The organism is Massilibacteroides sp. (assembly GCF_028705895.1).
In the GTDB taxonomy this organism is placed as follows: domain Bacteria; phylum Bacteroidota; class Bacteroidia; order Bacteroidales; family Tannerellaceae; genus Massilibacteroides.
Map to the genome: position 1 here is coordinate 1 of NZ_JAQWCQ010000022.1, position 50,515 is coordinate 50,515.

Here is a 50,515-nt window from a genome sequence, read left to right on the forward strand (position 1 = left end):
AGATCAAGGCATTCAGATCACAATTTAGAGGCGTGGGAGATATTAAGTTTTTTATGTACACGCAAAGTTATGTTATATTCTTAACCTATGAAAGGAAGGATATCCACCGAGAAAATCCGCTGATCCGTTTAACAAAAAATTTAGGACCAGTCCGAAACCCCGGTTGTTATTACACTTATATTATGTCGTATTTAATGAAGTTACCTCTATACGTTAGAACAGATTGTGTACAGAGAATATAAGAAGGTGAAAGAAAAAAAAACAAAATAATAGCGAACTTTATCATTTTCCAACAAACTGTCATCAACCCCAACAGAGCTGTTTTGCCGCATTTTATTAATGAAAAGGATAAAAAATATACCTGAAAAATAAACGCTAAAAAACCACACTAAAAACGCGTGATACAGCATGTCCATTTTTTAGGATTATCAAAATTGAACAAAAAAAGGCAATGGATAAAATACCCCTACTCTTTTTGGAAAAAGACTCTATTCTTTTTTTGAAAACAAAGGATATATTTCAGAAAATAACCTTTTAATTTCTGGTAAAAAGCAGACATTTTTGGTCTATATCTAATATTTATTAGTCTAAAACAATATTAAATAACAAAAAGACAAGGATGGGTATTTTTTACGCGTAAGTAAAAGAACAAAAAAAGTAGCTATTTGTCAAAACAAAACAGGGGAAATCAGGAACTGTTCGATATAAGACATCATTTCAATTATATGCTATATTCTTATCAGGCAAACAACACTTAAAGTAAAACAACATATTTAGGGACGTAAGAACCATTACACCAACGTGTTGATAACTTTTTATTAATATTTACTATTTATATTGGATGAAAGTGTTTATTTTTACTGTCAAATAGAGAATTGAATAGTAGTTATGGAAAAAGAAGGGGTGAGTTATCATGTGCCGGTCATGTTAAACGAAAGTCTTGAAGGTTTAAATATTAGCCCTGACAGCATTTGTGTTGACGTGACCTTCGGAGGAGGTGGCCACTCTCGTGGAATTTTGAGCCTTTTGGGTGAATCCGGAAGGCTTTTTGGTTTTGATCAGGATGCTGATGCAGAACAAAATATTCCCGGAGATAACCGTTTCACGTTTGTACGGAGCAATTTCCGCTATCTCTATAATTTCATGCGTTATCACGATGTTGCCGGCAAGGTGGATTGTTTACTTGCCGATCTTGGGGTTTCGTCGCATCATTTTGACGATAAAGAAAGGGGATTTTCTTTCCGTTTCGATGGTGATCTGGACATGCGGATGAACACACGCTCCGGCAAAACTGCCTCAGATATTATAAACACCTATCCGGAAGATAAGTTGGCCGACGTCTTTTACCTGTATGGTGAATTAAAGATTGCCCGCCGTTTAGCTTCTTTATTAGTAAAAGAACGGGGCAATAAGCAGCTTCGTACTATTGAAGATTTTCTGGAAATTATTAAACCATTTACAGCAAAAGATAAAGAAAAAAAATTTCTTGCTCAGGTGTTTCAAGCGTTAAGAATAGAGGTAAATGATGAAATGCGCGCATTGAAAGAAATGTTGCAACAAACGCTTCAGGTCTTAAAACCCGGAGGGCGATTGGTGGTGATTACCTATCACTCATTAGAAGACCGACTGGTAAAGAATTTTCTTAAAGCAGGTAATTTTGAAGGAAAAAGCGAACAGGATTTCTTTGGGAACAGACTGACTCCTTTCCGAATGATCAACAATAAGGTGATTGTTCCTTCAAAGGAAGAAGTAGAGAGCAACCCAAGGTCAAGAAGCGCAAAATTACGCATTGCCGAAAAGATATAAACAAGATGGAAGAGGGAAAGAAACAACAGAAAAAGGCAAACAAGAAGGAGAAAAGGCTTTCTCTTCTTTACATCCTTGGTGGAGGAATCCTGAAAGAGGATTTTATTGTCAAGCATACAAAAATGATTGTATTGGTGGTTGTGCTGATCTTTTTCTTTATTGGGAACAGATATACCTGTATGCAGAAACTGAGAGAGATAGACCGCTTACAACAACAGCTCCGTGATGTTCGCTTTGAAGCACTGTCTATTTCTTCTGAATTAACAGGGAATAGTCGTCAATCGCAAATTGAACTTTTAATAGAAGAGCAAGGTATTGAACTGGAAGTGGCAAAGACACCTCCTTATGAGTTATATAGATAGAAATCATGTCGGAAGAAAAAGATACAAAAGAGCAAATACAGAAAACGAACAGAGTGCTGACCAATTATTTTATTGTGGTACTATTGTTGGGGTTCGTTGTAGGAGGTATTGTCTTTTGCGCCTTCAATACGGCTTTTGTAGAGAAAGACAGATGGCTGAAAGTAGCAGCCAGCCAACAACGTCCAAACCGGTTGATTCTTCCGGGACGTGGAAATATTTATTCCGTTGACAACAAACTAATGGCAACAAGCGCTCCGCGATATTATACCTATATTGATTTTAAAGCAGATGGTTTCAGTGTGGACACATTCCTGCACTCAAAAGCAAACGGAATAGACTCTTTATCCATTTACCTGTCCCGGAAATTAAAAAACCGGACTCCTGCAGGTTACAAAGCTCATTTATTAAGAGGATTAAAGAGTAAAAGCCGACAATATCCTGTATATGAAGGAAAGATCTCTTTTTCTGATCTGAAAGAGGTAAAAAGATATCCGTTTCTCAGACTAAGTCGTTACAAAAGTGGCTTTTACACCAAGGAGATGGTGGAGAGACAAAAGCCATTCGGTTCGTTAGCCTCACGGACTATCGGTGATATTTACGGAGAAATCGAGGCAAGTGGAGTGTCAAAAGGGAAAAACGGATTGGAGCTGCAATACGACTCTTTATTGCGAGGCAAGGCTGGTTTAAGTTCAGTTCGCCGGTTAGGTGGAGGATGGACTAACGTTGTAGAAGTAGAACCGACAGACGGGATGGATATACGCACCACAATTGACATCGGCATACAAGACATCACAGAAAAGTCGCTTGTGGACATGTTAAAAAGCATTGATGCTGAGTCCGGTACAGCTGTTGTGATGGAAGTAAAGACGGGTGAGATCAAAGCGATAACCAACATGGGACGTGTGCGTGATGGGGTTTATCATGAAACTAAAAACCATGCCGTTGCCGATGAAATAGAACCGGGTTCAACATTTAAAGTTGCCTCCATCATGGTCGCACTCGAAGATGGGCTATGCAGTCCGTACGACACAGTGGATGTAGGTAATGGTATCTATATGTATAAAGGAGCACGTATGACCGACCACAATATGAATCGAGGCGGTTACGGTCGTATATCTGTAGAACAGTCTATCTGGAATTCTTCTAATATAGGAGTCGCAAAGACCATCCTTAAAGGATACGAAAAGAATCCGACAAAATTCGTAGAAGGGCTTTACAAACTGGGACTTACCATTCCGTTGAATCTGGAAATACCCGGAGCAGGAAGGGCTAAAATACGTATGCCGAATGACACAGCACTGTATTGGTCAAAAACAACACTCCCCTGGATGTCATTTGGTTATGAGACGCAAATTCCTCCTATTTATACCTTGACTTTCTTCAATGCGATCGCGAACGATGGGAAGATGGTTCGCCCGATGTTTACAAAAGAGATACTGAACAACGGAAAGGTGGAAAAAAGTTTCTCTACAGTAGTCTTAAAATCATCTATTTGTTCAGATAAAACACTTGAAATCATACAAGATATGTTATTAGGTGTAGTAGAAAAAGGAACAGGAAAAGCTGTACATTCTGATGTTATTCCAATTGCCGGAAAAACCGGCACAGCACAGATTGCGTCAGGTGGGGTTTACCGAACAAGCGGACACCAAGTTACGTTTTGCGGTTATTTCCCGGCAGATGAACCGAAGTATTCGTGTATTGTAGTTATCAGACGTCCGAGAATCGGATATGCTTCGGGAGGAGCAATGTCTGGTGCCGTTGTAAAACATATTGCAGAGAAAATATATGCGAACTACATGGAGTTCAACGTAGAGTCATTAAACGTGGATTCTCTGGCAGTTCTTACCCCCAGATTAAAATCGGGAGGAAAAGAAGAAATAAAACGTGCAATAAATGCATTCGATATAGAAGTAAAGGAAGAGGGAACAGACTCCGACTGGCTTACAGCAGACAGAACTGAAACAGGTGACGCTGTTGTTTTAAAAGACCTTACTCTGATTGATGGTTTGGTACCACGTGTAACAGGCATGGGGGCTAAAGATGCCGTATTCCTGATGGAAAGTGTTGGTTTGCGAGTAAACTTACAAGGAAGTGGACGCGTGGTTTCACAAAGCATTTCACCAGGTCAACGCATAACAAGAGGACAGACGGTCTTATTAACATTAAAATAAAGAATCAGGATAAAGAAGATGAAATTAAAGGAATTGATCAGCTTATTACCCTCTCCGTCTCTTACGGGAGATACCGGAAAGGAAATAACCGGTATTCAGGCGGATTCGCGTTTGGTAGAAGCCGGAAATTTGTTTATTGCAGTAAGAGGTGTGTCTGTGGATGGGCATACGTTTATCCCTAATGTCATAGAAAAAGGGGCTGCTGCGATTGTATGCGAAGAGATTCCGGAGGGTATGAAGGATAGATGTTCCTTTATACAGGTGAAAGACTCTGCAGATGCGTTAGGAAAATTAGCCTCTGCCTGGTATGGTTCTCCTTCAGAAAAACTAACACTTGTCGGGGTTACAGGAACGAATGGTAAAACAACAACTGCCACTCTACTATATGATCTGTTCCGTAAATTAGGGCATAAAGCGGGGCTGCTATCTACGGTTTGTAATTATATAGACGGGATAGCTGTGCCAACCGAGCATACAACGCCTGATCCGTTAACCATGCATGCCCTATTGGCACGTATGGTTGAGGCTGGTTGTGAATATGCGTTTATGGAAGTCAGTTCGCATGCGGTTGATCAACGCCGTATCAGCGGATTATCTTTTGAGGGAGGTGTGTTCACAAATCTAACCCGTGACCACTTGGATTATCATAAAACGGTGGACAATTATCTGAAAGCAAAAAAGGCATTTTTCGACAATCTTCCGGCAACCGCCTTTGCTCTGACCAATATAGACGACAAGGCCGGGCCTGTTATGCTGCAGAATACTTTAGCGAAGAAACTAACTTATTCATTAAGGACTTTAGCCGACTTCAAAGCAAAAATATTAGAATCGCATTTTGAAGGAACAGACCTGATTATTAACAATCGGGAAGTAATGGTACATTTTGTCGGACGTTTTAACGCCTACAACCTGTTGGCTGTTTACGGAACGGCAGTTGCTTTAGGAAAAGATCCCGAAAATGTACTGATCGGATTAAGTACCCTACATCCTGTTTCGGGGCGTTTTGAAACAATCCGTTCCGTATTGGGATATACGGCTATTGTTGACTATGCGCATACTCCGGACGCATTAACAAATGTACTGAATGGTATTCATGAAGTTCTGGAAGGGAATGGCCGCATAATCACGGTTGTTGGAGCAGGAGGCAACCGCGATAAGGGAAAACGTCCTCTGATGGCAAAAGAAGCCGTTGATAAAAGTGATCAGGTCATCTTGACCTCAGACAATCCCCGTTTCGAAGACCCCGATGCAATTATTCAGGATATGGTTGCAGGGCTTTCTCCTGCAGATATGGAACGGACTCTTTGTATTACGGATCGTACGCAGGCGATTAAGACAGCCATTATGTTAGCAAAGAAAGGCGACGTAATACTGATTGCAGGGAAAGGACATGAAGATTATCAGGATGTAAAAGGAGTAAAACATCATTTTGATGATAGAGAGAAAGTACGCGAAATTTTTAAAACACAAGAACAATAAATCATGCTGTATTATCTATTTAATTATTTAGATCAAATAGACCTACCGGGAGCGGGGATGTTTAAATATGTATCATTTCGTTCCGGCTTGGCACTGATCCTTTCGTTATTTATTTCGACAACGATCGGACGCAGGATCATTGACAAATTACAGCAGCTTCAAATTGGTGAAACCGTACGTAATCTGGGCTTAGAAGGACAGATGAGTAAAAAAGGCACGCCAACAATGGGAGGTATCATTATAATTATCGCCATTCTTATTCCGGTTTTACTTTGTACCCGTCTGGAGAACATCTATATTATTCTGATGTTGATCACGACGCTATGGTTGGGTGCTATTGGCTTTGCTGACGACTATATTAAAGTTTTTAAGAAAGACAAAGAGGGATTACATGGTCGATTCAAAATTGTTGGCCAGGTTGGACTTGGGCTGATTGTAGGTTTGGTTTTGTTCATGAGTCCGGATGTAGTGATTCGTGAAAATGTTGAAGTCAGAAATGAGAATATTATTGAAGAAGTAAACTTTAAACAGAACGAAACGAAATCGACTAAGACCACGATTCCTTTTCTAAAGAATAATAATTTCGACTATGCCAGTATAGTCAGTTGGGCTGGAGATTATAAAGAACCTGCAGCATGGATCGTTTTTGTTCTTGTGGTTATCTTTATTGTAACAGCGGTATCCAACGGAGCCAATCTTACGGATGGATTAGATGGATTAGCTGCTGGAAGTTCGGCTATTATAGGAGTTGCATTAGGTATTCTTGCTTACATGTCTTCCCACGTCCGATTTGCCTCTTTCCTGAACATTATGTTTATCCCGGGAGCAGAAGAATTAGTAATTTTTGCTGCTGCCTTTATCGGTGCTACAATTGGATTTCTGTGGTATAATGCCTTCCCTGCCCAAGTATTTATGGGAGACACGGGTAGTCTTACCTTAGGTGGGATTATTGCTGTTTTTGCCATCATCATTCGCAAGGAATTACTTATACCGATTCTTTGTGGTATTTTTTTAGCTGAAAGCATCTCCGTAATGCTGCAGGTAGCCTATTTCAAATACACAAAAAAGAAATACGGTGAAGGAAGGCGTATTTTTAAAATGACTCCGCTTCACCATCATTTTCAGAAGCAAGGAAATGCCGGCATTCAGGCATTATTACAAAAGCCGTTCAATGTTGTTCCTGAATCCAAAATCGTGGTTCGTTTTTGGCTGATAGGAATTATTTTGGCTGTAATCACTATTGTTACGTTAAAGATGAGATAAGAGATGAGCAGGAGAGTTGTAATATTAGGAGGTGGAGAGAGCGGAGCTGGAGCAGCCGCACTGGCAAAGGCTAAAGGATTCGACACGTTTGTGTCTGACTTTTCTGCTATTCCGCCCAAATATAAACAGATGCTTGATGATCGCCGGATCGTATGGGAGGAAGGAAAACATACGGAAGAGTTGATTCTGAATGCTGATGAAGTAATAAAAAGTCCGGGCATCCCGGACAAAGCTCCTATTATTGTTAAACTAAAGGAAAGAAATATCCCTATAATCTCTGAGATCGAATTTGCAGGACGATATACTGCCTCAAAGATGATCTGTATCACCGGAAGCAACGGAAAGACAACTACGACGATGCTGATCTATCATATTCTGAAGAAAGCCGGAATGGACGTAGGCCTTGCAGGCAATATAGGGAATAGTCTGGCGCTTCAGGTAGCTGAATCACCACATGCTTTTTATGTCATCGAACTAAGTAGTTTTCAGCTTGACAACATGTATGATTTTAAAGCAGACATTGCCATATTACTGAATATTACGCCCGATCATTTAGATCGGTATAATTATGAAATGCAGAATTACGTAAATGCCAAGTTCCGTATTATTCAAAATCAAACAGAAGCGGATGCATTTATTTTCTGGAATGACGATCCTGTTATAAGCCGTGAGATCGCAAAACGATCACCGAAGGCAACCCTCCATCCTTTCTCTGCGGAAGACAAGTCCGGACTGAAAGGCTATACTAAAAACAAGAAAGTGATTATTGAAACATCAAATGGAACTTTTACGATGGAAGAAGATCTATTGGCACTTACGGGAACTCATAATCTGTATAATTCTTTAGCTGCAGGAATTACGGCTAAGATTCTGGACATTCAGGACGAAAAAATAAGAGAATCTTTGAGTGATTTTGCAGGCGTTGAACATCGCTTAGAGAAAGTTTTGCGAATACGTGGTGTTGATTATATTAATGATTCGAAAGCAACAAATGTAAATTCCTGCTGGTATGCTTTACAAAGCATGAACACAAAAATTATTCTTATACTGGGGGGAACAGACAAAGGAAATGATTATTCAGAAATAGATGAGTTGGTGAAAAAGAAAGTTCGCGCTCTTATATTCTTAGGAGTAGATAATAACAAACTTCATGATTTCTTTGATGGAAAGGTAAGTCAGATTGAAGATGCGCGTTCCATGGAAGAAGCTGTTTCAAAAGCATACAAACTGGCAGAGAAAGGAGATACGGTTTTACTTTCTCCTTGTTGTGCCAGCTTTGATTTATTTAAGAATTACGAAGACAGAGGCGAACAGTTCAAAGCCTGTGTACGCAATTTATAATCAGAAAGGATAGTTGAATGGATCTGGCAAATAAATTATTCAGAGGAGACCGGGTGATATGGATCATTTTCATGTTCTTATCGCTTATTTCGGTAATAGAGGTCTTTAGTGCAACCAGTACGATCGCTTATAAAAACGTTTATTTCTGGACTCCTATTGTCAGGCACGGTTCGTTTTTATTGGGTGGTTTTGTATTGATTCTATTATTGCATAATATTCCTTCCCGGTTTTTTCCGGCTTTAATTATCTTATTGCCGATTTCTATTCTCATGCTATTGATTACTCCGTTTATTGGAGTCAGCGCGAATGATGCACATCGTTGGCTGGAATTTATGGGAATACAGTTTCAGCCTTCAGAGTTTGCGAAACTGGCATCTATCGTTTTTATTGCATTCATGCTGAGCAAACGAGATAAGTTCACCGAAAAACAAATATACAATTCTATCCTGATTGGAGTAGGAACGGCTTGTATTCTTATTTTCCCTGAAAACTTCTCAACAGCAATTATGCTTTTCGGAGTTTGTTACCTGATGATGTTCATCGGACAGTTATCGGTTAAAAGGTTACTGAAATTAGGAGCGATATTAGGAGCTACAGGAGGACTACTACTTTGTTTGATGTTATTCACCCCAAAGAGTATTGAACAATACTTGCCCGACCGTTTAGCTACCTGGAAAGCTCGTATAGAACGTTTTGCCAGTCCGGAAGAACAAAAAGGGGAAGCAGAAGGCACATTCAAAGTAACGGATGATAATTATCAGGAAGTACACGCTAAAATTGCCATTGCACGAGGTGGGATAATAGGGCAAATGCCCGGACATGGACAACAACGGGATTTTCTTCCTCAGGCTTACTCTGACTTCATCTATGCAATCATCATTGAAGAACTGGGATTTATTGGAGGCATGTTTGTTTTGTTGCTCTATGTTATCTTACTTGTACGGGTAGGAATGATTGCCCGGAAATGCGAAAAGCTTTTCCCAAAATTCCTGGTCATAGGATGTGGATTACTACTTGTAGTCCAGGCATTAGCAAACATGGCGGTTGCTGTGGATCTGATTCCGGTAACAGGACAACCCATGCCTTTAGTCAGTCGTGGAGGAACATCAACCATGATTTCTTGTATTTATTTTGGAATAATATTAAGTGTAAGTCGTTTTGGTGCAGGAATAGGAAATGAAGAGATTCCGTTGGAAGAGCCTTTGGATGAAGATGAAGAAGGAATAGAAACGGAACAAATAAGCAGTGAAACAGAAACAGAGGTGAAGGCATGAAACAATTCAGAGTAATAATAAGCGGAGGAGGAACAGGAGGACATATCTTTCCTGCTGTTTCAATTGCAAACACGATTCGCAGTCGTTATCCGCAATCGGAAATTCTTTTTGTCGGAGCAGAAGACCGCATGGAAATGGAAAAGGTTCCGGCCGCAGGATATAAAATAGTTGGTCTTCCGGTCAGCGGTTTTGACAGAAGCAACTTATTCAAAAACATAAAAGTAATAAGCCGCCTCATAAAAAGTTTATCTTTAGCAAAAAAAACAATCCGGGAATTTAAGCCTGATATAGCTGTGGGAGTCGGAGGATACGCAAGTGGACCTACTTTATGGTCTGCAGCATCACTCGGTATTCCTTCGTTGATACAAGAACAAAATTCGTATGCCGGTGTTACCAATAAGCTATTAGCAGGAAAGGCAAGCAAAATCTGCGTTGCATATGAAGGAATGGAACGTTTTTTCCCTGCGGACAAACTTGTCATTACAGGGAATCCGATTCGTGAAGATCTGGCCGAAGCGAAAGACAAGAGGCAAGAGGCCTTAGAGTATTTCGGTTTAACAAAAGACAAAAAAACTATTCTCATCGTAGGAGGAAGTCTTGGTGCTCGCACAATCAACCAAAGCATACAATCCGGATTAAGCAAACTGTTGAATGCCGATATACAAGTTATCTGGCAGACGGGGAAATACTACTATACGAAAGCAGAGGCCTTTTTAAAAGAATTTCAAGACCAACCGGTTTGGTGTTCAGTCTTTATCAATCGAATGGATTATGCGTATGCTGCAGCAGATTTGGTTATCTCTCGTGCCGGAGCCAGCTCAATTTCAGAACTTTGTCTGCTGGAAAAACCAGCTGTTTTAGTACCTTCGCCTAATGTTGCCGAAGATCATCAAACAAAAAACGCAATGGCGTTAGTCAGTAAAGATGCTGCCGTAATGGTTCGGGATTCAGAAGCAAATGAAAAATTGATAGATACGGCTTTAGAACTGATACAGGATCAGGACAGGCTGAAATCTTTAAGTACAAATATTGCCCAGTTGGCCGAACGAAACAGTGCCGAGCGCATTGTTGATGAAATTGTAAAGATCATAGAAAAGAAGTAGAATGAACATAGAGACGTTGACATCCATTTATTTTGTAGGAGCAGGAGGTATTGGAATGAGTGCTTTGATCCGTTATTTCCTTTCAAAAGGGAAACGAGTAGCAGGGTACGACAGGACATTGTCCGCTTTAACCGAATCGTTAAATAAAGAGGGAGCTTCTATTCATTATGAAGATGATATAGCGCTTATCCCTGAAGCATATAAAGATACAGCTCATACGTTGGTTATTTATACTCCGGCAGTACCTGAAACGCATCAGGAACTAACCTATTTCCGGACGAATGGATTTCGGATCATGAAACGTGCACAGGTATTAGGTGAGATAACGAAATATTCACGTGGCTTGTGTGTTGCCGGAACGCATGGTAAAACCACTACTTCTTCCATGATCGCTCATCTATTGAAACAATCTCATGTGGATTGCAATGCCTTTCTTGGAGGAATATTAAAGAATTACAACAGCAATCTGTTGCTTTCCGACACAAGCGACCTGACTGTTATAGAAGCAGATGAATTCGATCGCTCATTTCATTGGCTTACTCCGTATATGGCGGTTATAACATCCGCAGATCCGGATCACTTGGATATTTATGGTACGGCAGAAGCTTACAAGGAGAGTTTCGACAAGTTTACCTCGTTGATTAGACCGGATGGTGTCCTATTGATAAAGAAAGGAATTAACGTAACGCCTCATCTGAAAGAAGGCGTTAAACAATATACGTATTCGGCAACGGAGGGTGGAGATTTTCACGCGGAGGATATCCGGATAGGTAACGGGGAGATTTTATTCGATTTCGTGGGGCCGGACATCTCAATCAGAGACATCAGACTTGGAGTACCTGTTAAGGTAAATATTGAGAATGGAGTTGCCGCAATAGCGATTGCCTGGTTAAATGGGGTTACTCCGGAGGAGATAAAAGAAGGGATGTATTCTTTTGCCGGTCCGAAAAGGCGGTTCGATTTTTATCTGAAGAAAGAAAACATCGTTTTAATCGATGATTATGCTCACCATCCGGCAGAATTGAGAGAAAGTATATTGTCGGTAAAAGAGTTATACAAAGGAAAGAAAGTAACAGGCATATTTCAACCGCACTTATATAGCAGAACGCAAGATTTTGCGGATGATTTTGCGACCAGTCTTTCATTGTTGGACGAACTGATCTTACTCGACATCTATCCTGCAAGGGAAGAACCTATTCCCGGCGTAACATCTCAGATCATTTTTGATAAAGTGACTTTGAAGAATAAAACGTTATGCAAAAAGGAACAACTATATTCCATCTTAGAAAGAGGGACATACGAGGTTGTCCTTATGGCCGGAGCAGGTGATATTGACCGAATGGTTGAACATGTAAAATTGATATTGGAGAAAAAGTGATTCGTATTATTACCATATTAATCGGGATGTTATTGTTTGCATATATCCTCTTTACTTCTTATTTCTTTAAGGATGTAAGGAGATCTGATACATGTAAGTCAATAGAAGTCGTTGTGAAAGACAGTTTAGAAAAGCATTTCGTGACAGAAGCAGACCTTACTTCTTTCCTGAAACGGGAGAAATTATATCCGGTAGATAAACCAATGACTGAGATTAATACGGACAAGATAGAAGAAGCTTTGCTTTCTAATGAAATGATTGCGAATGTTGAAGCATATAAAACACCTTCGGGCATAATAAAATTGGAAGTAAAACAAAAGATGCCGATATTGCGGGTAATTAGTGTTCACGGTAATTTCTATATTGACAATAAAGGAACTGTTATGCCGGTAAGCAACCGTTATGTTGCCCATGTTCCCGTAGCCAGTGGTTTTATCGAAAAAGAGCAGGCTATGACCGACTTATACAAATTTGCGTTATTTTTGCAAGAGGATAAATTCTGGAATGCCCAGATTGAGCAAATATACATTCATTCGGACGGTGAAGTTGATTTAATTCCAAGAGTGGGAGACCACCGGATTGTGTTGGGAGCACTGGATGGGTTTAAAGGGAAATTAGATAATTTGCGACTTTTCTATGACAAAGTAGTCCCCAAAATGGGATGGGAAAAGTATAGCATTATTAATTTAAAATATAAGAATCAAATCGTTTGTACTAAAAGATAGACAATATGCAATACACAAACTTTATAACAGCTATTGACTTAGGTACATCTCGTATGGTCGGCATTGTAGGGATAAAGAATCCTACAGGTAGCATATCGATCATAGCTCATGAGGTGGAAAACTCCGGAACTTGTATAAGGCGGGGATGTGTATATAACGTGGAAGAAACAGCCAATAAAGTCAAACATTTGATTCAGAAATTGGAAAACAAACTGCATGGTACCAAGATCGGGAAAGTCTATGTAGGTGTTGGCGGAATGTCTTTACACTCTATCGATCATACCGTGCCCCATATTTTGGGAGAAGACGGAATCGTTTCTGAGAATACTATTGATTCATTATATAAAGAATGCCAACAATTTCGTCCGGATATGCTGGATGTACTTGCGGCAGTATCTCCGACTTACTATATAGACAATCAGGTAGTTGATAATCCTGTGGGAGTTCCCGGAAATAAAATCGAAGCACGCTATAAGCTGATTGTTGCGCGCCCGTCATTACGTAGTTATATACTTAGCAGCATCCGCGACCGCGCAAAAATCGAAATTGCAGGCATTCTGGTATCTCCATTAGCTATGGCAGATGTAGTACTGACTGCTGACGAAAAGAATCTGGGCTGTGCGTTGATTGGCTTTGGTGCCGGAGTAACCACCTTAACGATATATAAGGGAGGAAAATTGGAAGCTCTATCCGTTATTCCTTTAGGGAGCCACCTTATCACAAAAGACATCATGAATCTTCGCATTGTTGAGACAGAGGCAGAGCGTCTTAAATGCGCCTATGGGAGTGCCATTATGGATAAAGACGATGACTCTGCTATACAGGTTAGTTCTGCCGACGGAGTTGGATTACGAGAAATTCCGCTTAGCGACTTCAACAATATTATTGAAGCACGTATAGGAGAAATATTGGAAAATGTATATGCCCGTCTGGAAGAAACAGGATTGAAAAACGAATTAGGTGCCGGAGTTATTATTACAGGTGGAGGCGCTACATTAAAGAACCTGACAGAAGTTATACGAGAAAGACTTAAAGTTGGGGTACGCTGCTCGTCTGTCCGCAAAGGAATAGTAAGTAGCGGAGATATAGATCCTGTCAATTCAGAATATGCAGTTGCTATAGGATTACTTATGCAAGGAACGGAAAATTGTGCTATCCCACAGGAAAAATCTACAGACCCACAACCAACATTGTTTGGGCACCTGGAAGAGGAAGAAGTTCCGAAACCTACAGCAGAACCCAAAAAGCCGAAATCTCCGAAAGAAAAGAAAGGAGGTCTTTTTTCCGGATGGAGGACGAAGGTGGACAATATGACAAAAGACCTGTTTGATGGGGAATTATAAAATCAGCAAACGTTAAGGAGGAAAGACGATGGACGATACAATATTAGATTTCAACTTTCAGACAGATTCACCCAATATCATTAAAGTTATTGGTGTAGGTGGAGGCGGCGGAAATGCTGTTACTCACATGTATAAGGAAGGCATCTACGATGTTTCTTTTGTGCTTTGCAATACAGATAATCAGGCACTGAAACGTTCTGATGTGCCGACAAAGATAACTCTTGGACGGGAAGTAACACAAGGACTTGGAGCAGGGAATAAGCCGGAAAAGGCGATGATGGCAGCCGAAGAGAGCCTCGACGAACTTCGCAGAATGCTGGACGACGGAACCAAGATGGTTTTCATTACCGCAGGAATGGGAGGAGGAACAGGAACAGGTGCTGCTCCGGTTATTGCACGTATAGCTAAGGATATGGGTATCCTTACAGTAGGTATTGTTACCATTCCATTTGAGTTTGAAGGTCGAAGAAAAATCGTACAAGCGTTAATCGGTGTTGAAGAAATTGCAAAGAATGTGGATGCTCTGCTTGTAATCAGCAATGAACGTCTGCGCCAGATTTATGCAGACTTAACGGTTACAAATGCTTTTGGAAAAGCGGACGATACGTTAACTATTGCGGCCAAAAGTATTGCGGAAATTATTACGTTACCCGGAATTATCAATCTTGACTTTGCCGATGTAAACACGACAATGAAAGATGGTGGTGTTGCTCTTATGAGCAATGGTTTTGGACGAGGCGAAAACCGTGTTAAGATGGCAATTGAAGATGCGCTCAATTCTCCTTTACTAAATAACAACGACATCTTTGATGCAAAGAAAATATTATTCAATGTCTCTTTCAGTAAAGAATCTGAACTCCTGATGGAAGAAATGAATGATGTACACGAATTTATGTCTCGTTTTGAGAGAGATATTGATGTAATCTGGGGAACGGCAGTGGACGATTCGTTAGGAGATCAGATAAAAATGACGATTCTGGCAACAGGATTCGGAACAAGCGATATACCTGAAGTGGCAGAAAAGCAACGACAGGATTCTTTCTTTATGTCAGAAGAAGAAAGGCGCCGCAAAATCGAAGACGACGAAAAAGAGGCGCGCGAACTCAAACTGATCGGGAAATACTATGATGTGTCCGGTCGTAAGATGGGACTTCCTGCGCGTTCTAAGCCCGTTATATTGTCAGCAGACGAGATGGATGATGATTCCCTGATTGCCATCTTAGAAGAATACCCCACGTATAATCGTGATCCGAAACTCATAACCCGTAGTCGTGCTAAATTAGCCAATATGGAAGAGGAAGCGGTAGAGATACAGGATCCTGATTCTAAAGAAGCAGAGAATCCTTCCGACAAGTCAGACAATGATGGTGGACGTCGGATAATTAGTTTTAGATAATAGAATACTCAATTTTAAAAGAATTAGATATATGAACCTGTTTGATCGTGTAAGTGCTGACATCAAAGAAGCTATGCTGGCTAAAGATAAGATCCGTCTTCAGGCACTTCGTGGAGTAAAAAAAGAATTCCTTGAAGCAAAGACGGCAAAAGGAGGAGATGGAGAACTCAGTGATGAAGCTGCAACTAAGATACTCCAGAAGATGGTAAAGCAAAGAAAAGAGAGTGCAGAAATATACGCTTCTCAAGAACGTCCGGAATTAGCGGAAGGAGAATTAGCAGAAGCAGCTTGCATCGAAACCTACCTGCCGAAACAAATGACCGCTGAAGAGCTTGAAGTTGCTCTCAAAGAAATTATAGACAAGGTCGGGGCTTCAGGCCCGGGCGATATGGGTAAGGTAATGGGAACTGCCACAAAAGCGTTAGCAGGGAAAGCAGAAGGCCGAATGATATCGGAAACAGTAAAACGCCTATTAGCATAAATCTGTTTTTTTAATAAAGAAATAGTCCCGGCTTATCAAAGTCGGGATTTTTTTATTGAGAATAGTTTACTTTTGCAGGTATAATAATATAGATATTCAATTGATATGAATCTATCCAAGACATATGGTGGGCACCTCATGGCTATTCTAACCGTAGTAATATGGGGAACAACATTTGTTTCTACTAAAGTACTGATCAATAACAGCCTCACTCCGGTTGAGATTCTGATTTATCGTTTTACAATCGCTTATATCTGCATCTGGTTTATTTCCCCGAAAAAGGTATGGGCAGATAGCATAAAAGATGAATTTTTATTTGTTTTATCCGGTATTACGGGAGGTTCATTGTATTTTTTGGCAGAAAACACGGCTTTAGAGTTTACATTAGCCTCAAATGTCGGGTTAATCATAAGCGTTACTCCCGTAATTACGGTGCTTGTACAATATCTTGTTGACCGAAAAGAGAAACCGGGCAAACGATTTATTATAGGCTCATTAATAGCCTTGCTCGGCGTTTCCTTCGTGGTATTTAACGGTAGTTTTGTTCTGCAGCTTTCTCCTATTGGTGACTTATTGACTCTCACAGCGGCCTTAATGTGGGCATTTTATTGTCTCGTATTCCGAAAATTAGGCGACCGTTATTCTACAGTTTTTATTACCAGAAAAGTCTTTTTCTACGGAGTTCTAACCATTTTACCGATTCTTTTTTTCAAGTCTTTACCTTTTGATCTGGAAGTAATAATTCGCCCCGTGGTATTGATGAATCTATTATTTCTTGGCGTGGTTGCCTCAATGCTTTGCTATCTTATGTGGAATCTTTCCGTAAAACGAATAGGAACAATGCGAGCTGCAAATTATCTTTATATCACCCCTTTGGTCACCCTGTTAACTTCTGCTTTAATAATCAACGAACCAATTACCTGGATTGCACTTATAGGCTGCATTCTGATTCTTGCGGGTGTATATATTGCTGAACGAGGATAACTTTGTTTAATCCTCTTCTTTGATATATGTAAATAAGAACTATTTTTGTGGTTATGAGAACACTACATATACTAATACTATTATTGACGTCCCCGATTCTCGTTTTCGCTCAGATAGAAGAATCAGGAGACATTCATCCAGCCAGCGTCAGGAGAGGTGAAATTTCCGCGAAATGGATAGACCGCGCTACACTTAATGGAAAAGCAGAAAGACCGGACAGCAAAGATTTACTTTGGTATAGAAAGTCGGCTACTGTATGGGAGGAAGCTCTACCTTTAGGAAATGGCCGGCTTGGAGCAATGATCTTTGGAGGAGTGGCTGATGAACGAATCCAGATTAATGACAATACGCTATGGGATGGATTCCCCATGGAACGAAATAACCCAAAGGCTTTAACGTCACTACCGGAAATACAGCGTTTGCTTTTCGAAAATAAAAACAAAGAAGCTGTTGACCTTGCAGGAGAAACCTTAATGGGAATACCTGCAAGAATAAAGCCATATCAATCTTTGGGCGAAATATGGTTCGACACCCCAATAGTTAATGCGAATAATTATGTGCGAAGCCTTGACTTATCCACAGGTATAGTTTCTGTCACATATAGTTCGGAAAATGTTCAATATAAACGTGAATATTTTGCATCCGCAGTTGATAGTGTTATCGTTGTTCGCTTTACAGCCAATAAAAATAAAAAAATAAATCTTAATCTAACGATGCGTAGGGCACAAGATGCTGTATGTGAACCCGATCCAAACGATAAAAACAGTTTATTATTAAAAGGGCGCATCCACGCAGAAGATAAGAACGGCATAGAACGTGGTCTCCAATTTGCAGCTAAAATAAAGGCCCTTACGGAGAAAGGAACAGTTGAAGTACGCGATAGTTTCTTACAAATTAAAAATGCAAATACCCTGACTTTATACATTAGCGGTTCTACAAATTATCCGAGTTTTAAGAAATTAAAGCAAGGGGTTACGACCCTATCTGTTAATCCACAAGAAACGTGTTCTTTATTGATTGAGAAGGTTGAAAATAAATCCTACGATAAGGTAAGGAAAGACCATATTCAGGATCATCAGCAATATTACAATCGGGTCTCTTTAGACTTGGGTTCTTCTCAACAGGAAAAGGAACTGACGACTGACGAACAACTTAAACAAGCCAAAGAAAAAGGAGAGCCAAGTTTAGGTTTGATAGAAACATACTTCAAGTTCGGGCGTTATTTATTAATCGCATCCTCTCGTCCAGGAGGAATGCCTGCAAACCTTCAAGGTCTTTGGGCTTGGCAGATGACTCCTCCCTGGAGCTCGGACTATCACACAAATATAAATTTCCAAATGAATTACTGGCCTGCAGAGATAACCAACTTAAGTGAACTTCATATGCCTATGTTCGACTTAATGGATCTTTTAGCCAAAACAGGAAGAGCAACTGCTAAAAACACATACGGAGCAGACGGTTGGGTAGTTCATCACCTGACAGATGCATGGGGATTCACCACTCCTGCCGATGGACCGCAAGGGATATGGCCTGTCGGAGCAGCCTGGTTAGCGCAACATCCTTGGGAACATTATAATTTTACAGGAGATAAAGATTTCCTTTCAGAAAAAGCCTTTCCCTTGATGAAAGAAGCGGCACGATTCATTATGGACTTCTTGATTGAAGCTCCTGCCGGAACAGCTTATGCCGGTAAATTAGTTACAAACCCTTCGCACTCACCGGAAAATGCATTTTATCTACCTGACGGATCACAATCTGTCTTTACGTATGGATCAACAATGGATATAGAAATCATACATGACCTACTAACGAATTGCATAGAAGCCTGTTCAATTTTAGACACAGATCCTTCTTTCAAGAAAGAATGCATGAAAACGTTAGACCGCCTACCTCCTATTCGGATTAGCAAAAAGAGTGGTCGTGTTATGGAATGGGTAGAAGATTACGAAGAAGTTGACCCTCATCACCGCCATACATCACATTTATTTGCATTACATCCCGGGAACCAAATAACAGTACACGGCACCCCTGAATTAGCAGAAGCAGCTCGTAAAACACTAAACGCACGCGGCGATGGCGGAACTGGTTGGGGATTGGCATGGAAAATCAATATGTGGAACAGATTACACGACGGAGATCATGCCTATAAGTTACTTTCCGTTCTATTAAGCGAAAAGACATTACCAAATCTATTTGACGACCATCCCCCATTCCAGATCGACGGAAATTTCGGAGCAACTGCAGCCATTGCTGAAATGCTATTGCAAAGTCAATTAGTAAAAGAAGATGGAAATTTTGAAATCCACCTTCTACCCTCACTCCCCACAGCATTCAAAAACGGATCTGTGAAAGGACTACGAGCAAGAGGAGGTTTCGTTGTTGATTTATCCTGGCAAGACAACAAACTGACAGAAGCGAGCGTACTATCCACAAATGGAGGAATACTTCATCTTAGACTGGGAGAAAACACGGTTACATACAAAACTCATAAAGGAGAAAAGCTAAATTTATCACCAGAGCTCCGATCCTCAAAAAAAGAATAGACTGACATAAAAAACATCTTTTGTCTTCTTCGCGTTAATTTCTCTATTGATCTTCCATAGAAAACAAAACGTCATTAAAGAGGTATATAGATCGGAATGGGGTAATTTGCGAATCTTTTTTTATATGTTTGTAACTCTTTCATGTTCCTTCATTTGAAATTTCAGATGCGTTTGCTCTAAGCTATTGGTTTGAAAAAATCAAAATGTTGGCAAATCACCTATTTTTGCGTCAGATTAATATCGGTCACAAATAAGGCTTTTGGGGCTGACTTCTCTAACAAAATAACGAAACATGTGCCTGAAGAGCAGAATTCGGGAGATGTTGTTTAAATCACATTATCCGGCATGTCCGTTTTTTCAAGATTTGTAAAAAGTAAAAAATCCAAAATTACGCTACTCTTTTTTGAAGATAAAGGATATATTTCGAAAGATAACCTTTATTTTTTGGAATACAACCTTTATTTTTTTGGTGAAAAAACGGTCTTTCTTTGTCATTATGGAATATTTATTGGTTTGAAACTATATAAACGAAAGAAAAATGAGGTTAAGTGCTTTTGAAGTGCGTAAGCAAAATGGTTAAAATAGTTTCTTTTTGTCTTGTCTTCATGTGTTTCGCCAAAGACCAAATCAGATATAAAAAAATAGAGAATAAATTCAAAACAGATTCTTACTTGAAATCAGAGAATTATATTTTATCAATCGAACTATAGTAGACTTGAAATAATAAGGTCTTAATTATAATTCTCTGATTTCTTTCCTCTTATCTCCCCTCTACACCTCCAACAAATCCTCATTAATCTCCTCAATCAGAAACTCATAAACTTCGTCCCAGGTTTCGCCTTTTAAGAGGGCGTATTGGTCACGGAAGAATTTGGCATCCTCACTGTTCGGTTTGTTTGCGAGAACGTCTTTCATGTGTTGGAACATCATAAAGCCGCCAATGTCCTCAGGTGGACAGGCTCCTTTGCCGGCCAGACAGACGGCTTTGAGTGCTAATTCGGGCGAGATAGTTTCGAGGGTGATCAGGTGTTCCCAGCTGTCTCCGAAATCATAGACGTAGGTATAAGTTTGTCCTTCGGCATTGAAGATGTCTTGTAATTTGGTTTTGCCGGCATCATAATCTACCGGCCAATCATCATCCGGAATGGATATAAGTGGTTTTGAACCGAAGCCTTTGGGTGAAAACAAATATAAGTGGCAGTCTTCCCATTGGAAGACGGTCTGAATCACATCGTGGAAACGTTCAAATGTAAAATTTGAGGGTACTAATACTCGCCGCCAAACAGGAGGCTTGGTTATTCCTTTTAGTTGTATTTTAAATTGGAAAAGCATGTTTTTTTGTTTTTATATTATTAATCATACCTTTTACAAAAAAAATTAGAAGAGCTTGGAAACGAAAGTTGAGGAGCCTGGAAACAAAAGTTGAAGAGCCTGGAAACGAAAGTTGAAGAGCCTCAAAATTTCCAGAAATACTATCTAAACCCTAAGTTCAAACATAAATAATTAAAAATCAATCTGATATACTTAGCATAAAAACAGATGGGTAAATATAAATTTGCAATTACCCAATCATGCCAAATCCCATACTTCCTTTTTCTCCTAATCCTACGTCAAAGGCTAACTGCATTAGTGGTTCGTCTGCTTTAAGACGAAAGGTGTAGGTATAGCCTTTGATTTTTGTCTGGGCAGGAGTGTCTGCTTTAATGGTTATCAGGCGTGAGTTTGCTCGAGAGAGTAGATCGAAACTGAATTCGTCCGATCCCGTGTATTCATGTTTATAGTATGTTTTATATTTTTCTTTGAGATTTTTGAGGAGACAATCTCCATAAGCATAAGCCTTATCAGCTTTACCAATAACATGATAAATCCATGAAGAGAGAGGGTATAAATAATTTATAGGAAGCTTATTCCCTGATATGTTTTTTTTAACAGCTATTTTTATTTTAAATCTCATATTCCTCTTATATTAAAATAGAGTTCTTTCAAAGATAGAAGATCGCTTTTAATATATCAAGTAAATTCGCTGTTTTTTGATGTAAGGACGTGATTGTCACATCCTCATACATCAAAAAAAAATCAGTTGTATCTTTTGGCTGCTTCGTAAACATCATCTAACAGACCTTCCACAAAGAAAAATGTGGCGTTACAAAATAACGATGGGTCTTTTATGGAGGGGACTTTATTCTCTTTACCGTTATTAGCAATTACGGATTCTGCCGGATAGCTCCTATATCTTGTTCCTTTATCCGGATCGTATTGATAAGTAAGGTTTTTCACTTCTACTTTGTAATTATTATCGAAACAGGATATATACATTTTATATTTTAGTATTGTTTTATCGGTATCATTCAACAGAAGTTCAACTCTGGAGCTGACTAATATAGTTTTTCTTCCTTTATTACATGATACACTTGAGATAAAAACATCTTTCCCATATTCTTCCTTAGCCCACTCGCTTATCGCATTATATAATCCGTCCTGAGTTGCTCCTGTCATTTTTATATCATCCGTATAACAGATCTTTCCTTCTTTCTCAGGTGCACAAGCTTCTACTTTCCCTTTATTTCCTTGTGCAAAGCAAAGAACGGGGAGAAGAAAGAACAATATTGAAGTAATTCTTATTTTCATGTCCTGTTATTTTATCCACACATTTATGATTTCCCCGACAAACATCTTGTTGACTTGCTTGCCGATCCATTCTTTTCTGACTTCTTCGTTGGAGATAGACTCCTGACTTAATGGCTGTGAAACTAATTTGCGACATTCAATAATCATCCACGCTTCATTGAATGCTTTGCTTCCGGATGGGGTGGTAATTGGAGTCAGTCCTGTTTCCTTTATTTTATCTTTATCTTTCCCTGAATTATTACCACAATACAAGAGTACGTCCCGGTAAGCTTCCGTATAGAAGGAAAGAGTGTATGTCTCATACTTTTCCATCAGAGGATAGGTATATCGGGTTGGATTGATAAAACAGAACGCTGCCGGTTTACCAAACAGGTAACCCAAACCGCCCCAACTGGCCGTCATCATATTAAATTCGCTATTATTTCCGGCTGTTATCAGCATCCAGTCTTGCGACAGCATCTTGATTATATTACCGGGAATATTTTCCGCTCGTATTTGTTTGTATCCTTCAAGCGCAGCATTCACGGTTTGCGAACCCGCAGCAGCTACAACGGGAGCTGTTTCTTTCTTTTCACGAATTACAGGGACAGAGGCAACTGGCTCCACCGGTACAACGGTAACAACTCTTGCCGTAGATACGTCGGGTTTTGCAACAGCCAAACTCGTTGCCACGTTATCAAATAAGTCATTAATAAAGTCAATCGTACCTTTTCTGAACTTTCCATTAATTCTGTTTAACTTACCTTTACTCAGAGCCGCTTCATCAGTGATCCATTCTTCAGCAACATATTTCTCCGGTTCACGTTGATATGACACATTATATTCATAGCGTATTCCATTCACTTTAATACGAAGTTGGCCATCTTCACAATGCATCAGAACCCGATACGACATCAGACTTCGGTCTAAAGACAAAGCAGAACTTGTAAAAACAAGATAATCTTCACCAACAGCAGCCAGATCGCCTTTCTCAGCATCAGAAAAAACCACACGGCTATTTTCATTATTAAAACGTTCGCCAGCCCAGTCAGCAGCCAGATCAAAAACACGCTCTTTAGATTGCTGAGGCAAGCTAAAAACTTTCTCGAAAACAACCTTACCGTCAACTTCAGGTACACTACCTGTCAAATATTTAGCGTCATCCTGCGCAACGCCGGAAAAAGAGATCAAAAGAAAAAGAATAAGTATCTGCTTCATATAACATAAAAGTTTGGGGATATACCACAAACAAAGATATGTAATTCCATTTGAATAAATCAGTGTGAGGCAAATATTTAATTCAAATATATCATAAGCAAAGAAAAAAAAACTATATTTGCACCCTGTGAAAAAACGAATAATAATATAATAACATAAACAATAAAGATTCAAATGCAAAACAAAGGATTTGTAAAGGTCTTTGCTACGCTTCTTACGCTTGTTTGTTTGTTCTACCTGTCATTCTCATTTGTGACCAGGCATTACAACAGCAAAGCCGCTGAGTATGCTAATGGAGACCCCGCGAAGGAGAGCCATTATTTGGACTCGCTATCTACTCAGAAAGTTTGGCTGGGTTATACCCTTAAAGAATGCCGTGAAAAGGAAATCAGTCTTGGTCTTGACCTTAAAGGCGGGATGAATGTTGTTCTTGAGCTTAATGTTGCAGACGTTATCCGCTCATTATCGAACAATAATCAGGATGAGAATTTTAATCAGGCATTAACGTCTGCTTACCAACGTCAGGCTGCGAGTCAGAAAGGGTTCATCGATTTGTTTGTAGAAGAATATAAGAAGTTAGAACCAAACGGCCGTCTTGCTTCAATCTTCAGCACATTTGAACTAAAAGAAAAAATTACTCCTCAAAGTACAGATGCACAAGTTGTATCAGTTCTTCGTGAAGAGCTAAAGAGCGCAATTGATAATTCATTTAACGTTTTACGTACCCGTATCGACCGCTTTGGTGTTGTTTCTCCGAATATACAACGTTTGGAAACAACCGGTCGTATTTTGGTTGAACTACCAGGAGTAAAAGAACCGGAACGTGTTCGTAAACTTCTTCAGGGTAGTGCAAACCTTGAGTTTTGGGAAACCTATACTTTACCTGAGATTTATCAGAACTTAGTTGCAGTAGACAATCTATTAGCTTCAACACTGAAAAATTCATCAGACGAGGCCGCAAAAGATTCAACAGCGACTACAGAAGAAACATCGGCAACAGACGCAAAAGATGTTGCAGATACAGCCATTACAGACACAGCAAACACAAACGAAGCAGATTCTCTGCTGGCAGAGATTTCTGGTGCGCAAGAAGATGAAAAAGGTCAGTCTTTTGAGGAATTCTCAAAAGAGCATCCGCTTTTTGCAAGACTTCAGATCAATCAGTATAACGGTCAGTTATCTCCGGGAACGGTGGTTGGTTATGCTCATGTAAGTGATATGGCCATCATCAATGAATATCTCGAGATGAAACAAGTTAAAGACTTGCTTCCACGCAATCTTTCTCTGAAGTGGGGAGTTAAAGCGGTGGACGAGAAAGAGACTTTGTATGAATTATATGCCATAAAATCAACCAACCGTGACGGCACTCCTGCTCTTGGAGGTGATGTAGTAACGGATGCGAATGCAGACTTTGTACAACAAGCGGGACGCTCAGAGCAACAGGTGAGTATGAGCATGAATGCGGAAGGAGCAAAAGCATGGGCTAAATTGACAAAAGAAAATATCGGCAAGTCTGTTGCGATTATCCTTGACGGCATGGTTTACTCTGCTCCGGTTGTAAATCAAGAAATTACCGGAGGACGTTCACAGATCAGCGGACACTTTACTCCGGAGGAAGCGAAAGACCTTGCTAACGTACTTAAGTCAGGTAAGATGGCAGCGTCTATTCATATTGTACAAGAAGATGTTGTTGGTCCTTCTCTGGGACAAGAAGCAATTAGTTCGGGAGTTCTTTCTTTTGTTTTAGCCTTGATCGTACTATTCTTGTATATGTGCGTGTATTATGGTTTGATTCCTGGTTTGATTGCAAATGCAGCATTATTAATTAACGTATTCTTCACAATGGGTGTACTTGCCTCGTTCCAGGCAGTTTTAACCTTGCCGGGTATTGCGGGTATGGTGTTAACATTGGCGATGGCTGTGGATGCAAATGTGTTGATATACGAACGCACAAAAGAAGAACTTCGTGCCGGAAAATCGTTAGGAAAGGCAATTCAGGACGGTTACCAGAATGCTTTTTCTGCAATTTTTGATGCCAATGTTACGTCTATTCTTACAGGGTTTGTTTTGTTCTACTTCGGAACAGGTCCGATTCGTGGATTTGCCACAACAATGATTATCGGTTTGTTTGCATCATTCTTAACTGCAGTATTCTTGACTCGTATTGTTTATGAGGCATTAATTGCGAAAGACAAACTTAAGAATATTACATTTACGACCTCTTTAACAAAGAACCTTCTGGCCAACGTAAACTTCAACTTCTTAGGAAAGAGAAAAGTAGGTTACCTGATACCGGTAGTTCTTATTGTATTAGGAGCGATTTCGATGATGACAATCGGGCTGAACAACGGTATTGACTTCACAGGTGGACGTAACTATATTGTACGTTTTGATCAGGAAGTAACAACAGATAATGTTCGTGATTTATTAAATGAAAATTTGGATGGTGCAGTAAATGTTATTACGATCGGAACCTCAAATCAGGTTCGTATCTCTACTAACTATAAGATTGCAGATAGTGATCCCGCAGTTGATCAGGAAATTGAAAACAAACTTTATACGGGATTAAGCAACTTATTACCGGCAGGGACAACATTAGACCAATTCAAAGAAACGTATATACAGAGTTCACAGAAGGTAGGTCCGAGCATGGCAGACGATATCAAGAATAGTGCTATTATTGCCGTTGTATTCTCAATGGTCTGCATGGCATTGTATATTTTACTCCGGTTCCGTGATTTCGCATTCTCCGTAGGGGTATTTGTTTCTGTTCTGATGGTAACGTTGTGTATTATCTCACTATATACATTATTATGGAAGATCTTGCCTTTCTCTATGGAAGTAGATCAGACATTTATTGCGGCTATTCTTACCATTATCGGCTATTCGATCAATGATACGGTGGTTGTATTCGACCGTATTCGTGAGACAACAGCAATCTATCCTAAACGAGATCGTTTCCAGGTGATCAATCACGCATTGAACTCAACATTAGGACGTACATTAAGTACTTCTCTTTCTACATTCCTTGTTGTGTTGTGTATCTTCACGCTTGGTGGTAGTACAATTCGTAGTTTCACGTTTGCAATCTTAGTTGGGGTAGTTTTAGGAACTTATTCAACCTTATTTGTTGCTGCGCCTATAGCTTACGAAATCCAAAAGAAGAAACTGAATAAAAAAGGTATTGTTTTGGAAGAAGGAGAAATAAAATAAAGAAAGCACAAAAACAATCTTCATAAAAAGAAGCCCCCTGTATAATCGAAATGATTACAGGGGGCTATTCTTTTTAATTAAATTATTTTGTTGCCTATTAACAACGAGGCTTTAACTGTTTGAAGAAGTCGTTACCTTTATTATCAACGAGGATAAATGCGGGGAAATCCTCTACTTCAATTTTCCAGATAGCTTCCATACCTAATTCCGGATATTCGAGACATTCAACTTTTTTGATACTGTCCTGAGCCAAAATTGCAGCCGGACCACCAATACTTCCTAAATAGAAGCCTCCATGTTTCTTACAGGCATCGGTTACCTGCTGACTCCGGTTTCCTTTAGCAATCATGATTAAGCTGCCTCCGTTTTCCTGGAAAAGATCAACGTAAGAGTCCATACGCCCCGCCGTAGTCGGACCAAAAGAACCGGAAGCCATACCGGTAGGAGTTTTAGCCGGACCCGCATAATAGATCGGATGATCTTTTACGTATTGAGGAAGTCCTTCGCCTGAATCAAGACGTTCTTTTAATTTTGCATGAGCGATATCACGTCCAACGATAATTGTTCCCGACAAAGACAAACGAGTTGACACCGGGTATTTATCTAACGCCTTTAATATATCAGCCATAGGTTGGTTCAAATTGACCTTAATCGCATCTCCCTCTCCTGCCTGACGCAATTCCTGAGGAATTAATCGTCCCGGATTAGTTTCTAATTTCTCAATCCATACACCCTCTTTATTAATCTTGGCTTTAATATTACGGTCAGCAGAACAAGAAACACCCATTCCTACAGGACAAGAAGCGCCATGTCGGGGAAGACGGATGATACGCACATCATGCGCAAAATATTTACCACCGAACTGCGCGCCAAGGCCAATTTTATGTGCTTCTTCCAGAACCTGTTTTTCCAGTTCAATATCCCGGAAGGCCTGACCACCTTCATTACCTTGCGTTGGCAATGTGTCATAGTAATGAGCAGAAGCTAATTTTACAGTTTTAAGATTAGTCTCTGCAGAGGTACCACCAATTACAAAAGCAATATGATACGGGGGACAAGCCGCAGTTCCTAACGACTTCATCTTCTCAACAAGAAACGGAACCAACGTGGTTGGGTTTAATAGCGCTTTCGTTTCCTGATACAAATAAGTCTTATTGGCAGATCCTCCACCCTTTGCAACACAAAGGAACTTATATTCATCTCCTTTAGTAGCGTACAAGTCGATCTGTGCCGGAAGATTACATCCGGTATTGATCTCTTTATACATATCTAGAGGTACATTCTGTGAATAACGTAGATTTTCTTCCGTATAAGTCTTGTACACTCCTTTCGATAAGGCCTCTTCATCGCAGCCATCAGTCCAAACCTGTTGTCCTTTTTTTCCGACAATAATAGCCGTACCGGTATCCTGGCAAAAAGGAAGTTTTCCTTTAGCAGAAACTTCCGCATTACGCAAGAAAGTAAGCGCTACGAATTTATCATTATCACTCGCTTCCGGATCAGCTAATATCTTAGCAACTTGTGCCTGGTGATCAGGACGCAAGAAAAAAGAAACATCATGAAATGCAGCATTCGCCAGTTTAGTTAAAGCTTCGGATTCAACTTTAAGAATTGTTTTACCTTCGAATTCTACTGTTGATACATAATCCTTCGTGAGCAAATAATACTCTGTCTTATCAGGCCCCATTGGAAACGGTTCCTGATAATTAAATGGAGGTGTTGCCATAATCGCTATATCTTATTTTAGTTAATAATGCCTCGCATAACTATTAGTACGAACAAAATTACTGATAATTTTGCATAAAGCATAAATAAGACAAGTAGATGTGATTCTATCGAAAAAGAAAATCCTATTTTTGCATTCATGGACATGAAACAAAATGTGTTAAAACTAACGTTAATCCTATTTCTTCTCGCCCCATTTGTGACAGAAGCACAGATAAGCCATGGAGGAAGGCCACTATCTTACACGATGCTTCGTTCAACATTTCAGAATATTTTTCAGGAAATGCCTTCTTTTGATATCGATGCGGAAATACAACTCGACTCTCTGATGCAAAATGATCTGCGTGGAGGATATCGGTTTGCATATAAATTTATGACAGATTATACTCCGGAAAATTCAGGTCAGTCATTTTTTTTAGCTGATGGAACAAGGGTTTGGCGTCTTGGAATCCGTTCAAAGGGGGCATACTCTATAAATCTATTATTCACAGAATTTGAAATACCGAAGGGAGCAAAATTATTTTTGTATTCGCCGGACCAAAGTCAGGTGTTAGGTTCCTTTACATATTTAAACAATTCAGAATTAAACTTGCTTCCTGTTGCACCCGTATATGGAGATGAAGTAATCATTGAGTACCAGGAACCTGTTGACGTTGATTTCGCCGGCCGGTTAAAAGTTGGAGAAGTAAACCATGCCTATCGAGACTTACGGGGAAGTGAACCTGCGGGTGTTTTCTCCCAGTATGACTGTATGCCTTCTCCTGTTTGCGCAAGCGACACCACTGATAAATACGATGAAATCGTGAGAAGCGTTGTTTTGTTAATTATAAACGGGGACGTTTTATGCTCCGGAGTTATGATTAATAACTCCAGAAATGATGGTACGCCTTATATTTTAACAGCATCACATTGTCTTAACAAGCAATTTACCATGGTGAACCCAGACTATATAAAAATGGCCAATACTGTAGTCAGCTTCTTCAATTACGAAAGTCCGTTTTGCAGTAAGGTTTTACGCGGCACAGAAGAATTATCCATGGCTTCTACTCATTTAAGGGCTATAAATGAGAAAACTGACATGGCGCTATTGGAACTATTAGAAAAACCGCCCGTATATTATCGTCCATATTATGCAGGCTGGAACATTAACGAGACGACTTCTCCTCCATACACTAACATCCATCACCCGGGTGGTGGAGTAAAATGCTTGGGAATATGCACCAAGGATATCAATTTAAAATCGTATTCAGGTCATGGATTTAACCCAAACTCTCATTGGAATGTATTAGAGTGGGAAACGGGAAGTACGGCAGGCGGCTCATCAGGCTCTCCTTTATTTGACTCAAAAAATCATATTATTGGTGCATTGACAGGAGGAAACTCGAGTTGTAGTAGTCCAAAAGACGACCTGTTCTTTGCCTTACACAAAACCTGGTTAGTAGGGGATGTTGACAGCCTTAATCTGAAGCCATGGTTAAGCCCGAACGGCAATCAGTTGATATGCGAAGGGCTCGATCCTTATGAAACAAATAAAGCAATTGAACTAAGTAATCTGCAAGCCAGTGGAAACCGGGAATTATCCGAAATAGCCTATCTGCCTGTCCCCATGACAGGTCAGCAATTCGGAGTAAATTCACTAAACACAACCGAATATGCAGAATCTTTCACTATTCCCGGGACAGCGACTCTTTGGGGAGCATACTTTGTTACCCCTGAAATTTCAAATAATACCAGCCTGAGTGTAGAAGTTAAAGTATATAGCAGCACAACTCTTAACGAACCGGCAGACCCATTATTCAGTACCACTTTTTCACCAACCTACACGAACAAACAAATATTGAACGAGGATTTTCAGGAAACAGTCAAACCCCTAAATAGAGCGCAAGAAAGCTTTATTAAGTTTGAACCTGCCGTTTCTGTTTCCGACAAATTCTTTATCAGCTATAAGATAACCGCTTCAGAAAAGGATTCATTTACAGTTTATACGCTTCCATCAGGTAGCACGCAGCAGAATACAGCCTGGCTAAAGTATCAGGATAAGTGGATAGAAAACACGGAACACCCGGTTAAGCCGTACAGCACATCCTTATTTATCACTCCTGTTGTACAAATGAAAACGGGAGAAACAAGCAATCAAAAAACGGAACTAACAAATATCCGGCTATCTGTTGATCGAAATCAGAAAAGGATACGCATTATAATTCCGGGAAACATTAATGAGACAAGATATGATATTTTTTCAATAGATGGGAAAGTCATACAAAACGGAAAAATATCAGACACGACAGAATATTTTTATTTAAAAAATCACGGGTGTTATATTATTCGCTTAAAACAGAGGAATAAATTATATACATCAAAGTTTGTTTTATGACGTCTGTTATTCTGGAAATGCGTCAAGAGGACGCAATAAATAAGGGTTTTTCTTGTATTTAGACCTTATAAATCTTAAATTGCATTAATGTTATTTTTTTTACTCTATCTTCTTTATTACTATCGAAAAAATATATAGTTTTGCATATATTGGTACGGATAATGAATGAATGTGAATCAAATAAATAAATAACTTTTAAAAACTTACATCAGATTATGAACAAAAAGTATCTATTGCCATTCTTAGTATTGGCTGCGATCGTAACTTTTTCTTCTTGTTCAAACAAGTTGAAACCGTTAGCGCAAGAGTACATCAAAGCTGAACCGCAGCCGCTTGAGGCTATCGGTGGTCAGGTACCCGTTACAATTAACGCTACTTTCCCTGCAAAATGGTTTAACAAAAAAGCCGTTGTAACTGTAACTCCGGTTCTACGTTATGCCGGTGGAGAAGCGTGGGGAACTGCTTATACTTTCCAGGGAGAGAAAGTTGCAGGAAACAATCAGGTTATTCCTCAAAAAGAAGGTGCAAACGTAACAATGAAATCTTCTTTCACTTACAAACCTGAAATGAAAAAGTCTGAATTATATCTGACATTCGATGCTAAGATTAAAAACAAGACAATAAAGCTTCCCGATGTAAAAATTGGTGACGGTGTAGTTGCTACTTCTGCATTAGCGAATGCTGCGACTGCGACTCCTGCTGTTGGTGCAGATAAATTCCAACGCATCATTAAGGAAGCTCATAGCGCAAACATCATGTTCCTTATTCAACAAGCTGAACTTCGCTCAAAAGAACTTTCAAAACAAGAACTTAGCGACTGGAAAGACCTTGTTAAAAACGCAGACGAAGCTCCTAACCAAAATGTTGCAATCGAAATTTCTGCTTATGCATCTCCTGACGGTGGTGTGAAATTGAATACAGGCTTGGCTGAAAAACGTGAAAGCAACACTTCAAAATTCCTGAATAAAGAATTAAAGAAACAAAAAGTAGATGTTCCGGTTGATGCTCGTTATACTGCTCAGGACTGGGAAGGCTTCCAGGAATTAGTTTCTAAATCAAACATTCAGGACAAAGACCTTGTTCTTCGTGTTCTTTCAATGTATAAAGATCCAGAACAACGCGAACAAGAAATCAAAAATATTTCGGCTGTATTCAGCACATTAGCTGACGAAATTCTTCCTCAGTTACGTCGTTCTCGTTTAACAGCAAACATTGAAATTATCGGCAAATCCGACGATGAAATCAGTGCATTAGCAAAAAGCAACCCAAGAGAACTGAATGTTGAAGAAATTCTTTACGCTGCTACATTGACGAATAATGACGGTGAAAAAGAAGCGATCTACAAAAAAGCAAGCGAATTGTACGGAAATGACTATCGTACATGGAATAACATCGGTATGCAACGCTTCAAAGCCGGAGATTTAGCTAAAGCAGAAGAAATGTTTAACAAAGCAAACTCTGTAAAAGCTAATGCCGAATCAAACATGAACTTAGGTTTGATCGCTTTGACAAAAGGAGACAAAACTAAAGCTCAACAATTATTAGGAAATGCTTCAGGTGTTAATGAGTTAAGTGAAGCTTTAGGTGTTCTTTATCTTGAACAAGGAGAATATGCAAAAGCAGTTAACTCTTTCGGTTCTACAAAGAGCAACAATGCCGCTTTAGCACAGATCTTAGTTAAGGATTACAGCAAGGCACAACAAACGTTAAGCGCAATCGCTACCCCCGATGCTACTACTGATTATTTGAAAGCAGTTGTTGCAGCGCGCACAAACAACTCAAGCAATGTAATCAGCAGCCTTAAGGCCGCTTTGGCAAAAGATCGCTCTTTAGCTAAAGAAGCAGCAACTGATTTGGAATTTGCTAAGTATGTAACTAACGCTGATTTCTCAAGCTTAGTTAAATAAGAGATTAAATAATTTTATTTGAAAAAGATTGTGATCGTTCATTCGAATCACAATCTTTTTCTTTTTTGAGCAATGCCACTATTTCTACGCCTTTATGCATTGGCGAAATATTTCTTTAATCATTTGTTTGATCCATGTATTTGCTCTACCTTTGCCGCAAATCACGAGTGCAAAAGCGAAATTCTAAACACAATTAAATAACTTAAATTCTTATCTTATGTGGTTACTTAATTCTTCTATTGGGAAGAAACTGATAATGAGCATATCAGGTGTCTTCCTTATTTTGTTTCTTACGTTCCACTTATGCATGAATATTGCGGCTGTTTTCTCGGAAAGTGCCTACAATATGATTTGTGCATTTCTTGGATCCAATTGGTACGCAGTAGCAGGCACCTTGGTGTTGGCAGCCGGCTTTGTAATCCATATTGTTTATGCGATTATTCTTACTTTGGAGAATCGTAAGGCACGCGGAAATGACCGCTATGCGGTTAATGTACGTCCGAAAAACGTAGAATGGTCATCTCAGAACATGCTTGTATTGGGATTTATTGTTCTTGGTTTTCTGGTATTGCACTTTGCTCAGTTCTGGTATAAAATGATGTTTGCAGAATTGATGGGACATCATGAAGTAGAATTGGGAGGACAAATGGTTGGTACGACAGAAGGTGCTACTTTTATCAAGTATTACTTCAGTCAGATTTGGATCGTCATCGCGTATTTGGCTTGGTACGTAGCTTTGTGGTTCCACTTAACTCACGGATTCTGGAGTGCACTTCAAACAATTGGTTGGAACAATACCGTTTGGTTTAACCGTTGGAAAGTGGTATCAGATGTTTTTGCTACAGTTATTTGCTTAGGTTTCGCGTTCGTAACTATTGCATTCTATCTGAAAAGCCTTTGCGGAGGAGCTTGTTGTTAATTCAGGTGTAATCAATCATTGAAAATTTATTATTATGACTAAGATAGATTCAAAAATTCCTCAAGGGCCATTGGCCGAAAAGTGGACTAATTATAAAGCTCATCAGAAATTAGTAAATCCGGCAAATAAGCGTCGTTTAGATGTTATTGTGGTTGGAACAGGACTTGCCGGTGCTTCTGCAGCAGCTTCTCTTGCTGAAATGGGATTTAATGTTCTGAACTTCTGTATTCAGGATTCTCCTCGCCGCGCGCACTCTATCGCTGCGCAGGGAGGTATCAATGCTGCTAAGAACTATCAAAATGACGGCGACTCTGTTTATCGTCTATTCTACGATACAATTAAAGGAGGTGACTATCGTGCCCGTGAAGCCAACGTGTACCGCCTTGCTGAAGTTTCAAATTCGATTATTGACCAATGCGTTGCACAAGGTGTTCCTTTTGCTCGTGAATACGGAGGTTTACTTGACAACCGCTCATTCGGTGGCGCTCAGGTATCGCGTACTTTCTATGCACGTGGTCAAACCGGACAACAGTTGTTGCTGGGTGCATACTCTGCTTTAAGCCGTCAGATTGGTTTAGGTAAAGTAAAGATGTACACTCGTCATGAAATGCTTGATGTAGTTGTTGTTGACGGTCGTGCTCGCGGTATTATCGCCCGTAACCTGATAACAGGAAAGATCGAACGTTTCTCGGCACACGCAGTTGTTGTAGGAACAGGAGGATACGCCAATACATTCTTCCTTTCTACAAATGCTATGGCATCTAACGGTTCTGCTGCATGGCAATGCTACAAAAAGGGAGCTTATTTCTCCAACCCTTGTATGTGTCAGATCCACCCGACCTGTATCCCTGTTCACGGAGAATTCCAGTCTAAACTAACATTGATGTCCGAATCTCTTCGTAACGACGGACGTATCTGGGTTCCGAAAAAGAAAGAAGATGCTGAAGCCATTCGTGCAGGAAAGTTGAAACCAACACAAATAAAAGAAGAAGATCGTGACTACTATCTGGAACGTCGTTATCCGGCATTCGGTAACCTTGTTCCCCGTGACGTAGCATCTCGTGCAGCCAAAGAACGTTGCGATGCAGGTTTTGGTGTAGGTAACACCGGTCTTGCTGTTTATCTTGATTTTGCTGATGCAATCAATCGTCTTGGCAAAAACGTAGTAGAACAACGCTATGGTAACCTCTTCCAGATGTATGAAAAGATCGTAAATGACAATCCGTATGAAACTCCGATGATGATTTTCCCTGCGTTACATTACACAATGGGTGGTCTTTGGGTTGACTATGAATTAATGACTTCTGTTCCTGGCTTGTTCGCTATCGGTGAGGCAAACTTCTCCGATCACGGTGCTAACCGTTTAGGTGCATCCGCATTGATGCAGGGATTAGCAGATGGTTATTTCGTATTGCCATATACTATTCAGAATTATCTGGCAGATCAAATTCAGGTTCCACGTTTCAGTACAGATCTTCCTGAGTTTAAAGAAGCAGAAAAACATATCAATGATCGTATCAACCGCCTTATGGGAATTAAAGGTAAACGTTCAGTTGATAGTATCCATAAAGAGTTAGGCCACATTATGTGGGATTTTGTAGGTATGGGACGTGACGAAGCCGGATTGAAATCGGCTATCGAAAAATTGAGAGCTCTGAAAAAAGAGTTCTGGAGCAATGTTCGCATTCCGGGCGCTGCCGGCGACTTGAACGTAGAACTTGAAAAGGCGTTACGTTTGGCAGACTTTATCGAACTGGGCGAATTAATTGCACATGACGCTCTTGATCGTGAAGAGTCTTGCGGTGGACACTTCCGCATCGAACACCAGACAGAAGAAGGAGAAGCCCTTCGTCACGACGATAAGTTCGCTTATGTATCTTGCTGGCAATATCAAGGCGAGGACAAAGATCCTGTTATGCTGAAAGAGCAGCTTGATTATGAGTTCATAGTACGTCAACAACGTAATTATAAGAACTAACAAAGTACCAACTCTAAAAAATTAACGACAATGGATAAAAATATAAATATCACACTGAAAGTCTGGCGTCAGAAAGGTCCGAGAGAAAAAGGTGCTTTCGAGACTTATAAATTGACGGACGTTTCCCAAGGGAGTTCATTCCTGGAAATGCTTGACATACTTAACGAACAGTTGATTAATGATGGGAAAGAACCTGTAGTGTTCGACCATGACTGCCGTGAAGGCATTTGCGGTATGTGTTCACTTTACATCAACGGACATCCTCACGGGCCTGACACAAGTGTAACTACTTGTCAGCTTCACATGCGTCGTTTCAACGACGGAGATACGATTACAATCGAGCCTTGGCGTTCTGCCGGCTTCCCTGTAATTCGTGACTTGATGGTAGATCGTACAGCCTACGATAAGATCATTCAGGCAGGAGGTTTTGTTTCTGTAAACACAGGCGGTATCCCTGACGCAAATGCTATTCCAATTCCTAAGAAAGATGCTGATTTAGCAATGGATGCTGCGGCTTGTATCGGTTGTGGTGCTTGTGCAGCAGCATGTAAGAATGGCTCCGCTATGCTGTTCGTTTCAGCAAAAGTTAGCCAGTTAGCACTTCTTCCGCAAGGAAAAGTAGAAGCTGCCCGCCGCGCAAAAGCTATGGTAGCAAAAATGGACGAATTAGGCTTCGGTAACTGCACCAACACACGCGCCTGCGAAATGGAATGTCCGAAAGATATTTCCGTAAGTAATATCGCACGTCTGAACCGTGAATTCATCTGGGCAAAATTGAAAGACTGATCATAAGATCATCCAGATAAACAAAAGGTGTCGCTGAGCAATCGGGATGCCTTTTGTTGTTTTACACGGCAGTGTTAACAAAACAAAATAGCGAGATTTGGTCAAAATCTCGCTATTTTGTTTTGTTAACATCCTTTTCGTCTGATGAAGAGATAAGAGAAAGGAATTCTTTAGACCTTAAGTAATGTTTTTGTTTTTTATTGACTTGTTTTTCTTCCAAGAAACCTCCCTCCACTAATCTCGCCAAATCTGTCCGTGCCGTATAGTCAGAAATCGAAAATCTATTTTTTAGTTCTTTTATAGTGAGTACTAATTCTGCGTTATCATACAATTTTTTTAATAAATAAGCCTGTCTTTCATTTATGTTCGGGAGTCGTATAAAACGAGCAATTTGTTTAACTTCCATTGTCTTTTTTTGGATATACGCCTTCAAAGCATTAAATGCTTTTTCCATTGCTTTCAGATTATATACGATAAAATAATTTAAGTCATTTTCATCATTCTCGGTATATAGATAGGCCTTTTCATATTGACTTTTGTTATGCTGAATAATTCTTGAAATTGATAAATACTCGGTTAGCCAATACCCCTTCTTAGATAAATACCAATAAAACAGTGAACGGGCAGTTCTTCCATTCCCATCACTAAAAGGATGTATCCATGCTATCATGAAATGTATTATAATACCTTTTATTATAGGATGAATGAATGTTTTATCCTCATTAAAGAAAGCGCAGATACTCTCAATTAATTCTGGGATTTCCTTATAGTTAGGAGGCGTATGTACGGCTTCACTTGTTGACGTATTAACCACTAAAATATCGTCGTTTTTGCGAAAAGCACCTTCTTCTTCGGCTGTATCTAAGGTGTCTTTTGTGATTGAACTATGAATGTAGAGTAATTTTTCAGGTGTTAAGTCCTCTTCTTTATGCTGCGTAATATATTGCATTGTATGATAGTTGTTGACGATCATACGCTCAGACTTGTCTCTTGGCTTCTCCTCCTTTCTTAATATGTCTTTTGCTTTTTTTCGTGTTGTACTTGCTCCTTCCATCTTGCTGCTGGAGATCGCTTCTTCCATAATAGAATTCACAATATATCTGTTTTTTTCCTGTTCAGGAATGAAGTCATTGCTTCCCAAATATCCTCCAATATTCATATCAAAGGAATGGAGCATCTCCAGAATATATTCTGTTGAATAAAACTTGAAATTGTATTTATCAAACTGCAGATCAGAATAATTAATTTGTCTGCTAAGCTTAATTAGTGCCCACAAATCAATTGGTGAAAAATCTGATTGTTTATATTTTACTTTATCCCAATATAAATATTCCCGGTTAATATCTTTGATTAACTCTACATTTTCCGCTTTCATTAAAGCAAGAAATGCGTTTTCAATATTTTTTTCTGTTAACTTTGGTACTTGTTCCATTTTTTATTACATTGATATCGAAACAAATATAAGACAAAATAGCGAGATTTAGCCAAAATCTCGCTATTTTGTCTTATTAACAACTCCAAGTCAGCATGTTTCTTTAGCTTTTATTAAACGTCCAAAAACACTTATTAGCACTTTAACTATTGCTACTATTCAAAGAATATATACTTTTGTGTAGTGGTTTTTTCATAATAGTATTAGATTTAAGGTTAACAAAGTTGTTTAGAGGTTGTCGTGATGACAGCCTCTAATTAGTTTTATACTTACCTTTGTATTTTCGAGTCATAGATAAATACACAAAATCAGATGGATAATATAAGAATTGCAGTTGTTGGCTTGGGCTATGTCGGATTACCTTTAGCTGTTGCTTTTGCGCAAAAATATGATGTTGTAGGTTTTGACATCAACAAAGAACGTGTTTCTCAATTAAGCAAAGGCAATGATCGAACCAAAGAAATAGAACAAGAGGAACTTACAGCAGCTTTATCCGGCAGATTAAGTGTAAGCAATGATATTAATGCAATAGCCAACTCGAACTTTTATATTGTAACGGTTCCTACTCCGGTAACTAATTTCAAAACACCCGATCTTATTCCTCTGTTAAATGCCTCAGCCGCCATAGGACAAGTTCTGAAGAAAGGCGACATTGTAGTATATGAATCGACCGTTTACCCGGGATGTACGGAAGAAGATTGTGTACCGATATTGGAATTGGCTTCCGGTTTAATTTTTAATAAAGACTTCTTCTGCGGTTATTCTCCGGAACGAATTAATCCCGGAGATAAGAAAAACAAACTGACAACTATTGTAAAGGTTGTTTCCGGTTCAACTCCTGAGACAGCAGACAAGATAAAACAAGTATATGCCTCTATTATAACGGCTGGTACGCACAAAACATCCAGCATCAAAGTAGCAGAGGCTTGTAAGGCGATCGAAAACGCACAACGTGACGTCAATATTTCGTTCGTCAACGAGCTGGCTCTGATTTTTGACCGAATGAATATTGACACAACGGAAGTATTAGAGGCGGCAGCAACAAAATGGAACTTCCTCAAGTTTACTCCCGGTCTGGTAGGCGGTCATTGCATCGGAGTAGATCCTTATTATCTTTTACATAAATCACAATGCCTGGGATACAATCCTCAAGTAATTCTTTCGGGACGAACGGTAAATGACGAAATGGGACGATTTGTTGCATCGAAAACCGTAAAATTGATGATAAAGAACGGGATCAAGATCGTAAGTAGCAAAGTACTTATTTTAGGCTTTACTTTTAAAGAAAATTGTCCTGATACCCGAAACACGAAAGTAGTTGATGTGATTGATGAATTGCAGGACTTCGGAGTTAAAGTTGATGTCTATGATCCACACGCTCTGAGAGACGAAGTAAAAGCAGAGTATGGCATATCACTTCTTCCGGAATTACCCGATCTGAAAGCATATGACGGGATAATCCTGACTGTAGCGCATGATGAATTTAAGGCCATTGATTTCTCATTCATGCAAAATCGTGCAACAGTTTTATTCGATGTCAAATCAATGCTTGACCAGAGTCTTTCGCACGGGAGACTATAAAAGAAGAATAAACACCAGTCCAACACAAGGTAGATTATATTTGTTCTGACGCTAACTCACCCATTAAGAAATTAAATCCCTCAATTTCGTTATATTTGTGAACTTTTCGTCATTCTGACTTTGGGAGTGACGAAGGTTGATGTATGCAAATAATACAAAATGGCAGAACAATCTCTGAAAGACAAAACAGCAAGTGGATTACTTTGGGGTGGTACAAGTAATGTGCTAACCCTCATCTTTGGGATTGTCTTAGCTCGTATCCTGAATGCCGAAGATTATGGCATGATTGGAATGCTAACCATATTTATTGCCGTATCCAGTACGATAATGGATTGTGGCTTTGTGAATGCCCTGATAAATAAAAAAAACGTAAGCTTTGACGATTACAATTCCATTTTTTGGTTTAGTACGCTAAGTGGTATCATTTTATATGTTTTACTTTATTTCTCGGCTCCGTATATTGCGTTATTTTTTGACAATGCAGAATTAATAGACTTGTCACGTTTCTTATTTATATGTGTCGGAATAGGCGGTCTTGGTGTAGTTCATAATGCGATTCTGCTTAAAGAAATAAGAATTAAAGAAAAAGCCAAAATTGATATCATCTCTTTAGCTCTTTCGAACTGTGTTGGCATATCATTCTCATTTGCCGGTTACTCCTATTGGGCATTAGCTTTTCAGACAATTACTTATTCCGCATCATTGATTATTTTGCGCTGGTGGTTTGTGAAATGGAGGCCGAATTTTAATATAAACTTTGCCCCCATAAAAGAAATGTTTGGCTTTAGTTCAAAAATCTTCATAACCAACCTGTTCTTTCACATAAACAACCACCTGTTTTCGGTCGTCTTTGGTCGTCTCTATGACGAAAAACAAGTAGGCTTTTATTCACAAGGGCAAAAATGGATGACGATGGGACAATCTCTTATTAGCGGAGCCATAAATGGAATAGCCCAACCTGTATTTGTACAGGTAAAAGATGACCCTGATCGTCAGAAGCATGTCTTTCGAAAGATATTGCGCTTTGGAGCTTTCATCTCCTTCCCGTTGATGCTTGGTATAGCCTTTATCGGAAAAGAATTAATCGTAATCGCTATAGGAGAAAAATGGTTAAATGCAGTCCCGTTTCTTCAATTATTCTGCATTTGGGGTGCATTTTCTTATATCTGGACACTCTGTACAAACCTCTTAATCTCGCACGGCAAATCAAATTTGTATATGTACGGTATGATTTTAACCTGTATTATCCAATTGGCTTTGGTACTCCTCGTCTCAAGCTATGGTATATACACAATGGTTATAGCTTATCTAAGCATTAACTTCATCGCCTTATACGGCTGGATTTATTTTGTAGGCAGACTAACAAAGCTAACCTTTTTGGAGGTTACAAAAGACATATTTCCCTTTCTGATCATTACCATTATTTCAGTAGCTATTGCCTGGTTTACAACAAAAAATATTTCAAACTTATATCTATTATTCTTATCCAAGATTTGTATTACAGCCGTTATTTACATTCTGGTTATGTGGAAAAGTAATGCTGTAGTCTTTAAAGAGAGTATCAGGTTTCTAAAACAAAAAAAATAATGAACTATTTCACAAAGATCTATAGGACATATGTCTCAGAACATACAAGAGAGAAAATATACAAATTATTCCTGAAGGACATTCTGTATGTGAAAAGAAATTTTGATGTATTAGTCCGGGCTAAAATGACTTATTATTTATTTCCCTTACTTCCCAAAACTGAGAAGAACGAGTTATTTCGTTTTATGGGCAAACACGAACTGACGAGCTACCCATGGCCTTTTGTTTCGGAATACGAAAGGCCTATTGATTGTTTTTATGACGAGCAACATAAGATGTATTATGTTCTTCATAACCAGAAAAGATTATATTTTCCTATTCATTTCACAGAAGCTGAAGTTCTGGACTTGTATAAAACATTGCTTATCGAACAAGACAGACGTTCCCCACACAGATATCTGGAAGATTACTCTCCTCTTAATGGACATACTGTACTTGACATCGGTGCAGCAGAAGGAATTTTTTCATTAAATGTGATAGAGTCAATCCAACACAGTTATCTTTTTGAATGCGAACCTTATTGGATAGATGCTTTAAAGGTCACCTTTTCTCCTTGGGCAGAGAAAGTAACGATCATTCCCCGTTATGTATCGAATGTGGATTCGGAGACAGAAATAACGATCGATACATTTCTAAAAGATAAAACAAGCAAAGGATGCTTTATTAAAATGGATATAGAGGGAGCGGAACTCTCTGCCCTGCATGGTGCAGAACAGACATTAAAGAGCAAAGACGATGTATTCTTATCTGTTTGTACATATCACAGTCCTTCTGATGCAAAAGACATCAGTGCTTATCTATCTTCGCTCAATTATTCCTATTCTTTTACAGAGGGGTTCCTATTCTTTAATAAGCATTTGAATAAGGCTATCCTTAGGGCAACGAAAAAGAGTTACGCGTGATGGATGTTTCGATTATTTATGTGAATTATAAAACGGCTCAACTGATTCTTGACAGTATTCAATCTGTTAAAGAGAAAACGGATGGAATTACATACGAAATAATTGTTGTTGATAACAACTCCGGAGATGAATCGTTAGCCAAAATAACTGCCGTATATCCTGAAGTTATACCTGTCCAATCAGAGGAGAATGTCGGATTCGGCAGAGCTAATAATTTAGGAATCCAAATAGCAAAAGGTCATTGTTTCTTCTTTCTTAATCCGGATACCTTGTTAATAAATAATGCAATAAAGATATTGTATGATTTTTTGAACGGAAGTGAACACGTTGGTGCGTGCGGAGGGAATTTATATAGTATAGATAACAAACCAGCCATTTCTTTCAGTGCTTTATTTCCGTCCTTTTTACAAGAGGTTCTTTCTATATTCTATTTACCGGTAACCTTTTTTTCAAAAAGTAAATCAGAACAATTTAATTATACCGGCTCCCCTTTGGATGTTGCGTCCATCAGTGGAGCAGACTTATTATTAAAAAGGGAAGTTTTGGAAAAGACCGGAGGATTTGATCCGGCTTTTTTTATGAATTATGAAGAAACGGAACTCTGTTACAGAATAAAAAAACAAGGATATAGAATCGTTTCCGTACCGGACGCCCAAATTATTCATTTAGAAGGAAAATCCGACTATGCGTCTATCTCAAGGCTGACTTTCTATTACCAAGGGCAGTATATTTATTTCAATAAACTATACGGTAAATCCGGAAGCAATCTTATCTATGCCATCACTCAGTTGAAGAACCGGCTTCGCGTATTACAATTTTCAATCTTAGGAGACGCAAAAAGAAAGACATACTGGCAAACCAAGAAAGAAACTAATTCCGAAGTTTTCCGTTCATTCAGAAAAAGAAACATTCAACAATAATATGCTGTGGAAATAAAAGTCTCCATTATCATACCCATCTATAATGCAGCCCGGTTTATTGAGCGTTGCTTATTATCGGCATTAAACCAGGGTTATAAATCGATTGAATACATTCTTGTTGATGATGGCTCAACCGATGACAGCCTGCGTATTATCAAGGATCTTATTCTTGGTTCTCCAAGAGGGGCAGATGTCCATTTAGTCTTGCATGAAGTCAACAGAGGGGTAGCTATTGCACGGAATACAGGGCTTAATGCATCTTCGGGAGATTATATTTATTTTTTGGATAGTGACGATGAGTTACCACTCAATGCCATTGAGATTTTGGTTGAAAAACTCGGTAATACCAATGCCGATATCGTGATCGGAGAATTTTCTTTAACGGGAACAGATAAGACAGGCTTTAAAACGACAAAATTACCGGACGGTCATTATGAAAAAGAGAGAATCCTGGATTCATTTCTCTTAATGCAATGGCCGGATATGACCTGTAACAAGTTGGTCCGGCTAAAAACGATCAGAGATCATACTATCTTTTTTGAGAAAAAGATTATCCATGAAGATACTTTATGGAGTTTTATGCTTGCGGTCAGATCATCTTTGATGCTTGTGTGTAATCAGATAACGTATATCTATCACATCCAGGGGCAATCTATTACTCAAAAAAAAACGGATCACAATTTCAACAGCCTATTCTATGTATTGAGTAAGATCGTTGACATTTCCATTGCGGAAAACCTGTTTCGTAAAGATGTACATATAAAAGACTATTTGATTGATTACTGCTTCTATTACTTCAAGGAATCTGTACGGTGTAGGACGGAGCGGGATAAATCGAGAATAACTTTTGCAGAGATCAACTCTCAATTAGACAGGATTGGTTCCATCACAGAAGGAATAAGCAGGTCGTCGCAAATTAAATTAGCCCTATTGAAATCCCCGTTTGGCTGGGCATTTCTGATCTTCAAAACATATCTGTTCCTGAAAGGAGTACGTTAACAGCAAAAGAATAAATGAAAACATTAAGAATATATTTCGCAGACTTTTGGAAAGGTTTTAATCCTGAGAATAACTTTATTACGACTAAAGTAAATGAGGGAAACTATATAATTGATGAAAATCCTGATTTTTTATTCTATTCTTCACAAGGCAATAAACATAAGAATTTCAAAAACTGTATAAAGATATACTTTACTGGAGAGAATGATGTTCCTGATTTTAATTCTTGCGATTATGCGATTTCTTTTCATCCGATTGACTTTGGAGACAGACATTTGAGGTTTCCTCTATATTTGCTTTATGGTGATTATTATGAAAGGATTAAGGAGACTAAACAGATCTTACCGGATTTGGCCAAACGTAAGTTCTGCAATTTTGTATATTCTAATTCGAAACTTGCAGATCCTTTCAGAGAGTTGTTCTTTCGCGAACTATCAAAATACAAGAAAATTGATTCTGGTGGACGATTATTAAACAATATAGGAGGGCCTGTTGCCGATAAGATGTCTTTTATTCAGAAATACAAATTCACAATTGCTTTTGAGAATAGTAGTGTAAATGGATATACTACGGAGAAAATAATAGAACCGATGCGTGTAAACTCCATGCCTGTTTATTGGGGGAATCCGCAGGTTGATCTTGATTTTAATAAAGAGTCATTTGTTTGGTTAAAAGACAAATCGAAAATAAAAGAGATCATTGATTATATCGTTTTTCTCGATGAAAACGAGGAAGAATACCTAAGCAAGCTGTCATTACCTTGGTTGACAGCTGAGCAAACTCAAAAAAACTGGGATAACGATTTCTCTTCTTTTATAAGAAATATATTATCTCAATCTCCTCAAGAAGCAAAACGCGCTCCGGATTATGGTTACACGAAATTAATTCGGAACAGAGAAATCTCATTAGTAAAAAAGCTTTTTTCTTTATTTAAGCGATGATAAGAGAAAAACTATTCAACACTATCCGCAAAGACAAGAACACCCCTGTAGTTGTATATCATTTAGGTGTAGATGCCGGTTTTTTTTCTGAGTACAACAACATGATTCTATGTCTCGTATATTGTCTGGAAAACAACCTGAAATTTTCTATCTACTCAAGAGATGCTAATTTTAGGCTGAAAGACGGGTGGAATGACTTCTTTATCCCGTTTTGCGAAGAGAATAAATGTCCGTTGCATTCCTTAATAAATAAACGTCCGGATGAAACCTTCCGGTTAAAGTTTTTAAATACAATCGACCGGATAATGATTTCGACTGTGCGTAAACTATTTCGTAATACCCTGCTAATGTCTGACGTATGGATTCAGGCTCGTTCACTGGATATTCACAAACAGTATGACATACCTTCCATCTCGGCATCTGGGAACTTACGGGATATCTGCAGAAAACTGATTGAACTAACCTGGGTTTATACCCCAACAGTACAGCAAGAAGTAGAAGGATTACGAACATCGTTGAAACTTCCTGAGAAATATATCGGATTACATATCAGAGGCGGTGATAAATTTATAGAAGCATCAAAACAAGAAGAAGATGTTTATATAAAAAAAGCTATGGAACTAACGGATTGCAGGGAAGCATTTGTGTTAACAGACGATTATACTGTAATAGAAAGGCTCTTAGAGAAATATCCCGAATGGCATTTTTACACCTTATGCGGACAAGAGGAACGTGGCTATTTCCATAAACAATTCAGCAAACAGAACCGCCAAACCCGTGCGAAGCAATTAATCCGATTGTTTACTTCCACTGACATCATTTCGGATGGAGAATTATTTATCGGTACATTTAGTTCCAACCCCGGCATGTATCTGGGAATGAAAATGGCTCCGAAAAAAACATATTCTGTAGATGTTCCTGAATGGACTATCTGGTAATTATACATTATCTTTTCAAATAAAAAAACAATGAGGAATATAATATCTGTAGTAGGCGGGCTCGGAAATCAAATGTTTCAATATGCTTTTTCGTTAACTCTTAATCAAAAAGATAACGTATTTTTAAATGATTATCTGGCAAGGAACGGGCAAAGTAATTACGGCTCAGAGCTGAATAATGTATTTGGTATAAAATTGAACAATAATCCGACAGATGATTTTTTAGTATGGTATGTACGAAAGTGTATAGTATTTGCCTGCAAGTCAAAATTCCCGGATTTCTTTATATTGCTTATTAATGCACTAAAATTGTTTGGTATTATTGCTAAATCTGATTATCTCCCGGAATTAACTAAAAACAATAACAAACGTTCATTAAAAGCTATATGGTACGGGCGATTTCAGAGAGAAGACTACTTTATCAGAGAAGAGGAGAAAGTGAGAAACGCTTTTTCATTTAATTTATCCTGCACTTCCGAAAAAACTCAAAATACAGCAAAGTTGATACAGCGTAAAAATAGTATCTCTATTCATATACGACGTGGTGATTATTTAAACCCTGCCAATTCTTCTGTCTTTGGAAATATCTGTACTCTTAGCTATTATCAAAAAAGTATTAAATGGTTCAATGATTCTTTTCAAGATATTTCTTTTTTTGTTTTCTCCGATGATATAACATGGGTGAAGGAAAACTTACAATTTCCATCGGAGGTTTATTATATAGATTGGAATAGTGGAAATAATTCGTGGGAAGATATGTGCTTAATGTCTTTATGCAAACATAATATTGTCGCAAACAGCACTTTTAGTTGGTGGGGAGCCTGGCTGAACAGTAATCCGGAAAAACTTGTGCTATGCCCTCCTAAATATACAAATTCAGATAATGGTATTGATTTGTTCCCCAAAACATGGATTCGAATCAATTCATAGCCCAATCAACCCCTTGGTCAGATTCCAACGGAAACCAATTATTTTATTTCCTTTTGCCGGTTGTAGAGTAATTAAATAACCCACCCATAAGATGAATGAAGCTCCCCATTTGAACAGTTCCAGTAGAAGCCGTTTGTAATAAAAAGCCTTCCCCAGATTCAGGGTTCGTATTCTTTCACTTTTACCCATCGCATAGGTTATCTTTTTAAAGAAAGAATCGGTTAATTTTTCTGCCGGAATATGGTGATATATTCGTGCTCCGGGTAAGTAATAACAACTCTCGTTTCCATTCATCAATCGCAAAAAGAAATCTTTATCCTCTGCCCCCATCAAAGAGTTTCCTTTTCTTCCTAAATCCGTATTGAAATCTCCGTATTTTTTAAACAAACTTTTTCTGAAACAGGCATGACCTGTGCCAGGATAGTCTTTCGGAGGCAACTTCTTTATTTCATTTCCTTTGTCATATCTGCCGGTAATGGCTCTTTCAATATATTTCGATAGCCATTGTGGTTTCGTTACTTCAAAGACAGGAACAACCGGCCCTGAAGTGATTCCTGCATCGGGATGTGTTTCGAAAAAAGTCTTTATATTTAAAAGAAAGTCCGAATCCACCGTCTCGTCATCATCCAGAAAAACAATAATTTCACCTGTAGCTTCATTAACCCCTCTATTTCTTGCATAAGAAATGCCCTGATTGTATTCAATAAAATAATGAATAGGGAGCGAACTGGAGGAGAGGTATTTGTTTACAATTTCATCCGTATCATCGGGACTGTTATTGTTTATGATCAATACCTCAAAATTATCTTTGGGAAGCGATTGCTTTTCTAAACAGTCCAGCACCATAGGGATATACTTTCCCCTGTTATATGTACAGATAACTACCGATAAAACCATTTGTTCTACAATAAGAAAAGATTAATATAGAACAAAGATAAAGATATATTCCTGATAGAATTGATATATTTGCACTTAGGTTAAAAGCTAAAATAAAATTCATGAAGCAAAATTGGAAAGAAATCGGTTGGCATGCGTTTGTCGTATTTCTATTTATGGCGTTGTCTATGTTCTATTTTTCTCCTGTCGTGTTAGACGGGAAAACACTTCAGCAAGGAGATACTCAGAAGTTCGTAGGCATGGCGCAGGAGTTACTTAATTATGATACTAAGGACAACAAAGATATTATTGCATGGCAGGGAAATATGTTTTCGGGAATGCCCTCCTATCACACGACGGTTATAGGTGCTCCTTCGAATAATCTGTCTTTTGTTGGCAAGGTTTTGTCTTTCTTAGACTATAGCTGTGTAAGAATGGTCTTCATCGGTCTTGTCTGCTTCTACATTCTAATGTATGTAATGGGCGTACGACGATGGCTGGCCGTTGCCGGAGCCATCGCCTTTGCTTTTGCTTCTTACAACATCATTATTATTGAGGCAGGGCATATTACGAAAGCGTATGTTATTGCTTATATGCCTTTAGTTCTTGCGGGGATGTTTCTCCTCTTTAAAAAGAGCTATTTATGGGGTGTTGTCCTGTTTACTTTTGGGGTAGCGATGTCTATTAACGAAAACCATTTACAGATTACCTATTACCTTGTTTTGCTTTGTTTATTTCTCTTTCTGGGATATACATTCTATACAATTAAAGAAAAGCGAATACGTGACTTGATCGTTACTTCAGGCATTATGTTAGGCTGTGTTGTATTGGCCGTATTACCTAATGCAGCAAACATATATGCAAATCTTGAAATGAGTAAAACCTCGACTCGTGGGGCGACTGAACTCACTACCACTACTGCTGATGGTGAAAAGATATCTTCCGGTTTGGATAAAGATTACGCTTTTGAGTGGAGTTATCAGAAAAGAGAATTATTGACATTACTGATTCCGAATGCTTATGGGGGAGGTTCTGTGGGTACATTGGGCCCGGATTCGGAACTATATAAGGCAATGAAGGCGCAAGGCGCTCAGGTTGGAAAGGACGTTCAGACTTATACTTACTGGGGCGACAAACTCTTTACTTCAGGTCCGGTTTATTTCGGGGCTTTGGTTTGTTTTCTTTTTGTTTTCGGCATGTTTGTAGTCAGAAGTCCCTATAAATGGTGGCTATTTGGCGGGGCATTATTCTTGACCTTCCTGGCTCTTGGGAAATATATGGATTGGTTCAATGATTTCATTTTCCATTACCTTCCTCAATATAATAAGTTCCGCACGGTTGAAATGGCTTTGGTGATTCCGGGTTTGGTTTTTCCTGTTATTGCAATTTGGGGAGTAAAGGAGTTAGTTGCTGGAAACGTGGATGAGAAATTAGTAAAAAAAGGAATGATCAGCGCATTAGCGATAGCCGGAGGATTATGCCTGATTGTCTGGTTAATGCCGAATCTATTACTTGACTTCAGATCTTCTCTTGACGCACGCTATCAATTCCCTGACTGGTATTATAATGCGCTATTGATGGATCGGGCTTCGCTTGCGTCAGCCGATGCATTGCGTTCTTTGATTTTTATTCTGGCCGGGGCGGGATTACTGTTTTTGTACTGGAAGGCAAAAGACAAAAAAACAATGACTGTTGTCCTTTCAGCTGGTATTGCTGTTCTCTTTTTAGCGGATCTCTGGACTGTTGATAAACGCTTCGTAAATGAAGACGATTTTGTGAAAGAGAAACCGCATGAAACGTATAAACCATCTGTTGCAGATAATGATATTCTTAAAGACACAGACCCATCATCTCGTGTACTGAACCTGAATAATCCATTCCAGGAAACCTCTACATCCTATTTCCATAAATCCATCGGAGGTTATCACGCGGCCAAGTTAAGACGTTACCAAGAATTGATTGATCATAATCTACAGGTTGAAGTTGGCAGTATTATAACATCTCTGCAAAAGGCACAATCAATTGAGGATATTTTCGGAGCTTTAGCGTCTTCTCCTGCTCTGAATATGCTTAACACACGTTATATTATATACAATCCGGAACAACCTCCAATTAAGAATCCGTATGCATACGGTAATGCCTGGTTTGTTTCCGATGTCAAGATTGTAGAGAATGCAGATGCTGAGATTGCTGCGTTAAATAATATTGACCCATTGAAAACGGCGATTATTGACAAGCGATTTGAATCGGAGATTAAAGGCTTTATGCCGTCTGCAGACTCAACTGCAAAGATTGTGCAGACGTCTTATAAGCCTAATCGTTTGAAATATACTTCCGAAACAACTTCGGATCAATTGGCAGTCTTTTCGGAAATATACTATCAACCGGGGTGGAGAGCTACAGTTGACGGACAACCGGCTCCGCATTTCCGTGTTGACTGGACATTGCGCGGTATGATTGTTCCTGCAGGTAAGCACGAAATTGTATTCGAGTTTTATCCCGAAGCATATGTCGTTGCAGCCAACGTTAGTTCGTACAGTTCTTTCATAATTTTGCTATTGTTAGTTGCTGCTATCGGTTATAGCATCTGGACTAATTACAGACAACGCATAGAAAAAAAGGGGTAGTATTTGATGAAAAAATATAAAGGATATTTTTGAAAAAATATCCTTTATATTTTCAGAGGTATTTTATTCGTTGATTTTCAACATCTATAAAAACGGATCAGGCAAAATATCCAGTTGTTATGGTAATCATCCATCGTGATACGTCTATACTGCAACCTGGCATTTTAGAGACCAATGTCATCAACTCAAACTTCTTACTCCACTTTAGTCTTACTATTCTTCGAATAATTCCGGCTGAAAGCCGAGTATATATCAGCCCAACACAACGTGTTGGGGAATAGGACACCCTTCCTTTGCGGCCTGAAAGGACAGTATAAACCTACCCTAACATCTGCTATGTTGCCCCTTCAGGGCGCGAGACTCGTTCTACATCCTTCCCAACGCGTTGCGTTGGACTATACTA

At 39.1% G+C, this 50,515-nt stretch carries 38 protein-coding genes; 31 read left to right on the forward strand and 7 right to left on the reverse strand.

The window, feature by feature from the left end; genetic code table 11:
• Positions 1 to 888: 888 nt before the first annotated feature.
• The 15 genes from rsmH (at position 889) to PHT93_RS07320 (ending at position 19,652) form a co-directional block, all read left to right on the forward strand.
• Positions 889 to 1,806, forward strand: coding sequence for a 16S rRNA (cytosine(1402)-N(4))-methyltransferase RsmH (gene rsmH, locus PHT93_RS07250; protein ID WP_300241226.1), 918 nt, complete (start codon positions 889 to 891; stop codon positions 1,804 to 1,806).
• A 5-nt stretch (positions 1,807 to 1,811) separates the two neighbouring features.
• Positions 1,812 to 2,168 carry an FtsL-like putative cell division protein gene (locus PHT93_RS07255; RefSeq protein ID WP_300241228.1) on the forward strand — a complete coding sequence of 119 codons (357 nt, stop codon included), beginning with the start codon at positions 1,812 to 1,814 and terminating at the stop codon, positions 2,166 to 2,168.
• A 5-nt stretch (positions 2,169 to 2,173) separates the two neighbouring features.
• The gene (locus PHT93_RS07260; protein WP_300241230.1) at positions 2,174 to 4,342 is read left to right on the forward strand and encodes a penicillin-binding protein; all 2,169 of its coding nucleotides are present in this window, start codon (positions 2,174 to 2,176) and stop codon (positions 4,340 to 4,342) included.
• 18 nt (positions 4,343 to 4,360) lie between these two features.
• The gene (locus tag PHT93_RS07265; protein WP_300241232.1) at positions 4,361 to 5,821 is read left to right on the forward strand and encodes a UDP-N-acetylmuramoyl-L-alanyl-D-glutamate--2,6-diaminopimelate ligase; all 1,461 of its coding nucleotides are present in this window, start codon (positions 4,361 to 4,363) and stop codon (positions 5,819 to 5,821) included.
• A 3-nt stretch (positions 5,822 to 5,824) separates the two neighbouring features.
• On the forward strand, positions 5,825 to 7,084 hold the full coding sequence (gene mraY / locus PHT93_RS07270) for a phospho-N-acetylmuramoyl-pentapeptide-transferase (RefSeq protein WP_300241235.1): 1,260 nt from the start codon (positions 5,825 to 5,827) through the stop codon (positions 7,082 to 7,084).
• Positions 7,085 to 7,087: 3 nt separating this feature from the next.
• Positions 7,088 to 8,425, forward strand: coding sequence for a UDP-N-acetylmuramoyl-L-alanine--D-glutamate ligase (gene murD / locus PHT93_RS07275; protein WP_300241237.1), 1,338 nt, complete (start codon positions 7,088 to 7,090; stop codon positions 8,423 to 8,425).
• 17 nt (positions 8,426 to 8,442) lie between these two features.
• Complete coding sequence (locus PHT93_RS07280; RefSeq protein WP_300241239.1) at positions 8,443 to 9,699, forward strand: FtsW/RodA/SpoVE family cell cycle protein; 1,257 nt, start codon at positions 8,443 to 8,445, stop codon at positions 9,697 to 9,699.
• Positions 9,696 to 10,802 carry an undecaprenyldiphospho-muramoylpentapeptide beta-N-acetylglucosaminyltransferase gene (gene murG / locus PHT93_RS07285; RefSeq protein WP_300241242.1) on the forward strand — a complete coding sequence of 369 codons (1,107 nt, stop codon included), beginning with the start codon at positions 9,696 to 9,698 and terminating at the stop codon, positions 10,800 to 10,802. Before PHT93_RS07280 ends, murG begins: the two co-directional genes overlap by 4 nt.
• A gap of 1 nt (position 10,803) precedes the next feature.
• Complete coding sequence (gene murC / locus PHT93_RS07290) at positions 10,804 to 12,180, forward strand: UDP-N-acetylmuramate--L-alanine ligase (RefSeq protein WP_300241245.1); 1,377 nt, start codon at positions 10,804 to 10,806, stop codon at positions 12,178 to 12,180.
• Positions 12,177 to 12,905, forward strand: coding sequence for a cell division protein FtsQ (locus PHT93_RS07295; protein ID WP_300241247.1), 729 nt, complete (start codon positions 12,177 to 12,179; stop codon positions 12,903 to 12,905). Before murC ends, PHT93_RS07295 begins: the two co-directional genes overlap by 4 nt.
• 5 nt (positions 12,906 to 12,910) lie before the next feature.
• Entirely contained in the window at positions 12,911 to 14,248 is a 1,338-nt protein-coding gene (gene ftsA, locus PHT93_RS07300; protein WP_300241249.1) for a cell division protein FtsA, read from the forward strand.
• A gap of 28 nt (positions 14,249 to 14,276) precedes the next feature.
• A complete protein-coding gene (ftsZ, locus tag PHT93_RS07305) occupies positions 14,277 to 15,644 on the forward strand; it encodes a cell division protein FtsZ (protein WP_300241250.1) in 1,368 nt (455 codons plus the stop codon).
• Between the two features lie 31 nt (positions 15,645 to 15,675).
• On the forward strand, positions 15,676 to 16,125 hold the full coding sequence (locus PHT93_RS07310; protein ID WP_300241253.1) for a GatB/YqeY domain-containing protein: 450 nt from the start codon (positions 15,676 to 15,678) through the stop codon (positions 16,123 to 16,125).
• A 105-nt stretch (positions 16,126 to 16,230) separates the two neighbouring features.
• Complete coding sequence (locus PHT93_RS07315; RefSeq protein ID WP_300241254.1) at positions 16,231 to 17,109, forward strand: DMT family transporter; 879 nt, start codon at positions 16,231 to 16,233, stop codon at positions 17,107 to 17,109.
• 53 nt (positions 17,110 to 17,162) lie between these two features.
• The gene (locus PHT93_RS07320; RefSeq protein WP_300241257.1) at positions 17,163 to 19,652 is read left to right on the forward strand and encodes a glycoside hydrolase family 95 protein; all 2,490 of its coding nucleotides are present in this window, start codon (positions 17,163 to 17,165) and stop codon (positions 19,650 to 19,652) included.
• A gap of 771 nt (positions 19,653 to 20,423) precedes the next feature.
• Here PHT93_RS07320 and PHT93_RS07325 read toward each other — a convergent pair.
• The 4 genes from PHT93_RS07325 to PHT93_RS07340 all read right to left on the reverse strand — a co-directional run bounded on the left by PHT93_RS07325 (position 20,424) and on the right by PHT93_RS07340 (position 23,477).
• Positions 20,424 to 20,984: a plasmid pRiA4b ORF-3 family protein gene (locus PHT93_RS07325; protein WP_300241260.1), complete on the reverse strand. Its 561-nt coding sequence runs from the start codon at positions 20,982 to 20,984 to the stop codon at positions 20,424 to 20,426.
• Positions 20,985 to 21,213: 229 nt separating this feature from the next.
• Positions 21,214 to 21,606 carry a CRISPR-associated endoribonuclease Cas6 gene (locus tag PHT93_RS07330; protein ID WP_300241264.1) on the reverse strand — a complete coding sequence of 131 codons (393 nt, stop codon included), beginning with the start codon at positions 21,604 to 21,606 and terminating at the stop codon, positions 21,214 to 21,216.
• A 122-nt stretch (positions 21,607 to 21,728) separates the two neighbouring features.
• The gene (locus PHT93_RS07335; RefSeq protein WP_300241267.1) at positions 21,729 to 22,280 is read right to left on the reverse strand and encodes a DUF4468 domain-containing protein; all 552 of its coding nucleotides are present in this window, start codon (positions 22,278 to 22,280) and stop codon (positions 21,729 to 21,731) included.
• Between the two features lie 6 nt (positions 22,281 to 22,286).
• A complete protein-coding gene (locus PHT93_RS07340; protein WP_300241269.1) occupies positions 22,287 to 23,477 on the reverse strand; it encodes a DUF4468 domain-containing protein in 1,191 nt (396 codons plus the stop codon).
• 174 nt (positions 23,478 to 23,651) lie between these two features.
• On the opposite strand from PHT93_RS07340, the gene secDF reads away from it, so the two are divergent.
• Positions 23,652 to 26,690, forward strand: a complete 3,039-nt coding sequence (secDF, locus tag PHT93_RS07345) for a protein translocase subunit SecDF (RefSeq protein ID WP_300241272.1) — start codon at positions 23,652 to 23,654, stop codon at positions 26,688 to 26,690.
• A gap of 97 nt (positions 26,691 to 26,787) precedes the next feature.
• On the opposite strand, the gene PHT93_RS07350 is transcribed toward secDF, so the two are convergent.
• Positions 26,788 to 28,416 (reverse strand): fumarate hydratase, encoded by a 1,629-nt coding sequence (locus tag PHT93_RS07350; RefSeq protein WP_300241274.1) that lies wholly within the window; start codon positions 28,414 to 28,416, stop codon positions 26,788 to 26,790.
• Positions 28,417 to 28,554: 138 nt separating this feature from the next.
• Here PHT93_RS07350 and PHT93_RS07355 point away from each other — a divergent pair, with 138 nt between their 5' ends.
• From PHT93_RS07355 to PHT93_RS07375, 5 genes are all read left to right on the forward strand, one after another.
• Positions 28,555 to 30,789 (forward strand): T9SS type A sorting domain-containing protein, encoded by a 2,235-nt coding sequence (locus tag PHT93_RS07355; RefSeq protein WP_300241276.1) that lies wholly within the window; start codon positions 28,555 to 28,557, stop codon positions 30,787 to 30,789.
• Between the two features lie 215 nt (positions 30,790 to 31,004).
• The gene (locus PHT93_RS07360) at positions 31,005 to 32,696 is read left to right on the forward strand and encodes a hypothetical protein (RefSeq protein WP_300241278.1); all 1,692 of its coding nucleotides are present in this window, start codon (positions 31,005 to 31,007) and stop codon (positions 32,694 to 32,696) included.
• Positions 32,697 to 32,913: 217 nt separating this feature from the next.
• Positions 32,914 to 33,615 carry a succinate dehydrogenase cytochrome b subunit gene (locus PHT93_RS07365; protein WP_300241281.1) on the forward strand — a complete coding sequence of 234 codons (702 nt, stop codon included), beginning with the start codon at positions 32,914 to 32,916 and terminating at the stop codon, positions 33,613 to 33,615.
• Between the two features lie 34 nt (positions 33,616 to 33,649).
• Positions 33,650 to 35,593, forward strand: a complete 1,944-nt coding sequence (locus PHT93_RS07370) for a fumarate reductase/succinate dehydrogenase flavoprotein subunit (RefSeq protein ID WP_300241283.1) — start codon at positions 33,650 to 33,652, stop codon at positions 35,591 to 35,593.
• A gap of 30 nt (positions 35,594 to 35,623) precedes the next feature.
• Positions 35,624 to 36,379 carry a succinate dehydrogenase/fumarate reductase iron-sulfur subunit gene (locus PHT93_RS07375; protein ID WP_300241286.1) on the forward strand — a complete coding sequence of 252 codons (756 nt, stop codon included), beginning with the start codon at positions 35,624 to 35,626 and terminating at the stop codon, positions 36,377 to 36,379.
• A gap of 112 nt (positions 36,380 to 36,491) precedes the next feature.
• On the opposite strand, the gene PHT93_RS07380 is transcribed toward PHT93_RS07375, so the two are convergent.
• Positions 36,492 to 37,811: a Fic family protein gene (locus tag PHT93_RS07380; RefSeq protein WP_300241288.1), complete on the reverse strand. Its 1,320-nt coding sequence runs from the start codon at positions 37,809 to 37,811 to the stop codon at positions 36,492 to 36,494.
• 312 nt (positions 37,812 to 38,123) lie between these two features.
• Between PHT93_RS07380 and PHT93_RS07385 the strand changes: the two genes are divergently transcribed.
• From PHT93_RS07385 to PHT93_RS07420, 8 genes are all read left to right on the forward strand, one after another.
• A complete protein-coding gene (locus tag PHT93_RS07385) occupies positions 38,124 to 39,392 on the forward strand; it encodes a nucleotide sugar dehydrogenase (RefSeq protein WP_300241290.1) in 1,269 nt (422 codons plus the stop codon).
• Positions 39,393 to 39,551: 159 nt separating this feature from the next.
• A complete protein-coding gene (locus PHT93_RS07390) occupies positions 39,552 to 40,979 on the forward strand; it encodes a lipopolysaccharide biosynthesis protein (protein ID WP_300241292.1) in 1,428 nt (475 codons plus the stop codon).
• Positions 40,979 to 41,881, forward strand: coding sequence for an FkbM family methyltransferase (locus tag PHT93_RS07395; protein WP_300241294.1), 903 nt, complete (start codon positions 40,979 to 40,981; stop codon positions 41,879 to 41,881). Before PHT93_RS07390 ends, PHT93_RS07395 begins: the two co-directional genes overlap by 1 nt.
• Complete coding sequence (locus tag PHT93_RS07400) at positions 41,881 to 42,801, forward strand: glycosyltransferase family 2 protein (protein ID WP_300241296.1); 921 nt, start codon at positions 41,881 to 41,883, stop codon at positions 42,799 to 42,801. Before PHT93_RS07395 ends, PHT93_RS07400 begins: the two co-directional genes overlap by 1 nt.
• 6 nt (positions 42,802 to 42,807) lie before the next feature.
• On the forward strand, positions 42,808 to 43,800 hold the full coding sequence (locus PHT93_RS07405; protein WP_300241299.1) for a glycosyltransferase family 2 protein: 993 nt from the start codon (positions 42,808 to 42,810) through the stop codon (positions 43,798 to 43,800).
• Between the two features lie 14 nt (positions 43,801 to 43,814).
• Complete coding sequence (locus PHT93_RS07410) at positions 43,815 to 44,741, forward strand: glycosyltransferase family 10 (protein ID WP_300241301.1); 927 nt, start codon at positions 43,815 to 43,817, stop codon at positions 44,739 to 44,741.
• Entirely contained in the window at positions 44,738 to 45,679 is a 942-nt protein-coding gene (locus tag PHT93_RS07415) for a hypothetical protein (RefSeq protein ID WP_300241303.1), read from the forward strand. The genes PHT93_RS07410 and PHT93_RS07415 overlap by 4 nt, the downstream gene beginning before the upstream one ends.
• A 30-nt stretch (positions 45,680 to 45,709) precedes the next feature.
• The gene (locus PHT93_RS07420) at positions 45,710 to 46,609 is read left to right on the forward strand and encodes an alpha-1,2-fucosyltransferase (protein ID WP_300241305.1); all 900 of its coding nucleotides are present in this window, start codon (positions 45,710 to 45,712) and stop codon (positions 46,607 to 46,609) included.
• Here the strand turns inward: PHT93_RS07420 and PHT93_RS07425 are convergent.
• Positions 46,604 to 47,506 (reverse strand): glycosyltransferase, encoded by a 903-nt coding sequence (locus tag PHT93_RS07425; RefSeq protein ID WP_300241307.1) that lies wholly within the window; start codon positions 47,504 to 47,506, stop codon positions 46,604 to 46,606. The two genes, PHT93_RS07420 and PHT93_RS07425, sit on opposite strands and share 6 nt — an antisense overlap.
• 101 nt (positions 47,507 to 47,607) lie before the next feature.
• Between PHT93_RS07425 and PHT93_RS07430 the strand changes: the two genes are divergently transcribed.
• Positions 47,608 to 50,112, forward strand: a complete 2,505-nt coding sequence (locus PHT93_RS07430; RefSeq protein WP_300241310.1) for a YfhO family protein — start codon at positions 47,608 to 47,610, stop codon at positions 50,110 to 50,112.
• A gap of 119 nt (positions 50,113 to 50,231) precedes the next feature.
• Positions 50,232 to 50,393, forward strand: a complete 162-nt coding sequence (locus tag PHT93_RS07435; RefSeq protein WP_300241312.1) for a hypothetical protein — start codon at positions 50,232 to 50,234, stop codon at positions 50,391 to 50,393.
• The last annotated feature ends 122 nt before the right edge of the window (positions 50,394 to 50,515 follow it).

Bases quoted from the DNA above. Each gene is read 5' to 3' on its own strand.
- PHT93_RS07335 (WP_300241267.1), bottom strand. From the start codon at position 22,280: ATGAAAATAAGAATTACTTCAATATTGTTCTTTCTTCTCCCCGTTCTT.
- PHT93_RS07320 (WP_300241257.1), top strand. From the start codon at position 17,163: ATGAGAACACTACATATACTAATACTATTATTGACGTCCCCGATTCTC.
- ftsA (WP_300241249.1), top strand. From the start codon at position 12,911: ATGCAATACACAAACTTTATAACAGCTATTGACTTAGGTACATCTCGT.
- PHT93_RS07310 (WP_300241253.1), top strand. From the start codon at position 15,676: ATGAACCTGTTTGATCGTGTAAGTGCTGACATCAAAGAAGCTATGCTG.
- PHT93_RS07370 (WP_300241283.1), top strand. From the start codon at position 33,650: ATGACTAAGATAGATTCAAAAATTCCTCAAGGGCCATTGGCCGAAAAG.
- PHT93_RS07365 (WP_300241281.1), top strand. From the start codon at position 32,914: ATGTGGTTACTTAATTCTTCTATTGGGAAGAAACTGATAATGAGCATA.
- PHT93_RS07260 (WP_300241230.1), top strand. From the start codon at position 2,174: ATGTCGGAAGAAAAAGATACAAAAGAGCAAATACAGAAAACGAACAGA.
- PHT93_RS07325 (WP_300241260.1), bottom strand. From the start codon at position 20,984: ATGCTTTTCCAATTTAAAATACAACTAAAAGGAATAACCAAGCCTCCT.
- PHT93_RS07395 (WP_300241294.1), top strand. From the start codon at position 40,979: ATGAACTATTTCACAAAGATCTATAGGACATATGTCTCAGAACATACA.
- PHT93_RS07315 (WP_300241254.1), top strand. From the start codon at position 16,231: ATGAATCTATCCAAGACATATGGTGGGCACCTCATGGCTATTCTAACC.
- rsmH (WP_300241226.1), top strand. From the start codon at position 889: ATGGAAAAAGAAGGGGTGAGTTATCATGTGCCGGTCATGTTAAACGAA.
- PHT93_RS07400 (WP_300241296.1), top strand. From the start codon at position 41,881: ATGGATGTTTCGATTATTTATGTGAATTATAAAACGGCTCAACTGATT.
- PHT93_RS07425 (WP_300241307.1), bottom strand. From the start codon at position 47,506: ATGGTTTTATCGGTAGTTATCTGTACATATAACAGGGGAAAGTATATC.
- PHT93_RS07280 (WP_300241239.1), top strand. From the start codon at position 8,443: ATGGATCTGGCAAATAAATTATTCAGAGGAGACCGGGTGATATGGATC.
- ftsZ (WP_300241250.1), top strand. From the start codon at position 14,277: ATGGACGATACAATATTAGATTTCAACTTTCAGACAGATTCACCCAAT.
- PHT93_RS07355 (WP_300241276.1), top strand. From the start codon at position 28,555: ATGGACATGAAACAAAATGTGTTAAAACTAACGTTAATCCTATTTCTT.
- murD (WP_300241237.1), top strand. From the start codon at position 7,088: ATGAGCAGGAGAGTTGTAATATTAGGAGGTGGAGAGAGCGGAGCTGGA.
- murC (WP_300241245.1), top strand. From the start codon at position 10,804: ATGAACATAGAGACGTTGACATCCATTTATTTTGTAGGAGCAGGAGGT.
- PHT93_RS07435 (WP_300241312.1), top strand. From the start codon at position 50,232: ATGGTAATCATCCATCGTGATACGTCTATACTGCAACCTGGCATTTTA.
- PHT93_RS07390 (WP_300241292.1), top strand. From the start codon at position 39,552: ATGGCAGAACAATCTCTGAAAGACAAAACAGCAAGTGGATTACTTTGG.
- PHT93_RS07415 (WP_300241303.1), top strand. From the start codon at position 44,738: ATGATAAGAGAAAAACTATTCAACACTATCCGCAAAGACAAGAACACC.
- PHT93_RS07330 (WP_300241264.1), bottom strand. From the start codon at position 21,606: ATGAGATTTAAAATAAAAATAGCTGTTAAAAAAAACATATCAGGGAAT.
- PHT93_RS07265 (WP_300241232.1), top strand. From the start codon at position 4,361: ATGAAATTAAAGGAATTGATCAGCTTATTACCCTCTCCGTCTCTTACG.
- mraY (WP_300241235.1), top strand. From the start codon at position 5,825: ATGCTGTATTATCTATTTAATTATTTAGATCAAATAGACCTACCGGGA.
- PHT93_RS07380 (WP_300241288.1), bottom strand. From the start codon at position 37,811: ATGGAACAAGTACCAAAGTTAACAGAAAAAAATATTGAAAACGCATTT.
- PHT93_RS07350 (WP_300241274.1), bottom strand. From the start codon at position 28,416: ATGGCAACACCTCCATTTAATTATCAGGAACCGTTTCCAATGGGGCCT.
- PHT93_RS07385 (WP_300241290.1), top strand. From the start codon at position 38,124: ATGGATAATATAAGAATTGCAGTTGTTGGCTTGGGCTATGTCGGATTA.
- PHT93_RS07360 (WP_300241278.1), top strand. From the start codon at position 31,005: ATGAACAAAAAGTATCTATTGCCATTCTTAGTATTGGCTGCGATCGTA.
- PHT93_RS07420 (WP_300241305.1), top strand. From the start codon at position 45,710: ATGAGGAATATAATATCTGTAGTAGGCGGGCTCGGAAATCAAATGTTT.
- secDF (WP_300241272.1), top strand. From the start codon at position 23,652: ATGCAAAACAAAGGATTTGTAAAGGTCTTTGCTACGCTTCTTACGCTT.
- PHT93_RS07430 (WP_300241310.1), top strand. From the start codon at position 47,608: ATGAAGCAAAATTGGAAAGAAATCGGTTGGCATGCGTTTGTCGTATTT.
- PHT93_RS07410 (WP_300241301.1), top strand. From the start codon at position 43,815: ATGAAAACATTAAGAATATATTTCGCAGACTTTTGGAAAGGTTTTAAT.
- PHT93_RS07340 (WP_300241269.1), bottom strand. From the start codon at position 23,477: ATGAAGCAGATACTTATTCTTTTTCTTTTGATCTCTTTTTCCGGCGTT.
- murG (WP_300241242.1), top strand. From the start codon at position 9,696: ATGAAACAATTCAGAGTAATAATAAGCGGAGGAGGAACAGGAGGACAT.
- PHT93_RS07255 (WP_300241228.1), top strand. From the start codon at position 1,812: ATGGAAGAGGGAAAGAAACAACAGAAAAAGGCAAACAAGAAGGAGAAA.
- PHT93_RS07375 (WP_300241286.1), top strand. From the start codon at position 35,624: ATGGATAAAAATATAAATATCACACTGAAAGTCTGGCGTCAGAAAGGT.